Raw genomic sequence first — 48,787 nt, 5'->3', positions numbered from 1 at the left:
GGGCCGCGAGCAGGGTGGCCAGCAGGGAGTGGCCGCCCACGGAGAAGAAGTCCAGGTCGGAGGAGATCCGGGTCAGGACCTGCTCCGCCAGGGTGCGGTGGCCGTAGATCTCGGCCACCCGTACGGATCGGCCCGCGGCGTCCGAGAGCCGGGCCGCGAGCAGGGTGGCCAGCAGGGAGTGGCCGCCCACGGAGAAGAAGTCCAGGTCGGAGGAGATCCGGGTCAGGCCGAGGAGTTCGGACCACACGCGGGCGACGCGGGCTTCGTCGGGGTCGGTGAACTCCGAGGCGGTGCCCGTGCCCCAGTCGACGTCACGGGCGGCGAGGGCCTTGCGGTCGACCTTGCCGTTGGGCAGGCGCGGCAGCCGGTCCTCGACGATGATCTCGGCGGGCTGCATGTAGTGCGGCAGCTTCGCCCGCAGATGGGCGGCCATCGCCTCGGTCGTCACCTCGGCGCCGTCCAGGCCCACGTAGCAGACCAACCGGGCGTCGGCGCCGGTGCCCAGGGCCAGCGCCGCGATGTCGCGCAGGCCCACGACCTCGCGGAGCACCGATTCGATCTCGCCGAGTTCGATACCGAAGCCGCGCACCTTGACCTGGTTGTCCTTGCGGCCGAGGAAGCGCAGTTCGCCGGCCTCGGTCCAGCGGGCGAGGTCGCCGGTGCGGTACAGACGTCCGCCGGGTACGGGGCCGAGGTGGGCCGGAGCGGTCGTGAAGACGGCCGCGGTGCGCTCGGGGTCGTTGATGTAGCCGCCGGCCAGGCCGTCGCCGCCGAGGTGGAGTTCGCCGGTGGCGCCGTGCGGAACGGGCCTGCCGTCATCGACGCCGCCAGGTGGGGCGCGAAGATGGTCATGGTCGCCGTACAGAAGAAGTCCGACGCGATCGACCTCGGCGGCATGCTCCGCAGCGAGCTCACCCTGATCGCCTCCCAGGGCTACCCCACCGAGATCTTCGAGGTCACCCCCCAACTCGTCGAGCACCAGGAGCTGTTCGCCCGGCTGATCAGCCACCGCGCCCCGTTCGCCGAGGCGGAGCGTGCCGTCGCGCTCGCGATGACTCCGGGGGCGGCGGAGAAGGTGGTCGTGACCTTCGGCGACTGGACGCTCACAGCGTCTCGTACGGCTCCGGCTGCACCCCCTCGTACGCTCCGCGCAGCACCTGGAGCACCCCGTCCGTCGTCACCCTGCGGGGGTTGACGGAGATCTCGCCCGTGGTCTGGGCCGCCGCCTGCGCCAAGTCGGCCTCGGCCAGGCCGAGTTCGGCCAGGGAGCGAGGTGCGCCGAGGCTCCTGGGCAGCTCCCACAGGGCGCGCGGGGCGTCGTCCGTGCGCAGGGCGCGGGCGACCGCCGCGGTGGCTTCGGGGGCGGCGGGCGCGTTGTAGGCGAGGACGTGCGGCAGTACCAGCGTGTGCGTCTCGGCGTGCGGCAGGTCGAAGGAGCCGCCGAGGACATGGCAGAGCTTGTGGTGCAGGCCCATGGTGGCGGCGCCCAGGCTCGTCCCGCACAGCCAGGCCCCGTAGAGGGCGCGGCTGCGGGCCTCCAGCGACTCGGGGTCTTCGGCCACCGCGGGCAGCGCTTCCGCCATCACCCGGATGCCTTCCTCGGCCGTCAGCCGGGTCAGCGGCGAGGCGTCCGGCGCGTACAGCGCCTCGACGGCGTGCGCGACGGCGTTGACACCGCTGGTCACGGAGAGCGGAACCGGCAGGGAGAGGGTCAGTTCCGGGTCGTAGACGACACTGCGGGGCTGTACGACGGGGTCGCGGCCGGTGCGTTTCACTCCGCGTTCGGTCAGGCCCCACAGCGGGGTCATCTCCGAGCCGGAGTAGGTGGACGGCACGGCGATCAGCGGCAGGCCGGTGCGCAGGGCCACGGCCTTGCCGAGGCCGATCGAGGAGCCGCCGCCGACGGCGACGCACCCGTCGGCGCCCGCCGCCCGCGCCGCCTCGACGGCCCGGTCGGCCACCTCCACGGGCACATGCATCCGCGCCTCGGCATGCAGGGCCGCGCACAGCGGGCCGAGGGAGTCCGCGACGGCCCGCGCGGTGCCGGCGCCGCGCGGACCGGAGAGCACCAGCAGCCGCCGCAGGCCCAGCCGCCGGGCCTCGTCGGCGGTCGCCGAGATGGCTGCGCCGCGGCGCAGCACGATCCGCACGGGAACGGACTCGTGGGTGAATGCGAGAGGGTCCTTGTCGTTCACGATCGCTCCAGTACCGGGGTCGTGGCGTGTCACTTGATGAGCGCGTTGGCCACTACTACGCCTACCCCGAGAAGCGCGTCCGCCAGGCCGATCAGTACCGCGGCCGTCCAGGACCGGTGCGACCAGCGGGCCGTGACAAGGCCCAGGGTGAACAGCAGGGCGATGTTCAGGGTGAAGGCCGGGTACTCCACGCTTTTCGCGGGCCACCAGCCCCAGCCGGCCCCGGCCAGGATCACCACCGTGGGCAGGACGGCCGTGACCAGGGGCCACTCCTCGGCGAGGACGCGCAGCGCGTCCCAGCGGCGGTGCGGCGAGCGCTCCGCGATGTGGTGGGCGTAGCCATGGGCGAGGGCGGAGGCGAGCGCGGTCACCAGCAGCCACAGGGCGTCGTAGCGGCGGCTGGCCTGGGAGGTGTGGCCGTACTGGCTGAGGGCGGCGACCATCGAGCAGGCGAGGACGGAGCCGTAGACGCCGCCGAACAGGACCGCCTCGCGGGTGTCGTGCCGGTGCCCTGCCGTGCCGGCGGCCCGGCTGTCCTGCGCCATGCCCTCCACGATCACCCGGCTCCGGGCGCCCCGCCAGTCGCGACGAAGTGTCCTTCCACCTGGGCCGTTACCGCACACTCTGTCGACGGCCGAGATCCACTCCCGCTGGTTAGGGTCCTGGCATGAGCCACAGTTTCGTTGTCCACGTCCCCGACGCCGAGCTCGAACCCGAGCCCCTCGACCCGGAGCAGATCGTCTCCGGCACCCCTGAGGTGACCGGGAAGGTGGTCTGGGAATCGGCGGACGGCCGGCAGATCCGCGGGGTCTGGCAGATCACCCCGGGCGTCGTCACGGACACCGAGGCGGACGAGCTGTTCGTGGTGATCAGCGGGTCGGCCACGATCGAGGTCGAGGGTGGGCCGACGCTCAAGGTGGGGCCGGGCGATCTGGCGGTGCTGCGCGAGGGCGACCGTACGACCTGGACGGTGCACGAGACGCTGCGCAAGGCGTACGCGATCAATCTGTGAGCGGTGGGGCCGTGGTGCCCCGGATCTCCAGCGCGGGCGCGGCCAGATGGACGCGGCCCGGTGCCCCGGGCCGGTCGAAGCGGTCGAGGAGGCAGCGGGCGGCGCGCCGGCCGACGTCATGGCCGCCGCCGTCCACGGTGGTCAGCCACAGGTGCCGCAGCCGGGAGATGCTGGTGTTGTCGTAGCCGGCGACGGACAGCTCACGCGGCACGTCGAGGCCGAGTTCCCCGGCCGCCGACAGCGCGCCGACGCAGGCGATGTCGTTGACGGCGAACACGGCGGTAGGCCGGTCGGGGCGGCCCAGCAGCCGCACCATCGTGCGGTAGCCGCCCTCCTCGGTCATGTCGCTGGGCTCCACGCGCGCGTGGTCCGCGAGGCCGTGCACGCGCATCGTCGCCTCGAAGCTTCGCCTGCGCAGTTCGCCCACCGCGCCGTACCCCGCGATATGCGCGATCCGGCGGTGGCCGAGACCGATGAGGTGTTCGGTGACCAGCCGAGCCCCGTGCTCGTCGTCCCCCGCCACGACGTCGACGCGCGACGGCACCGCCTCGCGGGCGCCCGCCACGACCACCGGCATCCGCTCGGCGACCGCCCCGAGCGCGGCCGGGTCGGGCAGGGTGCCGACCACGACCAGGCCGTCGACGCGCAGGTCGAGGAAGGGGTCGGCCGGGTCCTGGCCGGTGCGGCGGTTGAGCCGGGCGTCGGCGAGCAGCATGTGCAGGCCGTTGTCGTGCAGCAGCGGGTTCAGCCCGTCGAGCAGATCCACGAACCAGGGGTTGCGCAGGTCGTTCAGGAGGACACCGACGGTCCGGGTGCGCCGCTCGCTGAGGCTGCGCGCGGCGGTGTTCGGCCGGTAGCCGAGCTCGCGCACGGCCCGCAGCACGGCCTCCCGCTTCTCGGGCCGCACCTGCTCGGAGCCGCGCAGCACCAGCGAGACCAGGGACTTGGAGACGCCGGCCCGGTCGGCCACGTCACGGATCGTCGGCGGTCTCATGGCATGGACCGTTCCATGGGCCCGGCGACCTTGTCAAAGGGTTGACATCGGCCGCAAATCCCGCCCAGTGTGGGTTGGACAGGTTCTGGACCGGTCCAAAGAGGGGCTGTCATGGTGGATGCGCTCGGTGTCGCCGTCGTCGGATTCGGCTGGATGGGGCGGGTGCACACCCAGGCCTACGCCCGCGTCCGCCACCACTATCCGCACCTGCCGCTGCGCCCGGAGCTGATCACCGTCGCCGAGGAGGTACCGGGGCGGGCCGAGGAAGCCGCCGCGCAGTTCGGCTTCGCCTCGACGACCCGCGACTGGCGCGAGGTGGCCGCCGACCCCCGGGTGCGGGCCGTCAGCATCACCGCCCCGAACTTCCTGCACCGCGAGATCGGCGTCGCGATGGCCGAGGCGGGCAAGCACCTGTGGATCGAGAAGCCGGTGGGCCTGACCGCCGAGGACGCCCGCGCGGTCGCCGACGCCGTCGCGAAGGCCGGGGTGCGCAGCGCGGTCGGCTTCAACTACCGCAACGCGCCCGCGGTGGAGAAGGCGCGCGACCTGATCACCGCCGGGGAGATCGGCACGGTCACGCACGCGCGCGTGCGGCTCTTCAGCGACTACGCCGCCCACCCCGAGGGCGCGTTGACATGGCGCTACGAGCGGGAGCGCGGCGGCAGCGGAGTCCTCGGCGACCTCGCCTCGCACGGTGTGGACCTGGCCCGGTATCTGCTCGGCGACATCACGTCCCTCACCGCCGACACGGCGGTCTTCGTGCCGGAGCGGGCGCGCCCGACCGGCGCCACCGCCGGCCACTCCCGCGCCTCGGGCGGCGAGTTGGGCCCGGTCGAGAACGAGGACTACGTCAACTGTCTACTCCGCTTCGCCTCCGGCGCCCGAGGCGTCCTGGAGGCCTGCCGGGTCTCGGTCGGCGAGCAGAACTCCTACGGCTTCGAGGTGCACGGCACCAAGGGCGCCGTCTTCTGGGACTTCCGCCGTATGAACGAGCTCGGCATCAGCCGCGGCACCACCTACCAGGACCAGCCCGTCAGCACGGTCTACGTCGGCCCGGGCGACGGCGAGTTCGGCGCCTTCCAGCCCGGCGCCGCGAACGCCATGGGCTACGACGACCTGAAGGTCGTAGAGGCCTACCGCTTTCTGCGCTCGATCGCCGAGGACAAGACGTACGGCGCCACGCTCACGGACGCCGTGCACAGCGCGACCGCGCTCGACGCGATGACACGCTCGGCGGAGACCGGCGCCTGGGTCGAACTGCCTCAAGCCGCAGGCATGTTGTAAGGCGTCACCACCTGAATCGCGGACGGCTGCCAGGCCCCCGCGGGCGGCAGCGCGCCGTGGGCCCGCATGACGTGGTGGCAGGCCTCGCGCAGGTCCTGGCGCAGATCGTGGTGGAGGACGACGGACAGCCGGTGCTCGCGCAGCAGCCGGGTGTTGTCGTGGTCGAGGTCGTGTGCGACGAACACCGCGCACTCACGGCCCAGGTCCTCGAAGGCCCTCAGCGTGGCGATGTTGCCGCCGCCGATGGAGTAGACGGCGCGGATGCCGGGGTCGCGTTCGAGGGCGGCCCGGACGAGGTCGTACTGGGTGGCGTCCAGGCCCTGGCCCTCGGCGATCTCCACCAGCGCGCGCTCGGGATGGCGGGCGCGCATGGCGCTGCGGAAGCCCATCTCGCGCTCCTCCTCATTGCGGAAGAAGCCGCTGGAGAGGCTGGTCAGCACATTCCCGGGGCGATCCCCGAGCCACTGGCCCATCAGGTACGCGGCGGTCGCGCCGGCGGCCCGGTTGTCGATGCCGACGTAGGCGAGGCGCGGGGTCGAGGGCAGGTCGGTCACCAGCGTCACCACCGGAATCCCGGCCTCCGTCAGCCGTCCCACGGCGGCCGTGACCTCGGGGACGTCCGGTGCCTTGAGGATCACGCCCTGCGAGCCGCGCCGGGCGATCCGGTCCAGCGTCCGGGTGAGCTCCGCCACCGGGCCCGTCTCCCGGAAGTGGAAGCGTGAGCGCACCACCGCCGGGTGCAGGGACGGCAGTTCGGCCTCCAGGGCGGCGCGCACGGCGGTGGAGAACCGTTCCGGGGTCTGCATCACGATGTCGACCATGAAGGTACGGCCCACCAGTCGGACCTGGGTGCGCTGCCGGTCCAGGTCGGCGATGGCCTGGCGGACCTCGCGCTCGGTGCTCTCCCGCACCCCTCCCCTGCCGTTGAGCACCCGGTCCACGGTGGCCTCGCTCAGACCCGCCTGACGTGCGATCTCGCGGATCGGGAAGGGGTGGCCCATACCGCTGCTCCTTGAGGGGTTTTTGATGGCTGCCTGCTGGTTGTTCGACGGCTTTGTCCTGACAAGAATGACAGCGCTGCCGCACTCCTGTCACCGAGAGGACACCGATGTCCTTCACCTCCTGGCTGTCCGCCGAGGACTGCGACCTGGACGCCTTCCGGGCGCTGGTCGAGCGGACCACCGACCCCGCCGACTACCCGCACGCCGTCGCCGTCGAGCGCAATGTGCTCGTCTACGACGGGACCGCGCCCGGTGACGAGCTGATCCGCGCCCTCACCGACGGTCCTGGTGTCGTGGTGTTCCGAGGCGCCTTCCCGGACCCGGCGGTGGTCGACCGGCTCACCGGAGTGTTCGAGGCCCTGATCGCCGAGCAGCGCGCCTCGGGTGCGAACGCCGGAGACCACTTCGCCAAGCCCGGGGCCAACGACCGGATCTGGAACGCCCTGGAGAAGGCGGCCCTCCACGACCCGGAGGCCTTCGCCGACTACTACGCCAACGACGCCCTGGCGCTGGTGTCCCGGGCCTGGCTCGGTCCCGGCTACCAGGTCACCTCACAGGTCAACGTCGTCAACCCGGGCGGCGCCGCCCAGACCGCGCACCGCGACTACCACCTGGGCTTCCTCTCGGACGAGACGGCGGCCGCCTATCCGGCGCATGTGCACCGCCTCTCCCCCGTGCTGACCCTCCAGGGCGCCATCGCGCACGGCGACATGCCGGTGGAGTCGGGACCGACGATGTATCTGCCGTACTCGCAGACGTACGAGCCGGGCTATCTGGCCTGGCGGCGGCCGGAGTTCCAGAAGTACTTCGACGCCCACCACGTCCAACTACCGCTGGCGAAGGGCGACGCGGCCTTCTTCAACCCGGCCCTGTTCCACGCCGCCGGCACCAACCGCTCCGCGGACGTCCGGCGCATGGCCAACCTGCTCCAGGTGTCCTCCGCGTTCGGGCGGGCGATGGAGACCGTGGACCGGAGGGCGATCGTGAACACCGTCTACCCGGTGCTGCTCAAGCGCCGCGCCGAGGGCATGGACGACACCTGGCTGCGGAACGTGATCGCCGCGAGCGCCGAGGGCTACCCCTTCCCCACCAACCTCGACAACGACCCACCCGTCGACGGACTCGCCCCGCCCTCACAGGCGGACCTCGTACGGCGCGCGCTGCGCGAGGAGTGGGCCCCCGAGGACCTGCGCCGCGAGCTGAGGGCCGGCGCCACGCGGCGCCAGAGCTGAAAGGACCCGGAAAGACATGGGACTTCTCGACGACAAGGTCGTCCTCGTCAACGGCGGCACCCAGGGCGTCGGTGCCGCCGTCGCGCGGGCGGCGGTGCGCGAAGGGGCGGTCGTGGCCGTCACCGGCCGACGCACCGAACCCGGCGAGGCACTGGTGGCTGAGCTGACCGGCGCCGGCGGCAAGGCGCTGTTCGTCCGGGCGGACCTGGCGGACGCCGAGCAGGCGAAGGCCTCCGTGGCCGGGGTCGTGGCGGCCTACGGCCGGATCGACGGCCTGGTGAACGCGGCGGGGCTGACCTCCCGGGGCACCCTGCTGGACACCACGCCCGAGCTGTTCGACCAGCACATCGCGATCAACCTCAAGGCACCCTTCTTCGCCATGCAGGCCGCGGTGGCGGACATGGTGGCCCGTGCGGCGCCCGGGACGATCGTCAACGTCATCACGTCCTCGGCCCACGGCGGACAGCCGTTCCTGGCGCCGTACGTCTCCGCCAAGGCAGGGCTGATCGGGCTGACCCGCAACGCCGCCCACGCCCATCGCTTCGACCGGATCCGGATCAACGGCCTGAACATCGGCTGGACGGAGACGGAGGGCGAGGACGCGACCCAGCGGACCTTCCACGGCGCCGGGGACGACTGGCGCGAACGGGCCGCCGCCCGGCTGCCGATGGGCAAGCTCGGCCAACCGGACGAGATCGCCGACTTCGTGGTGTTCCTGCTCTCGGATCGCTCGGGGGTGGTCACCGGATCGGTGATCGACTGGGACCAGAACGTGCTCGGCGGACTCGACCAGTAACCCTCATCCAGGAGCTGCACCACCATGCGTATCGGAATTCTCGGCCTCGGCCGCATCGGCGCCTTCCACGCCGAGACCCTCTCCGGACTCGACGCCGTCGACTCCCTCGTCCTCACCGACCCGTTCGCGGACGCGGCGAAGTCCGCCGCCGAGCGGTTCGGCGGCGAGGTCGTGGACTCGCCCGAGGCCCTGCTGTCGGCCGGTGTGGACGGCATCGTCGTCGCGGCGGCAACGGACGCCCACCCCGCGCTGATCCTGGCGGGGGTCGAGGCCGGTGTCCCCGTCTTCTGCGAGAAGCCCGTCGCCAGGACCATCAGCGAGGGCGTGCGGGTGCTCAAGGCCGTCGAGGGCGCGGGCGTGCCGATCCAGATCGGCTACAACCGCCGCTTCGACGCCGGTTTCGTCGCCGCCCGCGCCGCCGTTCAGACCGGAGAGCTGGGCAAGCTGCACACCGTACGGTCGACCACGCTGGACCCCGCGCCGCCGCCGGCCGCGTACATCGCCGCCTCCGGAGGCATCTTCCGGGACTGCTCGGTGCACGACTTCGACATCATCCGCTGGGTGACGGGGCGTGAGGTGACCGAGGTGTACGCCGTCGGCGGCAACCGGGGCGCCGACTTCATCAAGGAGGCGGGCGACGCCGACACCACCGGCGCGATCCTCACCCTGGACGACGGCACCATCGCGGTGGTCTCCAACTCCCGCCACAACGCCCGTGGTTACGACGTCCGCATGGAGCTCCACGGTTTCACGGACTCCATCGCCGTCGGCCTGGAGGACAAGCTGCCGCTGCGCTCGGTCGAAGCCGGGGTGACCTTCCCGACGGGCACCCCGCACGACTTCTTCATGGACCGCTTCACCGCCGCCTACCGCGCCGAACTCACCGCGTTCACCGAGGTCGTGGCGGGCGCCCGGACCTCCCCGTGCACGCTCGCGGACGCCCTGGAGGCCGGCTGGATCGCCGAGGCGTGCACACTGTCGCTGCACGAGCACCGCCCCGTCACGATCGAGGAGGTACGGCAGGCCTGAGCGAACCGGGCCGGGAACCGCCGCGCATCGGAGTGCTGGGCGACCGGTCCCGCGCCGCCGAACTCCTCGCCGACCCGGGGCCACTCCATCCGCTGGTCAGCGACCCTCTCGGGTCGCCGGCCGACGGCGTCCCAGCTGAACCTGGGCCGCAGAAGCCGCCAGCCCGCGTGGCACGTCCCTCCGGACGACGGGCGGCGGGAGTGCGCGTCGCACTGTGCCACAACCGCACTGCGTCCCGCTGCTCCCTCTGGGAATCCGGCCCGCCGTACGGTCGCTCGTAGCCGCCCGGCGTCGACGAATGGCTGGACGCCGACCTGGAGCTCCCGGGCGGGGCCACCGTCTCCGCGCGCTGCCACATGGCGTACGACGGCCTGGAGTTGAGTGGTGCCGGATGGCGTCCCGCCGGGTGGTGTAGCCGATCAACGGACCGGAACTCGCAGGTCACGCCGGGTACTTCGACCGGCTGAGGCACTCCCCGCGCCTGACCGGGCCACTTCGCGTGCCGCGCCAACGGAGAGATCATCGCGAGCCAGGTACCGGAAGGCGAAGCGCATGATCGCTTACACCACCTCGCGGGACGCGACCGAGTGCCGGATCGTCGGCACCCGCGGGACCGCGTACGCCCCGGACCAGCTGTCGCGCGGCCGGGTTCGAGCCCCGGCCGCGCAGGGCGGTCAGCCCTCCGACCCGCTGATGTTGACCATCCAGGGCACGCCGAAACGGTCGGTGCACATGCCGAAGACGTCGCCCCACATCTGCTTCTCCAGGGGCACGGTCACCTGGCCGCCGTCGGACAGCTTCTCCCAGTAGCCGCGCAGTTCGGCGTCGTCGTCGCCGCTGAGGCTGATGGAGAAGTTGTTCTCGGCCTGCTTCTCGGTCCCTTCCGGGTTGTCGGCGCCCATGAGGGTGAAGCCGCTCGGGGTCTCCAGCATGCCGTGCATGATCTTGTCGGCCATCGGGGTGTCCTTCTGGCCGAAGTCGCCGTAGGAGTTCAGGTCCAGCTTGCCGCCGAAGACCTCCTTGTAGAACTCCATGGCCTGCCGGGCGTCGCCGGCGAAGGTGAGGTAGGGGTTGAGTCGCGAAGCCATCAAAAGCCTCCCGGTGCGGGAACGGTCACTGCTGTGCACGCTAACGCGCGGCACTGACAACGGCCTGTCGAGCGCTCAGCCGTAGAGCGACAGCCGGTCGACCAGCTCCACCTCGGCCCGGCCGCCGTCCCGCAGCGCCCGCACGCCCGCCTCGCAGACGGCGGCCGCGGCGTAGCCGTCCCAGATGCTCGGTCCGGTGACCTCGCCGCGCCGGGTGGCGTCGACCCAGGCCTGGACCTCCCGGTCGTAGGCGTCGGCGAACCGCTCGGTCCAGTCCTGGGCGATGCTGCCGCCCCAGCGCCCGGCCATGGCGGTGACCAGGGCGTGGCCGTCGCCGACGCGGGCGGTGCCGCGCTCGCAGACCGCCTCGGCCTGGACCTGGTAGCCGAAGCCGCAGTTGACGAAGATCTCCACGTCCGCGAGGGCGCCGTCGGCGGTCTCCAGGACGACGAACTGCGGATCGAGCAGTCCGTCGGGCGCGCCGGCCGAGGGCGTCGGGCGCAGTACAGTGACCGCCGTGATCTCCTGGCCGAGCAGCCAGCGGGTCACGTCGACCTCGTGGGCCACGGAGTCGGTGATCAGCATCTCGGAGGTGAAGAAGGCCGGGCTCGCGACGTTGCGGTGCCGCTGGTGCAGCATCAGCGGGCGGCCCAGTTGCCCGGTGTCCAGCAGTGCTTTCAGCCGTGTGTACTCGGGGTCGTAGCGGCGCATGAAGCCGACCTGGACACGGCGCCGGCCGAGGGCCTGCTCGGCCTCGACGAGGCGCAGCGCGGAGGCCGCGTCGGGGGTGAGGGGCTTCTCGCACAGCACGGGCAGGTCGTGCGCGAAGGCGGCCATCAGCGCCGCCTCGTGCGCCGGGCCCGGGGAGGCGACGAGGACGGCGTCGACGTCCGCCGACGCCATCGCCGCGGCCGGGTCGGTGTGCACGGCGCAGCCGTCGACGCGGGCGGCGACGGCCTTGGCCCGCTCCGCGTCGACGTCCACCACGGCGGTGACCCGGGCCCCGCTGATGACCTCCTGGATACGGCGGACATGGTCGGCGCCCATGCGGCCGGTGCCGATGACGGCCACTCCGAGAGGTGCGGTATCAGGCACCACAGGACCTCAGGAACTTCCGGGTGCGCACCGCGATCGGCAGCGGCTTGTCCGGCTCGCAGGGGTACATGTCCTGCTCGACGATGGCGAACAGCTCGACCCCGAGCCGCTGCGCCGCCACCAGGACCGGCTCAAGGTCGGGGACCCCGGAGGGCGGTTCGCACATCACACCGCGCTGTACGGCGGGCCCGAACGGGACCTCGTTCCGCACGACGTCCGCGAGGATCTCCGGGTCGACCTGCTTGAGGTGCAGATAGCCGATGCGCTCGCCGTAGGTCTCGATCAGCTTGACGCTGTCGCCGCCGCAGTAGGCGTAGTGCCCGGTGTCCAGGCAGAGGTTGACGAGCTCGGAGTCGGTGGAGTCGAGGAAGCGCTCCACATGGTCCTCGGTGTCGATATGCGTGTCGGCGTGCGGGTGGACGACGATGTCGAGGCCGTAGGCCTCCTTGACCTCGTGGCCGAGCCGCTCCATGCCCTTGGTGAGGTGGGCCCACTGCTCGCCGGTCAGCTCCGGCGGTTCCAGGATCTCGGCGGTCTTGTCGTCGCGCCAGAAGGAGGGGATGACGACGAGGTGCCGGGCGCCCATCGCCTGGGTGAGCGCGGCGACCTGGCTGACGTGCTCCCAGGTGGACTCCCAGACGGAGGGGCCGCGGTGCAGGCCGGTGAAGACCGTGCCGGCGGACACCTTGAGGTTGCGGCGGGCGACCTCGTCGGTGAGCCGGGCGGGGTCGGTGGGGAGATAGCCGTAGGGGCCGAGCTCGATCCACTGGTATCCGGCCTCGGCGACCTCGTCCAGGAAGCGTGCCCAGGGCACCTGCTGGGGGTCGTCGGGGAACCACACGCCCCAGGAGTCGGGGGCCGAGCCGACCCGGATGCGGTCGAGTGACGCCATGTTCACGCCTTTCCTTCGGAGGTGCCGGCCACCGGTGCGGTGAGGTCCTCCTCTTCGGGGAGTTCCTCCACGTCCACACCGCGCACCTGTGACAGCTCGTGCTTGAGGGCGGCGAGTTCGGCGCCGCCCGCCATGTGGTTGGTGAGTTCTTCGAGGCTGACCTGGTCGCGGGAGGCGGACAGTTCCATGGTGCCCAGACGCAGGACGCTGAAGTGGTCGCCGACCATATAGGCGTGGTGGGGATTGTGGGTGATGAAGATGACGCCGAGGCCGCGGTCGCGGGCGGCGGCGATGTACTTCAGCACCACGCCGGACTGCTTGACGCCGAGGGCGGCGGTGGGCTCGTCCAGAATCAGCACCCGGGCGCCGAAGTAGACGGCGCGGGCGATGGCCACGCACTGGCGCTGGCCGCCGGAGAGGGTGCCGATGGGCTGTTCCAGGTCGCCGAGGAGGATGCCCATCTCGCGCAGTTGGTGATCGGCGGTCCGCTTCATCGCGGCGATGTCGAGGCGGCGGACGGGCCAGGGGCCCTTGGTCATCTCGGAGCCGAGGAAGAAGTTCCGCCACACCGGCATGAGCGGGACGGTCGCCAGGTCCTGGTAGACGGTGGCGATGCCGCGGTCGAGGGCTTCGCGGGGGGTGGTGAACCGGACCGGTTCGCCGTCGACGAGGAACTCGCCCTCGGTGTGCTGGTGCAGCCCGGAGATGATTTTGATGAGGGTGGACTTTCCGGCCCCGTTGTCGCCGAGCACGCAGGTGACCCTGCCGGGGTGGACTTCGAGGCTCACGCCGTGCAGGGCGCGGATGTTGCCGTAGGACTTGCCGGCGCCGCGCAGTTCGACGATCGGCCGGTCCTCCTCGGGGACCGTGTCCTTGAGAATGGCTCCGTGAGGGGTCGTCATTGCGGTCACCTCCGGGTCGCCGTCCGGCGGACCCACAGATTGATGAGCGTGGCGCCGAGGAGCATCACGCCCAGGAACGCCTTGAACCAGTCGGGGTTCCAGCCGGCGTAGACGATGCCCTGCTGGACCATGCCGAACATGAACGCGCCGAAGACCGGGCCGATCGCCGAGCCGTAACCGCCGGTCAGCAGACAGCCGCCGATGACCGCCGCGGCGATGTAGATCAGCTCCTGGCCGACGCCCTCCCCGGACTGCACGGTGTTGAAGGAGAACAGCTGGTGCATGCCGACGAACCAGGCGCCGAAGCCGACCAGCATGAACAGCGAGATCTTCGTGAAGGTCACCGGCACACCGACCGCCCGGGCGGACTCCTTGTTGCCGCCGACCGCGAAGATCCAGTTGCCGTACTTGGTGCGCAGCAGCACCCAGGTGGCGAGCGCGGCGAAGACCAGCCACCACACGATGGTGATCTTCACCTGGACGCCGCCGACGTCGAAGGACGAGGCGAACAGGGCCTTGGCCTGGTCGAAGCCGTCCATGGTGCTGATGTCGTCGGTGGCGACGTTCCCGGTGACCAGCTTGGTGATCGCCAGGTTCGCGCCCTGCAGGATCAGGAAGGTGCCGAGGGTGACCAGGAAGCTGGGCAGGCCGGTCTTGACCAGCATCCAGCCGTTGAAGAGCCCGACCGCGAGCGACACGACGAGCGCGACGATCACACCGACCCAGACGTTCATGGTCAGTTGGTAACTGATCATGCTGGCGGTGAGCGCCGAGGTGATCACCGCGACACCGGCGGAGAGGTCGAACTCGCCGCCGATCATCAGCAGGGCCACGGGCAGCGCCATGATCCCGATCGTAGATGACTGGTAGAGGATGTTGGCCATCGAGCCGCCGTCGCGTACCGGCGGCGCCGTGATGAGGAAGAAGACCAACACCGCCACGGCGCCCAGGAAGACGCCCACTTCGGGCCGGGCGAGCAGCCGGAGCGCCAGGGGGCGCTCGGCGGTCCGCCCGTCGGTGCCCTTGGGGCCGGTGGCCGGCGGTGAGGTCACCGCCGGCTCGGCATGCTGGGTCATGCTCATCACCGGGTGCCCTTCGCGGCGAAGGCCGCGACCGCGTCGACGTTGGACTTGTCGACGAAGGCCGGGCCGGTCAGCACCGGCTGCTCACCGCCGCCCATGTAGTTGCCGTTGTTCTTGTAGAGCCACAGCGAGTCGATGGCCAGGTAGCCCTGGAGGTAGGGCTGCTGGTCGACGGCGAACTCGATGGTGCCCTTGCTGATGGCTCCGGTCAGGTCCTTGTTGAGGTCGAAGGTGGCGACCTTGGCCCCGCTGCCCGACTCCGACACCGACTGCGCCGCGGTGAGCGCGAAGGGCGCGCCGAGCGTGACCACGTAGTCGATCGCCTTGTCCTCGGCGAGCTTGGCGGTGATCGTCGACTTCACGGACGGCATGTCGGTGCCGTTGACGTTCAGCGTCTCGACCGTGCCGGAGAAGGTCTTCTCGACGCCGTCGCAGCGCTGGGTGAGGCCGATGTTGCCCTGCTCCTGGATGACACAGACGGCCTTCTTGGCGCCGGACTCGTTCAGCCGCTTGCCGAGCGCCTCGCCGGCGACCGTCTCGTCCTGGCCGAAGAACTCCATCAGGCCGAGCTTCTGCCACTCGCTGACACCGGAGTTGAGGCCGACGACGGGTATGTTCTCGGCCTTCGCCTTGGCTATGACGTCCTTGAGGGCGTCCGGCTTGGCGAGGGTGACGGCGATGCCGTCGACCTTCTGGTCGATGGCGTTCTGCACCAGGTTGGCCTGGACGCCGGCGCTGGGGTCGGCGGAGTAGATGAGCTTGATGTTGTCCTTGGCCGCGGCGGCCTCGGCGCCCTTGCGGACGATGTCCCAGAAGGTGTCGCCCGGCGACTGGTGGGTGACCAGGGCGACCGTCATGCGCGGCGTGTTCGCCTTGCCCGCGGAGGCGCCTTCCGCGCTCTCCTCGGCCTTCTTGCCGCCGGAGCTGCTGGAGCAGCCTGCGAGGGTCAGTGCTGCCGCAGCGGCCAGGGCCACCAAGGCCGTTCTGCGGGAGCGGGAGTGCGAAGAGCGGTCCATCTTTCCTGCACCTCACTGTGCGACGGGGGAACGACGGGAAAAGAAACGCGGCTGGTGCGTTGGTCCCGGATCCAATCCCTTGATGAGCCCTCTGTCAATACTTTGTTAAGACATCATTTCACAAGCAGGTCCGAATGTAAGTACAAACTCTTGACACCGCCCGGCACAAAGGCCTACACCTGGGAGGCGGCGGAGACGATCTCTACCCGCCGCGCTCGGGCGTATCCCTGAAGCCGCCACCACGAAAGGCAGGTACGTCGATGGCGAAGCCCCGGAATCGCGCTGCCACGCTCGATGCCCTGCACTTCGCCCTGGACCGCAACAGTCCGGTGCCGCTCTACCACCAGCTCGCCCAGCAACTGGAGGCGGCGATCGAGCACGGCGCGCTCGCCCCGGGCAATCTCCTCGGCAACGAGATCGGCCTGTCCACCCGGCTCGGCCTGTCCCGGCCCACCGTCCGCCAGGCCATCCAGTCCCTCGTCGACAAGGGACTGCTGGTCAGACGGCGCGGCGTCGGCACCCAGGTGGTGCACAGCCAGGTCAAGCGCCCGCTGGAACTGAGCAGCCTCTACGACGACCTGGAGGCGGCCGGACAGGGCCCGGCCACGCAGGTCGTGCGCAACGAGACGGTCCCGGCCACCGCGGACGTGGCGGCCGCCCTCGGCCTCGCGGAGGGCGCCGACGTGACGCTTCTGGAGCGACTGCGCTCCACCCACGGCCAGCCCGTGGCGCTGCTGTGCAACTACCTGCCCGCCAGGCTCCTCGAACTCGACACGGCCCGTCTGGAGGCGACCGGCCTGTACCGGATGATGCGCTCGGCCGGCCTCACCCTGCACAGCGCCCGCCAGAGCGTCGGCGCCCGCTGCGCCACCGCCGAGGAGGCGGCCCGGCTGGACGAGAAGAAGGGCGCCGCCCTCCTCACGATGCAGCGCACGACGTACGACGACGCGGGCCGCGCGGTCGAGTACGGCACCCACATCTACCGCGCCTCGCGCTACGCGTTCGACTTCCAGCTGCTGGTCCGCAGCTGAGCCCTTGACTGTCGGGGGCAGGGGGAGCAGAGTCGAAGGTATACGTCGTAAACATACGGTGTTTCCCGGTCACGAGAAGGCGAGCCGGGCCCATGAGCGCACCGTCAACCGTCCTCGTGACCGGCGGGGCCGGATTCATCGGGAGCCACGCCTGCGTGGAGCTGCTCGACCACGGCTACGAAGTGATCGTGGTCGACAATTACAGCAACAGCTCCTCGCAGGTCTTCGCGCGCGTCGAACGCATCGCGGGCCGCTTCGTCGGTGCCGTCTACGACCTGGACATCCGGGACCGGCACGCCCTGTCGGCCGTCTTCGACCGGCACACCGTGGACGCCGTACTGCACTTCGCCGGCCTCAAATCGGTGCCCGCCTCGCTGCGGGCGCCGGTCGCGTACTACGACGTCAACGTCGGCGGTACGACGGCCCTGCTGGGCGCCATGCACGAGCACGGGGTGCGCCAGCTGGTGTACTCCTCGTCCTGCTCGGTCTACGGTGAGGCGGGTTCCGGGCCGCTCAGCGAGGCGACGCCCGCGCGGCCGGCCCATCCCTACGCGGCCTCCAAGTGGACCTGCGAGCAGATCCTCGCCGATGTGTGCCGCCGCTGCCCCGAGTACACCGTGCTGTGTCTGCGCTGCTTCAACCCGGCCGGCGCCCATCCGAGCGGACTGCTCGGCGAGGACCCGCAGGGCACGCCCGACAATCTGATGCCGTATCTGGCCCAGGTGGCCGTCGGACGGCACCCTCGGCTCAAGGTCTTCGGCGGCGACTACCCGACCCGGGACGGGACGGCGGTCCGCGACTATCTGCATGTGATGGACACGGTCGACGCGCACCGCGTCGCGCTGGACCATCTCGCCGACGCACCGGGCATGCATGTGTTCAACCTCGGGCTCGGCCGGGGCAGTTCGGTGCTCGACATGGTCGCCGAGTACTCCAGGGCGTGCGGCCGGCCGGTGCCCTACGAGGTGACGGCGCGCCGTCCCGGTGACGTGGCCGAGCTGGTCGCCGACGCGAGTGCGGTGGACCGGGCCTGGGGCTGGCGGCCCACTCGGGATCTCGCCGACATGTGCCGGGACAGCTGGCGCTTCCAGCAACTCAACCCGCTCGGGTACGCGGGGTCCGCACGGGGGCAGAAGCCGTAGGGTTGCCGATCCCGGCGAGCGCGAACGCGGTCTCCGCGAGGGCGAGGTGGCTGAACGCCTGGGGGGCGTTGCCCAGTTGGCGTCCGGCCGCCGGATCCCACTGTTCCGAGAGCAGCCCCACGTCGTTGCGGACGGCGAGGACGCGTTCGAAGCTCTCCCGGGCCTCGGTGGCCCGGCCGGTCGCGGCGAGGGCGTCGGCGTACCACAGGGAGCAGGACACGAACGTGCCCTCGTGGCCCGGCAGTCCGTCCACCTCGTGCATGCCCGGGCCGCCATGCGCGTACCGCCGCAGGAACCCGCCCTCGGCGAGCCCGCCCATCGCGTGGACGGTGCCGCGCACCCGCGCGTCCCCGGCGGGCAGGAAGCCGACCTTGGGCAGCAGCAGGGCCGAGGCGTCCAGGGCCGGTGAGCCGTAGGCCTGGACGAAGGAGCGCTGTGCCGGGTCCCAGCCCTTGCGGCAGACCTGGCGGCGGACCTCGTCGCGCATGGCCCGCCAGCGGTCCGAGGAGCCGTTGCGGCCGAGGAGTTCGCCCATGCGCAGGGCGCGGTCGGCGGCCACCCAGGTCATGACCTTGGAGTGCACGAACTGCCGGCGCGGTCCGCGCACCTGCCACAGTCCCCGGTCCGGTTCGCGCCAGTGCCGTTGCAGGAAGCCCATCATCGACTCGACGAGGTTCCACACATGGGCGGGCATGGGGATGCCGGCGAGCAGGGACAGACAGAGCGTGTCCAGGACCTCGCCGTAGACGTCGAGCTGGAACTGGCCGACCGCCGAGTTGCCGAACCGCACCGGCCGCGAGTCCTCGTAGCCGGGTAGCCAGGGTGCCTCGGTCTCCGGCAGCAGGCGCTGTCCGCCCACGCCGTACACGGTCTGCAGATCGGCCGGGTCGCCCGCGATGGCCCGCACCAGCCAGTCCAGCCAGGCCGTCGCCTCCTCCCGGTAGCCGCAGCGCAGCAGACAGGACAGGGCGAGGGTGGAGTCGCGCAGCCAGCAGTAGCGTTGGTCCCAGTTGCGTTCGCCACCGAGGCAGCCCGGCAGCGAGGTGGTGGGGGCGGCGACGATGCCGCCGGTGGGGGCGTAGGTGAGGGCTTTGAGGGTGATCAGGGAGCGTACGACAGCGTCCCGCCAGGGCCCGTCGTAGCGGCAGCGGCCGGTCCAGCGCCGCCAGTAGTCGACGGTCTCCTTGAGGACCGTCTCCGCCGGGACCGCGAGCGGCGCGGGCGGGCCCGGCAGATGCGAGGGCGACCAGGCGAGAGTCAGCGCCTGCCGGTGTCCGGCGGTGACGGTGAACTCGGCGACGGTGGACGGCTCCCCGCCGAGCACCCGCACGGGTCCGTCGGCGCTCACCCACACCGCGTCGGGTCCCGCGACCGCCACCGTGCAGTCGGCGTCGGTCCGGGCCCAGGGCACGACCCGGCCCTGATGGAAGCGCAGCCGCAGCTCGCTGCGCAGGGTCACCGAGCCCGACAGTCCCTCGACCATCCGGACCAGACACGGCAGTTGGCTGCGCGGCGGCATGAAGTCGGTGACGCGTACGGTCCCGGTCGCGGTCTCCCAGTACGAGTCCAGGACGAGGGTGTCGTGCCGGTAGACCCTGCTCGTGCAGGGGCCCCGGGCGGCGACGGGCGCGAGGCGCCAGAAGCCGTTGTCCGCCGTGCCGAGCAGGGCGGCAAGGCAGGCGGGCGAGTCGAAGCGGGGCAGACACAGCCAGTCGACGGAACCGTCCCGGCCGACCATGGCGGCGGTCTCCAGATCGCTGAGGAGGGCGTAGTCCTCGATGGGCGCGTTCATGATCATCGATCACTTCAGTCGTATATTTACGACGTATACGTTCATCATCACCCCAGGGAACTCACCAGGTCAAGCTCCCCCGGCTCGCCACACTGGTCATCCGCCCCGACCCGTCTCGACCGCATGCCACCGCTCTCGCAGCTCCGACCGGTCCAGGATCAGGGCGTACTGCCCGCGAATCATCTGCGACCGGACGATCGGCGCCGTGGTGAACCGGGCGCCCGACGCCTCCAGGTCCCGCAGACCGAACACCAGGTTGCGCAGGTCGCCGTTTGACATCCGGTCGTCCACGCTCACCGTGCGTGTGATCGCGTCGAGCGTCCTGGCGCTGGCGAGCGGGTCGGTGAGGCGGACCTCGCTGCGTATCTCGTCGACCAGGCTGTACAGGAACTGCTGCTGACGCTTGATCCGGTCCAGCTCTCCGCCGGGCAGCCCCTTGCGCTGGCCGACGTACGCGAGCGCCTCTTCGCCGCGCATGACTTGGGTTCCAGCGGTGAAGTGCCGCTGTCGTACCGGATCGTAGGAGTCCGCGGGCACGGTCACGGACACGCCGCCGACGGCATCGGTGAGAGCCCTGAAGCCTTGCCAGTCGATGACGCCGAAGTGGTCGACGCGGGTCCCGACGAGCTGCTCCACCGTCTGGATCATGAGGGGTGGGCCGCCCCAGGAGAACGCGGCGTTGATCTTCGCCGAGCCATGGCCGGGGATGGGCACCCAGCTGTCCCTCGGGATGGACATCAGGTGCACGGCACGCTCGTCGCCACTGAGATGCACCAGCATCAGCGTGTCGCTGCGCTGCGCTCCGTACGTCCACAGTCGCGCCGTCGCGTCACTGCCCGTGGTCGGCTGTTTCGAGCGGCTGTCGACACCGGCGAGCAGGAAGGTCGTACCGCCGTCGTGGTCCGCGGGCCTGGGCGGACGCTGGCCGGTGGGAAAGGCGTCGGGAATGCGGGTGACCTGGTCGCCGTAGTGGTTGGTGCCCCACCACACGGCTCCGGCAGCGAGACCGGCCAGGGCGAGAACGGTAGCCAGGCCGAGGACCAGCAGGGTGCGCAGGAGGTGATGCCGGCGCTCGCTTCTCCGCCTGGTTTCCCACTGCGGCCAAGGGTCTCGCACGGTCATATCGAACTCCCGGCCCACGCCTGGGGAATGACGGCCGGCGCCACCTGCCCTGACGTATATGTACGGCGTATACTTACACCATGCGACGGCAGGTGCGCAGCGTCAACACCGATAGTCCACCGAGCCCGACCGCGGCAGCCGCGCGGGCATGGACGGCGCTGATCGTGCTGGTGACCTTGGTGCTCCTGGCCACCAGCTGCACCTCGCAGGAGCCGCAGTCCACCACCTCCTCGCCCGCCTTCGGCATCGCGTACGGCAACCGCCTCGTCGGGATGTCCGACGAGGATCTCGCCGCCGCCCTCGACGACGCCGTCGCCGTGGGCGCACGGTGGGTGCGGGCGGACCTGGCCTGGGCGGACATCCAGCCGGACGGGCCGGACCGCCACAGGTGGTACGTGTTCGACCGTGTCGTCAGGGCGGCCTCCGAACGCAGCTTGTCCGTCCTGCCCGTGCTCGCCTACACGCCGAGATGGGCGCGGCCGGCGGGCTGCGCCGGCGACAACTGCGCACCCGCCGATCCCGAGGCGTTCGCCGCCTTCGCCGCCAAGGCCGCGACACGATACGCGCCGGAGGGCATCCACACCTGGGAGATCTGGAACGAACCCAACATCCAGAACTTCTGGCGGCCCGCACCCGATGCCACCGCCTACACGACGCTCCTTCGGACGACGAGCCGGGCGCTGCGGCAGGTGGACCCGTCGGCCTACGTCATTCTCGGCGGGCTCGCCGTGGCGAACACGAGGAACGGGGACATCTCACCCGCGGACTTCCTCGCGGCCGTGGCGGCGCGCGGCGGCAACCGGCTCGTCGACGCCGTCGGCTATCACCCCTACACATATCCGCAGCTCGCGAGCGCCCCGTCGGCGTCGGCCACGGCCTGGCAGGGAATCGACGGTTCGCAGGACAGCCTGCGCGGCATCCTGTCCGCGCACGGCACGCCCGATCTGCCCGTGTGGATCACCGAGTTCGGTGCCCCGACCAACGGCCCGGGCAGGGCTTCGGACGGACGGGCCGGGGCGACCGGAGCGACGACGACTCATGTGACCGAGAAACAGCAGGCCGCGATCGCCGCGGACGCGGTGCCCATGGCCGCCAGGACCCCGCGCGTGAGAGCGCTGATCTGGTATACCGACCGCGATCAGGGCACCGACACATCGTCGCGGGAGAACTTCTTCGGCCTGCGCCGCGCCGACGGCAGCGCCAAGCCCGCCTTCGACGCGCTGCGTGGCGCCATTGCCGCGCACGGCGACCGACCCTGAAGTGCCGCCGATCCGTTGCCGGTGGGGCAGGGATCCTCCGCTGGCACGGGTGGGACGGATGGGCAAGCATTGATCGTGAGTGACTCGGGGAACCAAACTCAGGGTGTTCGATGGCGGACCATCTGCAGGGGAACCGCTGCGGTCCTGCCGCCTCCGCGCGGGTAGGGGCGCCCCTTCTCTGTGCACCTGTGGGGTGCCTCGCCACGGGATCCTCCGCCACGCTCGGCTCGCGGTGGGGCCTGGGGCTGATGTGCCCCCGCGGGGATTCCCCGCGCGGGCCGAGGCGGACCGGCGGGCACGAGGAACCCGACGGCCAAAGGCTGGTGCGGGACAGACCGGTGCACACAGCCCGCACCGCGCTGGTGCTCGGTGTTGCCGAGGTCATCGGCAAGCTGTCCATGCTGATCCTCACCGTGGGCGCCGCTCGGATGCTGGGCGTGGCCGACTTCGGCGCCTTCTCCTACGCGCTGGCCGTCGGCACCCTCGTGGCGGTGGTGCCCACGTGGGGTTACGACGTGACGGTGATCCAGCGAGCCAGCGCCGAGCGGACGCGCCTGCGGGAACTGCTCGCCGAGCTCCTGGTCATGCGTACGCTCCTCGTCGTCCTGATCTTCGCGATCGTCGGCGGGCTGTCCGGGCTCACCTCGGTCTCCGGCGGCAATGAAACGGCGGTCGGACTGCTCATCGTCGCCGCCGTGCTGATGGACACGTACACGGAGGCGTACCGCTCCGCCACCGCCGCGCTGCAGCGGCAGAACATCATGGCTGTCGTCCACCTGGTGCAGCGTCTGCTGACCGCCGGTGCGGCCCTGCTGGCGCTGTTCGCCGACACGGGGCTCACCGGGCTGGCGGTCGCCTTCTTCGCCGGAACGCTCTTCGGTCCGGTGACGGCCGCGGTGTTCATGCGGCACACCGGCTTCGGGCCGGACTGGAGAAGCGTCTCCCGGGCGGGGCTGATGGACCTGAACCGGGGAACCTGGATGATCGGTGTCGCCGCTGTGGTGCTGATCGTGCTGTTCCGGATCGACACGCTGATGATCGGCTGGTTCGCGGGGACCCGCGAGGTCGGTATCTACGCCGCCGTCTACCGACTGCTCGAAACCACGCTGTTCGTCAGCTTCGTGGCCGCCCGGACCATCTTCCCCCTGATGGCGAGCGCCCCGGCGCCCGAGCGGGTCCAGCGGTACAGCGAGCAGGGCATCAGCATGATGGCGGCGGTCTTCCTGCCGTACATGATGCTCCTGTGGTGCCGGGGGCACAGCGTGCTGGACATCCTGTACGGCCGACAGTTCGCCGACGAGGGGACCGGCATGCTGGCCTGGCTGGCTCCCGCCCCCTTTCTCTTCGGCCTGTCCTATCTGGCCTCGTACGCCATCGTCGCGGCCGGTCCGACCCTGCGCGCCCTCACCGGTTCCCTGATGGCGCTGGCGGTCAACCTGGGCCTGAACTTCGCCCTCATCCCGAGCTACGGGGGCCTCGCGGCCGCGTTCACCACTTCTCTGTCCTACGCGGTCTACGCGGCTGCCCTGATCCTGTTGGGGCGGGCCCGAGCGGGAATGCCCAGGCTCCCGCGGGCCATGCTGCCCGCCACCGTGGCATCCGCCGTCGCCGCCGGACCGCTGCTGGCGCCATGGCCGTTCCTGCCGGCCCTGATCGCTGCCGCGGTTCTTTACGTACCGGCCTGGCTGCTGGTCACACGCCGCATCGATCCCCATCAGGTGCAGGTCCTGCGCAGGATGCTCCGACGCGGGAGGATCACATGAGCTGTCCGTTGCGGGTCACCGTCGTGGCGCCCTACGGGGTGGTCGGAGGCGCCGAACTCTGGCTGCTCTCCCTCCTGGATGTCACCGACCGCCTCGATGTGAATGCCGTACTGCTGGCCGACGGGCCGCTGCGGGACGAGTTCGCCCGACGGGACATCCCGGTTGCCGTGCGTGCCACGGGCCGCTCCGCCGCCTCGATCGCGGGCGCCGCCGCATGGCTGCTGCCCCGACTGCGTACCGCGAGACCCCACGTGGTCCTCGCCAACGGCGTCAAGGCCGCGGCGGCGGCCGCCCCGGCCGCCTGGCTCGCCGGAGTGCCCTGCGTCTGGGCCAAGCACGACCACTCCTACGACGGCCTCCTGACCAGGGCCCTGGCGACGGTCACCGACATGTGCATCGGCACCGAGCCCGGCCTGATCGCCGCCTCCCAGCACCCTCGGCCCTCGCTGGTGCCGGTGCCCGCACCGAGCGGAACGGCCCTTCGCCGTACGGCGGCCCGGGAGGAGCTGATCCGGCGCGGGGCACGGCTCGGGGACGATGAGCGGCTGCTGCTCACCATCAGCCGGCTGGTCTCCTACAAGGGCGTGGACGACGCGGTCACGGCCCTCGCGCGGCCAGGCGGTGAACACTGGCGGCTCGCCGTGGTCGGCCCCGAAGATCCGAGCGATCCGGGCGAGCGGCGGCGGCTGACACGGCTGGCCGAGGAGCTCGGAGTGGCGGACCGGGTGGATTTCGCCGGCTGGATCGAGGAGGCCTGGCGCGTCATCCCGGCGGCCGACTCCGTCGCCGTGCTCACCAAGCCCGACGGAACGGGTCCGGGGCAGGAGGCGTTCGGCGGGACCGCCATCGAGGCCATGCTCAACGGCGTACCGGTGATCACCACCGGGCCGGGTTCGGTCGCCGACCGGGTGGCCGGTCCGGCGCCGGTGCCCCCCGGCGGGATCGCCGTGCCTCCCGCCGACCCCGACAAGGTGGCCGACGCCCTGGGCCGGCTTGCCGACCCGGACACCCGGTCGGCCATGGGCCGGGCCGGACTCCGCAGAACGGCTGCCAACCCCGGTCCGGAGGAATGTGCCCGCCTCCTCGCCCGGACCCTGTCCAGGGCCGCGCGACTGCCCGGCGCGGGCCTGGAGGGGACGACACCCGCGTCGGTCGTGGTCACGGTGGTGAACCGGGGCGAGGCGATCGACGGGCTCATCGAGTCGCTGCTTCGCCAGCTCACCGTGGACGGTGACGAATTGGTGGTGGTGGATCGCGGCTCGACCGACGACACCGCCCGGCGCGTGGTCGACCGGGCATCCCAGGACCCCCGGATCCGGCCGCTCGTCCACCCCTGCGCGAGTGCCGCCGCGGGGCGGAATGCCGGGGTCGGGGCGTCGGTCAACGCGCTGGTCGCCTGTATCGACGCGGGCTGCGCGCCCGCGCCGGACTGGCTGGCCCGGATGCGTGCCGCGGCCGACGAGTCGGAGGCGGCCGACCTACTGGTCGGGGTCTGCCGGGTCACAGGTCACGGGGTGCTCTCGAACGCCGCGGCCCTGATGCACGCGCTCCCCGAAGAGTCCCGGCGCGGTCCGGGGCCATGGACGCGGACGCACCGGCTGCTCTTCGGTCCGGGGCTCAGCACCACCGGATCGTCCGGAGGTTCGCTCGCCTTCACCCTCCTCGACGGCTCCCGCGCAGGGCCCGCGCCGGACGCGGAGGTGCTCTCCTGGCGGACGGGGACGGAGACGGACCGCCGCACGGTCGTGGTGGGCTCCGCCGAGGTCGGCCAGGAAGTGCCGACGCCGTGGACGGAGGCGGTTCGCCAGGCTTTCCGGCAGGGTGTGGAGCTGGGTCGCCCAGCGAACCGCAGGCAGCTGGCCGGCGGAGCCGTCCGGGCGGTCGGGTATGCGGGCGCACTGGCCCTGGCGCGCACCCACCGGAGTGTCGCGGCCGCCGGGGTCGGCGCCTACCTCTCCCTCCCCGTCGCCAGGGCCGTCCGCCGTGGCAGCTGGGCCACTTTGCCCACGGTTCCGGTGGTCGTCGGCGCTCTCACGGCGGCCCGCGCCGCGGGGGCCCTGCGCGGGCTGGTCGGCCGCGCCGGGAGAAACGCGCAGCCGGACCCCTCCGAGGGAGGCGGGGCCTCATGACGGGGGCAATGGCGCTGGAGCGGCACAGGGCTCTCGGGATCGCGGGCGCGGTCCTGTTCGCCGCCGTCGGCATCTGGGCCTGCGGACGGAGCCTGCCGCTGGGACTCGGCGTTCTGCTCGGCGTGCCGGTGCTGATCCTGCTGACGGCCGCCGCCGTCCGCCGACCGGTGCTGGCCGTGGCAGCTTTCGCCGTACTCCTTCCGGCCGGGGGCATCGCGCTGCCCATGGCGATGAACCTCGTGCAGGTCCTTGCCGCCTTCACCGCCATGGTCGTACTCGCGGCCCGGATCAGCGGCCGGGGGCGACCCATCGGCTGGTCTCCGCTGCTCGCGGCCTCGGTGCTCCTGGTGGTGTCCGCGATTCTGTCCTCGCTCACCAGCTTCGCCCTGAGCAGATCGCTGACGATGTGCGTGAACTATCTGGTCGGGCTGGCCCTGGCGGCAGCCGTCGTCGCGGCCACGGCGCGGCGCTCCGACCTTCTGATGGCGGCGATGGGTCTAGTCGTCGGAGGGGCGGGGCTGTGCGGCGCAGCCCTCACCTCGATTCCGAACCTGAAGGCCCGCTACCACGCGACCCTGGTCGACAACCGGCCCGTGGGAACCTTTGCGCAGCCCAACGAACTCGGCCTGTGCGCTGCGATGATGCTGTGTTTCAGCCTGGCCATGGCCATCGTCATGTGGCGTCGGCGGCGCACCGCGCTGAGCGTGGTGTGCGCGGTCGCCTCGGCCATGGCTCTGGTGGCCCTCGTGCTCAGCCTCTCCCGCGGTGCCTGGATCGGTGGCATCGCCGGCCTGGCCGTCCTGATCGCACTGCTGCGGGGGGCGCGTCGGCCACTGCTGATCTGCCTGACGGCGGTGAGCGTGACGACGGTGGTGTTCGTGCTCGCCGCACCCGCGACCTCGGGCTCTTCCGTTTTCGCCGACCGCCTCTCCTCGATCTTCACGGGCGAGCGCAGTCCCTACGACGAGCGCCCGGCGGCCTGGGCCGGGGCCGTGCAGCAGATGAGTCAGAGCCCGTTGCTGGGCAGCGGCCCCGCCGCCTATCAGGCAGCGGCCGCACAGGGAGTGGCTCAGCTCACCGATGTGCGCCAAGTCGATCATGCCCACGTCCTGTACCTCACCGTGGGCGCGGAGCAGGGGGCGCTGGGGGTTGCGGCGCTCGTCACCACGATCGGTGTCGGCGCGCGGGAGGCCCTGCGCAACCGCGCCGCGGTCAATCACTCCACGAGCGGCAGCGGCGACTCCGCGTCCGCTCCGCCTGAACCGGCGTACAGCGGTGTCTCGGCCGCGGCGGCCGCGGCTCTCGCGGCCGTCAGCGCCCAGGGGGTCGTCGACTACTCCCTGCGCAATCCCGTACTGGGAACGATGACCTGGCTGCTCATCGGCCTGCTCGCAGCATGTGCCAGAACCCGGTCGACCATGCCCGACGATGTTGAACCCGAAGGTGGCCGAACATGAAGCGAATGACACCGTCAGCCCCCGCCCCTCGCTACCGGCGCCCGCTCCTGGCCGGGCTGATCGCGGGGCTGGTCGTGCTCGGCATCGGCGTGACCGTGATCGAGCTGCAGCCCAGCCGCTACGCGGTGACCAGTACGGTCTCCTTCGCACCTCGCTCGCAGCCCAATGTCAGCGCGGAAATCGTGCAGTTGGCCGCCACCAAGTACGCGGTGACGGCGGGGGCGAGGACGACGTTGGACTTCGCGGCCGATCGCAGCGCCATGACAAGCACTCAGCTCCGGGACCAGCTCTCGGTGACGGTGCAACAGGGCACCGCCAACGTTGACATCGAAGTGGAGGACTCGGATCCGGATCAGGGTGCAGCAGCCGCCAACGCGATCGCTTCCTCCGTCGCCCGGGCGACCGACAACGATGAGCTGATCCTTGGCGAGGTGACCGCTCCCGCGGATCCGGACGCCTCGCAAAACACTCCTTCACGCGCGCTGCTGCTGGCCGTCGCGATCATCGCGGCCGTACTGATCGGCGGCTGGGTGGCCTTCGGGGTCCGGCAACTCGATCGACGAGCCGCCAAGGAGACCTGATGGGCGGCGCACTGGTGCTGATGTATCACGCGATCGGCTCGCGCAGTACCCAGCGTGATCCCAACAATCTGTTCGTTCCGCCGGGGCGGCTGCACAGGCAGCTCGGCATGCTGCTGGAGCGCGGCTGGAGGCCCTTGACTCTCGACGCGTACCTGCGTGGTGATGTCCCGAGGCGCAGTGTGCTGCTCACCTTCGACGACGGCTACCAGTCGTTCCTGGAGGAGGGGCTGCCCGTGCTGCGGGAGCTGGAGGTGCCCGCCACCGTCTTCGTGCTCAGCGGGTTGCTCGGTGGCAGATCCCGCTGGATGGCCGACATGCCTGACGAACTCCTCGTGGACGCCGACGGGGTACGGGAGATGGTCGGCGCGGGGCTGGACGTCGAGAGCCATGGATGGGACCACAGCCATCTGGCGGGCACGGATACCGAGACGCTGATCCGCAATCTCACGGACGCCGCCCGGGCGCTGGCCGAACTCACTGGGCGCCGGCCTCGCGCGTTCGCCTACCCGTACGGGGAACATGACGGCACCGCGCGCGCGGCCGTCGCCGAGGCGGGCTTCGACGTCGCGTTCAGTATCTACGAGAAGGCGGGGCGGTTCGCCGTGCCCCGTGTCGATGTCAACGCCGTGGACACGGACACCACCTTCCGGATGAAGACACGCCCCGGCTACTCGACGCTACGGCGGATGTCCGGGCGGGTCCCCGGGCTGCGTCCGGCCCTGCACTCCCTCGTCGGCCGGGCCAGCCGGACGTGACCGGGCCCCAGGCAACGATGGATGAGAGTGATTCCCCATGACGGATCAGTTGCGCGTCACCGTGGTGACACCCACCGGTGTCGTCGGTGCGGCCGAGACCTGGCTGCTCTCCCTGCTGGATGCCACGGACCGGCTGGCGGTCGAGGCGGTGCTGCCGACGGACGGTCCCCTGCGGGACGAGTTCACGCACCGAGGGATACCGAGCTTCGTGCGTGCCACCGGCGATTCCGTCGCGGCTCTCGGCACCACGACCCTGTGGCTGATACGGCATCTGCGCGCGAACCCCCCTGATGTGCTCCTCGCCAACGGAGTCGGGGCGGCGTTGATCGCCGCTCCGGCAGCTTGGCTCGCCGGGGTTCGGTGCGTGTGGGTCAAGCACGACCACACATTCGACGGACCTGTCATGGCGTTGTTGGCCGCGCTGACCGACGGCTGTGTAGCGACCGCCCCCGCCCTGGTGCACGCCTCGAAGCATCCCGAGGCGACGCTGGTGCCCTGTCCCGCCTCGGACCGTGCCGGGCCGGCCCCCGAGATCGCGCGTGCGGAGCTGGTCCGGCACGGCGTACGACTCGGAAAGGACGAACTGCTGCTGCTCACTGCCGCGCACACGGTGAGCAACAGTGGTGTGGACGACGCCATCACGGCTCTCGCCGAGCCCGGGCTGTCGCGCTGGAGGCTGGCCGTGATCGGTCCCCCCGATCCTGCCGGACCGGACGAGCGCAGGCGGCTTGTGGCGTTGGCGAACAACCTGGGCCTGGCCGACCGGGTGGACTTCACCAGCCGGAGGTCGGACATGGGGTGCCTCCTCTCCGCCGCCGACGCGGTCGCCGTACTGCCGAGGACGCCGCATGGCGACGGGCCGAAGCCGGTCGGTACGGGGCCGGTCGCGAGCGCGGCGATGGCCTTCGGAGTTCCCGTGATCACCACGGTCCCGGATCCGGCCGCCGACCGGACCCGGGGGCCGGGAGAACCGGTCGTCGTCACAGTGCCGCCCGCGGAACCGGCCGAATTCGCCGCGGCGTTGCATCGGCTCTCGGCGCACGGCGGCCCCGCGGCGGCGGGCGGGGCCGTGCCGTCTGCGACCGCCGCTCCTCCCGGTCTCCCTTCGTGCGCGGACCTGTTGGCGCAGGCTCTGGCCGAGGCCGCGCGGCTGTCCGGCGCCGGGCTGACCGGGACGGCTCCGGTCTCGGTGATGACCTGTTTCTGGAACGAGGGGGAGGCTGTCGATCGGCTCCTGGAACTGCTGCTGCCGCAACTGACCGTGGACGGCGACGAGATCGTGGTGGTGGACGACGGTTCCACCGACGACACCGCGGATCGAGCCACCGCCTGGGCCGCCCGCGACTCCAGGGTGCGCGTCCTCAGATGCCCCCATCAAGGTCTCCCCGCGACGCGCAACGCCGGCGTCCGTGCGGTCCGCAACTCCCTCATCGCCTGCACCGACGCCGGCTGCGTCCCTGCTCCGGACTGGCTGGCCCGGTTGCGCGCGGCATGGGCCGAACCGCTCCCCGCCGACCTGCTGACGGGCGCGTACCGAGTGAGCAGCGACGGGGTGTCGGCCGAGGCCATGGCCCTGGTGGGGTACCCGGTGCCGGAAGAGGTCCGCCATCCGGGACCCTGGACGCGCGTGTACACCCGCCTTCTCGGCCGGGCGTTCGACGCGTCGACGCCCAGCGGTCGTTCGATGGCTTTCACCCTCGCGGCGTGGCAGGACGCCGACGGGTTCTCCGAACGCCTCAAGACAGCCGAGGACTTGGCGTTCGCCCGGGATGTCCTTGCGGCAGGCCGTCGTGCTGCACTGGTCACGTCCGCCGAAGTGGACTGGGCGCAGCGGCCCACGATGCGCAGGACCGCGGTGATGTACTACCGCTACGGCCAGGGCAACGGGCAGTTGGCCGACGGCCGACTGCTGGGCCGCGACATCCTGAGAGCGGTCGCCTACCTCGTCGCTCCGGTCGCGGTACGGCGAGGCCCTGGTGCCCGGGCCCTCGTGGCTGCCGCGGCCCTCACCTACCTGTCGCTGCCGGTGGCGCGGGCCGTGCGTGGGCGGCACTGGTCCGCCCTGCCCGTCATCCCCCTGGTCACGGCCGTACGTGATCTCGCCAAGACGGCGGGGGCGGTCCACGGACTGACCCTACGGATGAAGGATCGCCGGCACTGAGCGGGCCGCAGGTCCGACGCGGCTCTCAGCCGCCTACTCTCCGCCCGGTCCTCGGTACACGGTGAGCGGCCGGGGCTCCCGGCGAGCGGCCTTTGCTCATGTCCCAGGTGCCGCAGGCAGCTTCGTACACCGTGTACATGTGCTCGACGACTTGGTCCACGCCGTGGTGTCGCTGCACATGAGTGCGGGCCTGCCGGCCCAGCGCCGCACAGGTCGTGCGGTCCGACAGCAGGGAGGCCACCGCGTCGGAGAGGGCCCGCGGATCGTCCGGCGGCACCACTGAGCGCGAGGCGTGGCCCGGCGGAAGCGCTTCGCGTGCGCCCGCCACGTCGGTCACCACCACCGGACGACTCACCGCCATGGCCTCCAGCGGTGCGAGTGCCATCCCTTCCCAGCGCGAAGGAAGCACCACGAGATCCGCCGCGAGATACCAGTCCCGGGGGTCCTCCACCGCTCCCGCGAAGACCACCGCCGCGGATGCCCGCTCCTTCAGCATCTCCCGGTCCGGCCCGTCACCGATCAGGGCGAGTCGCACGTCGGGGATACGGTCGACGACTCCTCCCCAGCTCCCGAGCAGCACGTCCTGACCTTTCTGCCGGCACAGTCGCCCGACGCACACCGCGAGCGGTGCCGAGGGGGCCACGCCCAGGCGGCGTCTGGCCGCCGCACGTGTCGAGCCGCCCGGGTCATCGAAGTGATCGAGGTCCACCCCGTTGGGAATCACCACATACGGAGCCCGGACTCCGGCGGCCTCGCCCTGCGCGCGTTCCCCCTCGCTGACGCAGACCAGCCGGTGCGCCCACCGAGCGCCGGTCCTTTCCCACCGAACGGTGGCCATGCGCAAGAGTCCTGTCACGGCATCGAAGGCCCACGCGTGGGGCTGAAACACCGTGGGCAAACGCCCACGAAGAGCGATCCGCCCGGCCAGACCCGCCTTGGAACTGTGCAGATGGACGACGTCCGGGCGGGCCGAGTCCACGACGCCCCGCAGCGCGTCCACCTCGCGGAGCAGCCAAGGACCCGGGGCTCGGCCGGCCTCCCACGCCAGGACCTCGGCACCGGCCCCCGCGGCTCGCGCGGCCAGTCGGCTCCCCGGCAGGCACGCGACGACGACTCGGTCGCCCCTGGCACACTGCCCGCCGACCAGACCGGCGACCACGGTGGCGACACCCCCGTCGCTCGACTGCGCGATGTGCAGGATGCTCCGGCTGCTCGGCATCGTCGACATCACAACGGCCTCCCCGGAAACAGGCGCCTGATTTACGTCGTATACATACACTCTCCGCGCCACAGCTCCACCGCGTCAAGCCCAGCACTTGACCTCGACAAGCATCTGGGGCGAATATGTATATTTACAACGTAAATGTACATAGGGGGGACCGTAGTTCCGAGGGGCGCTACCCGATGAGCACGCTCAGGACAGCCCGAAGGGACACGCCGCGGCGAGTGAAGCGAGCGATCCCCGACACACCACACCGGACCGGCGGCTGTCATGTGCCGACGATCCCGTTCATGGCCACGGACATGACCGCCGCACTCGCGGCCTCCGTCACCGTCCTGCTCCTCTTCGACCGGTGGTTCGTCCTCGCCGCGCTGCCTGCCGCATGGTTCCTCGGCCTCGCACTGCATGGGGCTTACCAACAGCACTGCTTGCGTGAAGGGACACACGAGTTCCGCCGGGCGCTGCGTGCCGCGGGGCTGATCGCCGTGGCGGCGAGCGCGGCCTGGTGGTTCGTGCCCGAGGCCGGCCCGCTGCATGACACGCTCTTCGCGCTGCCCCTCACCGTGGCGGCCACGCTCCTGCTGCGCCAGACCCGGCGACTGCGGATGCGCGCGGCCTGGCACCACGGACGGAATCTCGAGCGGGCGGTGGTGGTCGGATCCGCTTCCTCGGCCGCCGATCTGATCTCCCTGCTGCACCGGAACAGCGACTGCGGACTCAAGATCGTCGGCGCCTGCCTGACCGATCCCGCCCACGCCGACCGTGTCGTGCCCGACGGGGTGCCTTCGTACGGCGGCGTGGACGACACGGCCGCGGCGGTACGGCAGAGCGGCTGCGACGCGGTGATCGCCCTGCCGAGCCCCGGGCTGGAGGCCGATGAGCTCCGGAGGCTCTCCTGGCAGCTCCAAGCGGCCGGAGCAGAGCTCTTGCTCGCGCCGGTACTGGCCGATGTGGCGGCCGCCCGGGTGGCAGTGACGCCGTTGGCAGGGCTCCCGCTGATGGAGCTTCACGCGCCGACCCTCTCCCGGCTCCCCCGCGTCCCCAAGGAACTCGCGGACCGGGCGTTCGCCGCTGCCGGCCTCGTCCTCCTCGCCCCGCTGATGCTGGCCGTCGCCGTCCTGATACGGCTCGACAGCCCCGGCCCCGCCCTGTTCAGGCACTGCCGGATCGGGCTGCGCGGCCAGGAGTTCACCGTGCTGAAATTCCGGACCATGTACCAGGACGCCGAGCGGCGCAGGGCCGAATTCTCCGCACTCAACCAGTACGGCGACGGCGCCCTGTTCAAGATCGTCGATGATCCCCGGATCACCCGGGTAGGAGCGTTCCTCCGTCATTGGTCGCTGGATGAACTCCCCCAGCTGCTGAACGTGGTGGCGGGCCGGATGTCCCTCGTCGGCCCACGGCCGCTGACCCCGGACGAGACGTTCGCACTGCCCGAGGACATCAGACGGCTCCGCCTGCTGGTGAAGCCCGGACTGAGCGGACTGTGGCAAGTGAGCGGACGCTCCGAGCTTCCGCTGGAGGAGCGGGTGCGCCTCGACCTGAGCTATGTGGAGAACTGGTCGACCGCGCTGGACCTGCGCATCCTGGCACGCACCCCGGGCGCGGTCATCCGCGGGACCGGGGCGTACTGACGAAGGGCCGAGCCGCCATGAACCACGATGTGCCCGCGCTGCTCGTGAAAGTGGGCCCCTCCCCGCAGAACCACGGCTGCCTCGGCGCGCTGCGGAGCCTGGGCAGGGCGGGCGTGCCCGTGTACGCCATGGTCGAGGACCGGTTCACCCCGTGCGCCGTGTCCCGCCATCTCGCCGGCCGGTTCGTCGTACCGACGACAGGACAGGAGGATCCCCGAGCCCTCACCTCGACACTGCTGCGGCTCGGCCGCGCGATCGGCCGCAGGGCAGTCGCCGTACCCACGGACGACGAGTCCGCCGTACTGCTGGCCGAGCAGGCCGATCGTCTGGCGGAGTGGTTCCTGCTGCCCCCCGTCCCGGCCGCGCTGCCCCGCGCGCTGACGAGCAAGGACGGCCTGCGCCGCATCTGCACCGAATACGGCGTGCCCACACCTCGTGCCTTCGCGCCTGCCGATCGTGCGGAACTCCTCGCGTGCGGCCACGACTTGGGCTACCCGCTGGTGCTGAAGAACCTGGAGGCGTACACCAGGCTACGTGCGCCTGTCGTCACACACACCACCATGGTGTCCGACGAGGTGGAGCTGCTCGACGTCATCGGGACGGCGGAAACGCCCTCGGTTCTGATGCAGGAGTACATCCCCGCCTCCTACGGCGAGGACTGGATCACCCACCTCTACTGCGGAGCGCAAGGCACGCCAAAGGCGGTTTTCACGGGATACAAGGTCCGGTCCTGGCCGGTGCGCAGCGGCGCGACCACCCGGGCCTGGTCCTGGCCCAACCCCCGGCTCGCCGGACTGGCCGGCGACTTGTGCCGGCTGACGGGGTACAGCGGCCTGGCCGATCTCGACTGGCGTTTCGATCGACGGGACGGCCTCTACAAGCTGGTCGACTTCAATCCCCGTCTGGGGGCGCAGTTCCGGCTCTTCGAGTCCGAGGAGGGCATCGACGCGGTCCGGGCGATGTACCTGGATCTGACCGGGCAACAGGTCCCCGGCGGGCCGCAGGTACATGGCCGGCAGTTCGTGGTGGGCCAACTGGATCTGCTGTCGGCCACCATTGGCGCCTGGCAGGAGCGCCGCTTCCCGTCCACGATGCTGCCCCGCCACGGAGTCGAACGCGCGTGGCTGAGCTGGGACGATCCCTTGCCTGCGGTGGTCGAGTCAGTCCTCTTCAGCGGCACGGTCGCACGGCGTCTCACCAAGCCACTGCGCGAAGCGCGGTGCTGATACGGCGGGCGGCGAATCCTGCCCCGCAGACGAACCGCAGGAGCGGTCCGAACGTGGGAGCCGCGGCCAGCCCGGTGAAGAAGAGACCCGGAACCGAGGACTCGAAATCGGGCGAGAGCCGAGGGGCACCGGCGTTCTTGACGACCTCGCGGCGCAGTTCGGCGCTCAGCAGCTCCAGACGGTCGACGTCCACACGGTAACCGGTGCCGGCGATGACATGGTCGGCCTCCAGCGTCTGCCGGTCTCCGTCCGGGCCTTCCAGCTCAAGCAGTACGCCCCCGGCGAGGTCGGGCTTCGCCGAGCCGATGCGGACGCCGCACCGCACCGGCACACGCCCCTCGACCCGATCCCGGAGCCACCACGCGCCGTATGGTCCGAGAACGGTCCGCAGCAGCCGGGCGCGAACCCGGTCGGGCAGACGCCGATAGACGGCGGGCCCCCTGCTGCACGCCACGAGCGGCCATCCATCACCCAGCAGGGAATTGGGGTACATCAGCCGCACCCGTGCCGAACGTTCCACAGGGCGCTCGGTTTGCGGTGGGGGACCGAAGACCAGCGAGCCGGCACGGGCGAGGACCGTGGGCTGCGCGCCCGACTCGTGCAGCAGAGCGGCGCTCTCCAGCGCCGATTGTCCCGCCCCCACCACGGCCACCCGCTGTCCGGCGAACCCCGACAGGTCCACGTGCTCCGCCGTATGGGAGACAAGCCCGTCGTCCACCATATGGGCCAGCACGGGCGGCACGTTGGCGAATCGCACAATTCCCACGCCAAGGACCACGGCTCGGCTTTCGAACCCCTCACCAGAATCCAAGGTGATCCAAAAACCTCTGCCACGCCCCTTTTCCACTCGGCGGACTGTCACCTGTTCGAGTTCGGGTGCCCAGTGCTGCTGAAACCAGAGTCCATACCGCACGAACTCGGAAATGTGTACCGGATCCCGCTCGTCACCGGAAGCCCTACCTTCCGAGACACGGTAATCCGCAAGTCTCCAGCCCGGCATCGGGGCGGAAATGAATGACGAGAATGGAGAGGACTTCAGGTACATTCCCTTTGGCATATGGGAGAGCCAGCCTTCCATCGGCTCGCCAAAAATCCTGAACGGAATTCCCTGAGCCTTCAAATGGGCGGCCACAGCGAGGCCGTACGGCCCTGCACCGATGACCGTGATGGGCGCTCCATTTTTCGAGTTCACGATCAGCCCCCTAACGATTAAATATAATACCAATCTATAGTCGTAAATGACGGCGTGCAAGCGCTGACGGCGCTCGGAATACTCTGTACACTTCCTCCGTACGTGCACGCCGTCTGCCCCGACAGAGACCCGAGGTCGCGACCATGGCGAGTGACAAGAAGCCTGCGCCCGGCAGACGTGCCGGAGACCGGGGCCGCTACGGCCGGCTGAGCCGGGAGCGGGTGCTGGCCAGCGCCCTTGAGCTGGTGGACCGGGAAGGCCTGTCGGCGCTGAGCATGCGCCGCCTCGGCGGTGAACTCGGCGTGGAGGCGATGGCGCTGTACCGGTACGCCTCCAGCAAGGACGCCCTGCTGGACGGCCTGGTCGAGGCGCTCTATCTGGAACTGGAGGAGGGCCTGGCCGCCGGCCCCGAGGCGACCGGGTGGCGGGAGGGGCTGCACCAGGTCGCCCGGGCCATGTACGACGTCTGCCTCGCCCATCCGCAGGCGGTGCCGCTGCTGTCCACGCGCATGCTGGCGGTACCGCTTGCCCGCCGCCCCCTGGCCGTGCTGAAGGACCACGAGCGGGTGCTGGCGCTGCTGCGCGAGGCCGGGTTCGACGAGGAGCGCTCCACGGCCGTGTTCCGTGCCTTCACCGCCTGGCTGCTCGGCTATGTGTCGGTGGAACTGCGGGAGATGGTGGACAACCCGGACGAGCCGGATCCCGCGTTCCGGCTGGGGCTGCACCGGATGCCGCCCCAGGAGCTGCCCCGGCTGCGCGAGGCGGCCCCGGCGCTGGCCGAGCGGGGCGGTCCGGAGGGGCTCGCCGCCGGGCTCGACGCCCTGCTGGACCGGTTCACCTCCTGAGCGACTTGCTGAAGAGCGTGACCGGACGTTCCAGGCCTTCGCCGTCCACGACGAGATCGACGGCCTCGTTGAAGAACGCCAGATGTCCCTCGATGGCGCCGACCGCGGGCAGTGGCTCCGGGTAGCTCCAGACGATGTTCCGCGGGACGTCGGCCTCGCCCGCGTAGGTCCAGTAGCGGGCTGTGCCCTTGTACGGACAGGACGTTCGGTGCTCGGTCGGCTCGAACAGGTCCAGGCGGACGTCCTCGACGGGAACGTAGTAGCGCGTCGGCAGTCCGGTCTCGAAGACCAGCACGGGGCGGCGAGTGTCCGCGACCACCGTGCCGTCGATCTCCACCTGGACATGCCGGCTGCTGCGCACCGCGTCCACGCGTTTGTGCGGGTCGCGCGGGTGGACGAAGATCTCCTCTTCCTCCTCGTACCAGTGGTCCAGGCCGTCGTCCCGGCGCAGGAACCACTCGAAGGCGATGTGTCCGGCCAGATCGGCGGCGGGGAACGTCCACGCGGCGTTCGGCACGCGCGCTCCGTCGACTTCGAGGTCGTAGAAGATCGTCGAGCCGGTGTGGGTGCCCGTCGGGGGTTTCTCCGCCGGGCGCAGGAGGTCGGTGCGGACCTCCTCGCGCGGGAAGGCGTAGCGCGGGACGGGGATCCCCTCGGGCTCCCAGACGAGGACGGGGTGTCGGCTGTCGACGACGGTGACCTCGCCCTTCACCCCGCGCACCCAGCGCTCGCAGGGCTCCCACAGCAGGCCTTCGGGGGTGGTACGGACGGACCGCTCGGTGGGGAACACAGGCATGATCCACTCTCCTTCGGCTCCATCTCGGAGCCTACTGCGGCCCCGTTCTCAGTGAGCGGCATCCAGCCTGGCCCGCTGCTCCCCCGTCAGCTCCAGATCCACCGCGGCCAGGTTCTCCTCCAGCTGCGCCACCGAGGACGCCCCGGCCAGCGGGATCACCGGGAGCTCCGCGCCGATCTGCCAGGCCAGCACCACCTGGTTGACGGTCGCGTCGGCCTCCCGGGCGACCTCCCGCAGCGCCTTGAGGCGGGCCGGGGTGCCCGGGTGGTCGTAGTCCGGCGGAAGTGGCTTGTCCTGCCGGGTGTAGGCGCCGGCGAGCAGCGGCGAGTAGGCGACCAGGGTGAGGTCGGGCTCGGCACGCAGATAGCCGAGGAGTTCGGCGCCGGCGTGCCCGAGGCTGCCGTCGGGGAAGAGGTCGCTCGGTATGTCGAAGCGCGGGCGCAGATGGCTGTGCTGGTACTGGAGCACCTGGTAGCCGGGCAGTCCGGCGGCGGCCGCCAGCGCGCGGGCCCGTTCCACCCGCCACACGGCGTGGTTGCTGACGCCGAGGAGGCCGACCGTACCCTCGGCCACCAGCGCGGCGAACCCCTCGACGGTCTCGGCGAGCGGCACCCGCTGGTCCTCGATGTGCGCGTAGAGCAGGTCGATCTTCTCCACCCCGAGCCGTTCCCGGCTGCGCTCGGCGGCTTCCCGGATCACCTTCGCCGACAGGCCCTCCGGGTTGTCGACGTAGCCGGTGCCGGGGGCCAGGGGGCGAGCGCCGAGCTTGGTGGCGATGACGATCTCGTCGCCGACGCCCCGGCTGCGCCGCCACCGGCCGAGCAGTTCCTCGCTCTGACCGCCCTGGCCGCCGTCCTCCCAGAAGGCGTAGTTGTCGGAGGTGTCGATGAAGTTCCCGCCGGCCTCGACATAGCGGTCGAGTACAGCGAAGGAGGTCTCCTCGTCGGTGCGTGAGCCGAACAGCATCGCGCCGAGCGCGAGAACGCTGACCTCGCGGCGGTGCTGCGGGTCGGTGCCGATCGTGCGGTACTTCATGCCGGAATTCCTCCCGTTGGGTGCGTGAGAGGGAGTCTTCAGCTTGAAGCGCACTTCAAGTCAAGTGCGGGACCGCCTACTTGGCGAACGGCCCCTCCAGCGCCGCCCACTGGAGCAGCATGATGGTCTTGGCGTCGGCGATCTCCCCGGTCCGGATCATCTCCAGGGCGCGGCGGAAGGGCAGTTCGAGGATCTCGATGTCCTCGCCCTCCTCGTCCAGTCCACCGCCCTCGTGGGTCCGGGTGGACGGCCCGTACTCCGCCGCGTAGAAGCTCACCCGCTCGGTGACCGAACCCGGGCTCATATAGACGTCGAACACATGCTGTACGGCCCCGATGGTGTGGCCGGTCTCCTCCACCACTTCGCGGCGCACGGCGATCTCGGGGTGCTCGTCGTCCTCGTCGAGGAGCCCGCCCGGGGTCTCCACGAGCATCCCGTCGGGGTGGCCGTTGACATACACCGGGAAGCGGAACTGGCGGGTGAGCAGCACGGTTTCGCGTTCGACGTCGTACAGCAGCATCGTGGCGCCGTTGCCCCGGTCGTGGGTCTCGCGCTCCTGAGTGCTCCAGGTGCCGTCGGCATGCCGGAAGTCGAAGGTCGTGGTCCGCTCGATGTACCAGTGGCTGGAGAGCAGCTTCACGTCCCGCACCTTCACGCGCGGGTTGCCGGTCAGGTCCAGGCCGGTCCGGTCGAGTCCGGTACGGCCGCGGCGGTCGGGAGTGTCGATTCCGGGCACAAGAGATGGAGTCATGCTCCGCTTCTACCATCACGCGTCGATGTGCAGCGTCTGCCCTCACGCGTCGGTGTGCAGCGCGGCCAGCACATCGGCGTCCGTCAGCTGCTGGAAGTCGTCGTACCAGAGCCCGACGGCCATGAAGTCGACCGGCCGGTGCAGACAGACCACCTCGTCGGCCTCCCGGCTCATCAGCTCCACGCCCTCGGGCGAGCCGACCGGCACCGCCAGCAGCACCCGCTCCGGCGAACGGCCCCGGATCCAGCGCAGCGCGGCCCGGGCCGTCGCTCCCGTCGCCAGTCCGTCGTCGACCACGATCACGGTACGCCCGCGCAGGTCGAGGGCGGGACGGCCGTGCCGGTAGAGCTCCTCGCGGCGATGGAGCTCCGCGCGCTCGCGGGCCACGATCGGTGCCAGGGTGGTCGGGGTCAGGCCGAGCCGGCCCAGGGCCCAGTCGTCGAAGACCGGAGGATCGTCGCCGCAGATCGCGCCGACACCGAACTCCTCCTGGAAGGGCGCGCCGATCTTGCGAGCGACGAGCACGTCGAGCGGGGCATCCAGCGCGCGGGCGACCTCCTGGGCCACGGTCACCCCGCCCCGCGGGAGGGCGAGGACGACGGGATCCTCGAAGGCCCGCTTCTCGTGTCGGCTCCGCAGCTCCTGGGCCAGCTCCCGTCCGGCATGCCCACGATCACGGAACAGCGTCATGGTCGTCACCCCATTCCCGTGCCGCGGGGTCCGCGTACCCAGGGGCGCGGGATCGATACACGCCGGGGGCTCGGCTGGAAGAATGACCCTTCCTGCCGTGCCCATGACAGCCCTCGGGAGGGCGCCGCCTCAGGCCGTCGCGTCCTGTCACGTTTCCGCCAATTAGGTCCCCCCACGCACGAATTCGGAGTAACTTGCGGTTGCGCCCACCGGCCAGGGGGAGGCCATGGATGACGCCTGAAGGACCAGCGACGCCCAAGCACACCGGCCCGCCTCAGGGCGCACTCCTGGTGCCCGCCGCCCAGCTCTCCCCACCGCCCACGCTGAGCCTCAAGCTGCTCGGACCGCCCAGCGTGTCCTTCGAGGGCGAGCCTGTCCGGCTCTCGCCGGGCGCCACCACCCTCTGCGCCTACCTCGCGCTCGCGCCGCCGGAAGGCCGGCCACGTTCCGTCGCCGCCGCCCACCTCTTCGAGGACTGCTCCGAGCGCCTGGCCCGTCGGCGTCTCAACACCGCACTGTGGCGCCTCAGGTGCGAAGTCCGGGCCGGCACGGGCCTGGAGATCGTGGGTTGCGACAGTTGGCGCACGGTGGCCCTGAGTCCCGATGTCGGCGTCGCCACGGACGCGACCAGGTTCCAGGGCCTGGTCGAGTCGGTCCTCCGGATCCCACCGGCCGACCTGGACGAGGCGGACCTCGCCCGACTGCACAGCGCCCTGTCGCTGCGCAGGGGCCGGCTGGTCGAGACCTGCGACGACTCCTGGGTCATGACGGCCCGATGCCGGATCGACACCCTCCACCTCGCCGCACTCGACCACTTGATCCAGTACTACGGCGTACGCCGTGACGTCCCGGCGATCACCGCGTACGGCGAGCGCGCCCTCGAACTGGAGCCGCTCCGCGAGGACTTGTACCGGCATCTGATCCGGGCGTACGGCACCGCCGGCCGACTGGATCTGGCGGAGCGGCAGTTCGAACACTGTCGCGCCGTCCTGCTCGAAGAACTGGGCGTCGGTCCCATGCCCGAGACGGTCGCCACCTACGCACGGCTGCACACCGCAAGCAGCAGTAGGTCGCGGGCCGTAGCCACGCTGATCACCGAATTCGAACGAGCCCGGCGGGGCATCGGGCTCCTGGCCACCGCCATGGACCGCGCACTCGACCAACTCCGCGGCATGTCCTGAGCCCGACCTCCTGTTCCGGCCACGCGCGAGAGCGCGAAGTGGCGTTCGTATGAACCGTCTTCGGCCAGTCGAACCGTCTCCCTCACTCGTTCGAAGGAGACTTCGGACAGCAGGCCATTGCGGCGCCCTGATCACGCAGCGTGTCCGTGAATCATGAGGAATCCGCCGATCGTCCGTGGACCACCGGACCGAACGGCACGGTGACGGGGCCGTGATTCAGCCGTGGTTCTCCCGTGAGTGCGCAAGTCCACGCTGAGTCCACGAGAGAGAGGCCACGACGTGGTGCCGAGGAACCGGGGGCGCTCGTGATCACCGAGGTCAGTCAGGCCCTGCGCGACGTCATCCACCAGGCCACTCCCGAGCATGGTCCCTGGATGGTCCTGCACTCCCTCTCCCAGGCCGACAAGTCGCCGCTGCCCGACGGGAAGGGCGTCCTCGCGCTCATCGCCCTGGAGGAGCACGAACACCTGCGCAATCTCCCTCTCACCGACGGTGCGGCCGGACTGGTGCGCGCACCGCTGGCCCTGAAACTGCACTACGTGGCCACCTTCATGGGCGACCACGACGAGGCACAGCGCCGGCTGGCCCGTATCGTCCAGGCCTTCCACACCACGCCGATCCTGCGCCGGCACATGCTCAAACCCCCGCTGGCCGACGAGGTCGAGACCCTCACGATCCGGCTGGTCGGCCCCACCCACGACCAGCGCAACCAGATCTGGGGCGCGCTCGGCCGGCCCGGCCGGCTCGCCCTGTTCTACGAGGTGGACGTCGCGCCCGTCCCCGTGCTCCAGCAGGACGGAGCGGGCCGGGTGGTCGAGCACCGCGTCGAGTATGTGAGGGCGCCGTGAGCATCGCGACGAGCACCACCCGCCTGCGGCACCACGTACGCCTGGTCCACGCCTCCACGGGCGCACCGATCGGCCCGCTCACCGCCCGGCTCACCGCGGCACGGCACGGATGGGCCGTCCGGACGCTCCCCGGCGGCGTCGTCGTCACCGCGCGCACGGACGTCGCCGTCCCGTCCACTCCCCCGCACCTCGCCGTCACCGTCACGGACGGCGCCCTGGCCCGACTGCTCGTGTTCCCTCCGGAGCCGGACTGGCCGCCGTACACCCTGCTGGTCGAGCTGGACGCGACCGAGATCGAACAGCCGCTGCACCCTGTCCCGATGACCCTGACCGTGACGCTCGTGACGCCGACCACGGGCGCTCCCCGCACGGGGCGGACGGTCACCGCCCAGGCCACCAAGGGCCCGAGCCCGAAGCCCGAGATCGCCTTGCCCGAAGTGGCGCCCGGCGTCTACTCCTCGGCCCTCACCGAGTGGACGGCCGCATTCACCCCGGCGGAACTCCTGGTCGACGGAAGCCTGCTGCGCACCGTCTCCGTGAACGGGTTGTCCGTGGCGACCCGGATCCGACTGGTCGACACGACATGAACCATCAGCTGAGGAGGACCCGTGACGTATCAATCGCCCGGCGTGTACATCGAGGAGGTCCCGTCCGGGCCGCAGCCGATCACCGCCGCGCCGACCAGCGTGGTGGCGATCCTCGGTACGACGCGTAAGGGGCCGCCGCTCAAGCCGACCCGCGTCACCGGCTGGGGCGACTACGTCCGGACCTTTGGTGCGCCCACCTCGCGCGGCTTCACCGGGGAGTCCGTCTTCGGCTACTTCGAGAACGGCGGGCCGGCGGCCTGGGTGATCCGGGTGGATCCCTCGACCGCGGCGTCCTGGCAGGTCTTCGACGCGTCCGCGAGGAGCAGCTTCGCCGTCACCGCGGGTTCGCCGGGGGCCTGGGCGTCGTCGTTGGGCATCGGCGTCCGCGCCGACACCGGCGGAGCCTCCGGAGCCTTCTACCGGGCGGAGACGACGGGCAGCACGGTCTCAGTCAATACAACCTCCACGGCCACCCTGCAGGTGCCCACCACGACCGGGCTGCGGCCCGGCGACGCCATCGTGCTCGTGCCGACGGGAAGCGCCAAAGCGCCGGTGACCGCAACCGTCGAGTCGGTGACGTCGAACACCGTCATGCTCAAGGCGAGCGGCGCGGTGGAGATGCCGCCCGGCTCGGTCGTCGCCGGTGCGCTGGCAAGCAACAGCACCACGTTGTTCCTGCCGTCGGGCAAGGGATTCCACAAGGGAGACGTGGTCGTGGTGACGGCGCCGGACGGCGGCCACAGCAGTGCCCTGGTGACGGATGTCGTCGCCGCCCGGACCTCGGTCACGCTCACCCTCGCCACCGCGCCGGGCGCCGTTGCCGGGGCCGCGTTCGTGCTCCGCCGGACGGACTTCCCGGCTCGCGCGATGTTCACCAACACACCGTCGGGCACACCGCCCACAACCAACGTGCCCATGTCGGCCCTGAGCTTCGAGCGCCCCCTCACCGCACCCATCGCCGCCGATCTGTCGGCCGCCGCGCCGCAGAGTGCCGCCGCCCGGATCACGATGACCGACGGGCGTACCGGGGAGTGGAAGGGCGGCAACAACCGCTTCGAGATCGTCGGCGACACACCACCACCGAGCGGGCCCGTCACGGTGAACGCGCCCGTGTCCGCGGTGCTCCTGGCGGACACGGGGCTGAGCATCACCAAGCTCACTGAGGCCCATGTCTCGGCCACCTACGGGTTCCTGCCCAAGGGCGCCCAGGTCACGTACAAGGGCGGCACCGGTGTGACCCCGGTCGTCGCCACTCGCACGGACTCCGGCTTCGGTCTGGCCCCGGCGCCCAACGACGCGCACACCTACACCGAGGCCTCCTTCACCCTCCAGGGCAACGCGGACACCGGCATCGCGGTCCGCTGCGCCGTCGCGCCGCGGGTCGGGGACCGGCTCGCGATCGACACCGCGACGGCCGACAAGGCCTTCGCCCCGATCACCGGCGTCGCCCGCCACGGCGGCGACGTCTACGTGCTGAGCTTCGCCACCGGAACGACGATCGTGAAACTCGACCAGACCCGGTTCGGGCTGTTCGCGGTGGAGAGCGCCTCGGTCGCGGCCGAGCGGTTCGCGCTCTCCGTCACGGTGGACGGCAGCGTCGCCGAGACCTTCCCCGGGCTGTCGCTCAGCACCGAGCACCCCTCGTACTTCGCCAAGGACGGCGTGGTGAACGGCGCTTCGGCGCTCATCACCGTCGCTCCACGGGACACCGCAGCCCCCGCGGTGTCCCAGGCCTCCGCACCGCTCTATGTCACCGCGGCCACCATCGGCGCGGACAGGCCCGCGACCAACGACGACTTCCGCGAGGGTCTGGCACGGCTGGAGGAGGTGGACGAGCCCGCGATGGTGATCTGCCCGGACCTGGTCACGGTGGAAGACCCACAGCTGCAGGCCGACCTCGTGGGTCAGGTCGTCACCCACTGCGAGAACTTCCGGCGGTTCGCCGTGATCGACACCCCGGACCTGACCGGCGGTCCCGGCACGGACGTCGACGCGGATCTCGTCAAGTGGCGTGACACCACCCTGTCGTCCACCTACGCGGCGGCCTACGCACCGCACCTGAGGATCGTCACCATCGATCCCGAATCGCCGGACAGGTTCACCACCGTGCCGCCGTCGGGCTTCGTGGCCGGTGTCATCGCGCGGACCGACCGGCTGCGCGGTGTCCACAAGGCCCCGGGCAACGAGATCGTGACCGGTGCCATCGGGCTGACCCAGACCTACACCCAGCGCCGGCAGGACCTGCTCAACCCGGCCGGTGTCAACCTCATCCGCGCCTTCCCCGGGCGCGGCACCCGGTTGTGGGGCGCCCGCAACGCCACGGACGACACCGCCTGGCGCTACATCAATGTCCGCCGGCTGTTCAACATGATCGAGACCTCGGTCGACCGGGCTCTGCAGTGGGTCGTCTTCGAGCCGAACACCGCCCAGACCTGGATCCGGATCAAGGTCTCGGTGGAGAACTTCCTCGACCAGCAGTGGCGGGCCGGCGCTCTCGCCGGGACCAAGCCCGAGCAGGCCTACCGGGTACGGGTCGGACTCGGCGAAACCATGACCGAGGCCGACATCGACCTGGGGCTCGTGATCACCGAGGTCGCGATCGCCCCCGCCAAACCCGCCGAGTTCGTCGTAGTCCGCTTCAGCCACAAGCGGCTGTCCGAGTAGGAGTTGACGCATGTATCCCATGACCACCCTGCACTTCGCGGTGAGCTGGGGGGACACACAGCAGACCTCCAGTTTCTCCGAGGTCAGCGGTCTGACGATGGAAGCCGAGGTGATCGAGTACCGCGGAGGCGCCGACCCGCAGTTCTCCACGCGCAAGCAGCCGGGTCTGCGCAAGTTCTCGAACGTCACGATGAAGCGGGGCATCGCCCCGACGGAGGCCGGCAACGGTCTTTTCGAGTGGTACAACTCGATCACGATCGGCTCCGTGGACCGCCGTGACGTCACGGTCAGTCTTCTCAACGAGGAGCGGGACCCGGTGATGACCTGGAAGATCAGGGAGGCCTGGCCGGTCAAGCTCGAAGGCCCGGGCCTGAAGTCCACCGGCACCGACGTCGCCATCGAGTCGGTCGAGTTCGCCTGCGAAGGCATCCTGATCGAGACCCGGTGACCTCATGCTGCCGCTGGCCTCACCCCTCGTCAGGCCGTTCACCACGGCCCACTTCGTCCTGGCCATCGACGGCCTGGCGTCGGTGAACTTCGCCAAGTGCACCGGCCTGGCCGGGGAGGTCGGCGTGGAGGAGTACCAGGAGGGCGGTGAGAACCGGTTCGCCCACCGATTTCCCAGCCGGGCCTCGTTCCCGAACCTGGTGCTCAGTCAGGGTGCCGGTCCGGCACGGGAGTTGTGGGACTGGTTCGCCGAGTTCCACGTCAGCGGGCTGGTCGCGCCGCGGGACGGCAGCGTCATCCTGATGAGCTCGGTCGAGGGCGCGATCGCACCGGTCCGGGTGTGGGCTTTCACGAGGGGCTGGCCCGCCAAGCTGACCGGCCCCGACCTGGACGCGCAGTCGTCCGCTGCGGCCATCGACGTCATCGAGATCGCCCACCACGGACTCTCCCTCAAGAAGGTGCTCTGACATGGCCGTCGTGATCGGACAGATCGTCACCGAGACCGTGCTCGCCCCCGCAACGGCCGAGAGCCCGCCGCCCGGCGAGCCCCGGGGCGAACAGGACATGGACGTGATCGTGCGCCGGGCCGCCGAGCGCGTGCTGGAGATCCTCCGCCGGGAGTGGGACCTGTGAACCTGACCGCGACCCAGCTCGCCAAGCTGACCATCGACGCCTACGCGGACATCAAGTTCCAACAGCCCACCGGAATCCGCTGGCAGGCCCTGCTCAACCCCACCGAGCTGTCCTTCTCCCGCAAGAACCTGTACCAGGCCACGCAGTCCGCGGGGACCTCCGCCCCGCAGCAGTCCTTCAGCGGCGGCGAGCCCGACCAGGTCCAGATCGATTTGCTGCTGGACGGCACCGGAGTGGTCGGCGAGCCCGGGAGCATCGGCCCCCTGCTCGACGCCCTGCTGGAACTGACCCGGTTCCAGGGCGACACCCACCAGCCGTACTACGTGCACGCCCACTGGGGGCGATTCTCGTTCCGCGGGATCCTCACCCAGGCCGATGTCACGTACAAGCTGTTCGACCGGGCGGGCGAACCACTGCGGGCCACGGTCAAACTGTCGCTGAAGGAGGCGCTCTCGGTCGAGGAGACGGCCGCGAAGGACCGGCCGTCCTCCCCCGACCTCCGGCAGACCTGGCTGGTCGAGGACGGCGAGACCCTCGACGCCATCGCCGCCCGGGTGTACGGGGACCCGGCCTACTGGCGTCCCCTGGCCTCGGCGAACCGTCTGGCCAATCCGCGCGGCCTGCGCACGGGCCAGCTGCTCGTCCTCCCGCCGCTGGCGGCCGGACGATGAGCCCGGCGGAGCGGGACCGGCCCGCCTTCGAGGTACGCGTGGCCGGTACGGCGCTGCAGCCTCTGGTGACCGCGGACATCGTCGAACTGGACATCTCCGAGGAGGTGAACCGGCACGGCCGGCTGAGCCTGATCGTCCAGAACTGGGACGCGGACCGGCGCGGCGTGCGGCACAGCGACGACGGCCCGTTCGAACCCGGGGCGGCGATCGCGGTCTCGCTCGGCTACCACTCCCGGCTGAGCACCGTGTTCGACGGCGTCATCGCCTCCCTGACCACGCACTTCCCGCGCGGCGGCCGTCCGGTGCTGCGCGTCGAGGGGCGCAGCAGGTCGATCCTGCTGGAACACCCGCCCCGTTCCCGCCAGTTGACCGATGTCTCCGACGCGGATGTAGCCTCGGCCGTCGCCGCCGACTACGCACTCACCACGGACGCCGCGGACGGCGTCAGCCGGCCCTTCGTGGTCAGCGACCGGATCAGCGACTGGGAGCTGCTCAAAGGCCGCGCGGCCGAGCTGGGCTGGGTCACCTACGTCCGCGGCGGCACGCTGGTCCTGCGCCCGCCCGCGCAGAAGCGGCAGCCGATCGCGCTGGACTACACCCGCGACCTCGTCGAGCTGCATCTGACCCAGGACCTGACGCGCGCCATCGGCTCGGCCGTCGGCGTGGCCTGGGACGTGGCCTCGCTGGAGGCCGCCGAGTCCGAGCAGAGCGCCACCGCGGCGGGCATCGACATCGGTGAGCGCACCGCGCACGACACCGCCGCGGCCGACTCCGGCTGGCCGGCCCGGGACGAGCGATGCGCCTCCCCAGCCGTCGCCGGCTCGGACGAGGCCGACGCCCGCGCCGTCGCCGTACAGCGCAGGGCGGCGCTGGCGCACTGTTTCGGTTCCGGTGTCGTGCACGGCGACCCGGCGCTGCGGTGCGACGGCTGGGTATCGGTCGCCGGTGTCGGCACCCGGATGTCCGGACCGCACTACGTCACCGCGGCCCGGCATCGCTTCACCGCCGGCGGCTATCTGACGGAGTTCCAGGTGGGGTCGCCGCCCGCCCTGGTCCCGCCGTCGAGGACCGGCGGCCGTGGCCTCGTACTGGGTGTCGTCGAGGCGCTCGACGACCCGGAGTCGCTGAACCGGGTGCGGGTCCGGCTGCCCTGGCGGGCGGACGGCGGAGACGGGGTCTGGGCCCGGACGGCCAACCTCGACGCCGGTGACGGGTACGGCGCCGTCGTGGTCCCGAACGTGGGACAGGAGGTCCTCGTCGGGTTCGTCGACGGCGACCCGGCCACACCCGTCGTCCTCGGGTCCCTCTACAACGGCACCCAGCGACCGCCGGTCGTGGTGGACGCCGACACCAACGCCGTCCGGGCCCTGACGACCCCCGAGGGCCATGCCCTGCGCCTGGAGGACGGCGAAGCGGCGGCGGCAAAGCTGCTGTCCGGCAAGGGCCACAGCCTCGTACTCGACGACACGGATTCCGCGGTCGTCCTCACCCACGCGGAGTCGGGTAACGCCGTCCGGTTGTCCGGGGACGGCATCGAACTGGTCGCGGCGCAGGG

Annotated in this window: 45 protein-coding genes (1 of these 45 running past the window's edge); 26 read left to right on the top strand and 19 right to left on the bottom strand. The window is 71.0% G+C overall.

Features of this window, described 5'->3' with window-relative positions:
* The 3 genes from RMT89_RS03225 to RMT89_RS03215 form a co-directional block, all read right to left on the bottom strand.
* Positions 1 to 1,009 (bottom strand): phosphopantetheine-binding protein (locus tag RMT89_RS03225; RefSeq protein ID WP_315882357.1); only part of this gene is annotated, 1,009 nt, incomplete at its 3' end.
* A 94-nt stretch (positions 1,010 to 1,103) separates the two neighbouring features.
* A complete protein-coding gene (locus tag RMT89_RS03220; protein ID WP_315882356.1) occupies positions 1,104 to 2,195 on the bottom strand; it encodes a maleylacetate reductase in 1,092 nt (363 codons plus the stop codon).
* 29 nt (positions 2,196 to 2,224) lie between these two features.
* Positions 2,225 to 2,740 carry a hypothetical protein gene (locus RMT89_RS03215; protein ID WP_315882355.1) on the bottom strand — a complete coding sequence of 172 codons (516 nt, stop codon included), beginning with the start codon at positions 2,738 to 2,740 and terminating at the stop codon, positions 2,225 to 2,227.
* Between the two features lie 122 nt (positions 2,741 to 2,862).
* Between RMT89_RS03215 and RMT89_RS03210 the strand changes: the two genes are divergently transcribed.
* Positions 2,863 to 3,207 (top strand): cupin domain-containing protein, encoded by a 345-nt coding sequence (locus tag RMT89_RS03210; RefSeq protein ID WP_315882354.1) that lies wholly within the window; start codon positions 2,863 to 2,865, stop codon positions 3,205 to 3,207.
* Here the strand turns inward: RMT89_RS03210 and RMT89_RS03205 are convergent.
* Positions 3,197 to 4,201 carry a LacI family DNA-binding transcriptional regulator gene (locus RMT89_RS03205; RefSeq protein ID WP_315882353.1) on the bottom strand — a complete coding sequence of 335 codons (1,005 nt, stop codon included), beginning with the start codon at positions 4,199 to 4,201 and terminating at the stop codon, positions 3,197 to 3,199. The two genes, RMT89_RS03210 and RMT89_RS03205, sit on opposite strands and share 11 nt — an antisense overlap.
* A gap of 111 nt (positions 4,202 to 4,312) precedes the next feature.
* Here RMT89_RS03205 and RMT89_RS03200 point away from each other — a divergent pair, with 111 nt between their 5' ends.
* Complete coding sequence (locus RMT89_RS03200; RefSeq protein ID WP_315882352.1) at positions 4,313 to 5,485, top strand: Gfo/Idh/MocA family oxidoreductase; 1,173 nt, start codon at positions 4,313 to 4,315, stop codon at positions 5,483 to 5,485.
* On the opposite strand, the gene RMT89_RS03195 is transcribed toward RMT89_RS03200, so the two are convergent.
* Positions 5,464 to 6,486, bottom strand: a complete 1,023-nt coding sequence (locus tag RMT89_RS03195; protein WP_315882351.1) for a LacI family DNA-binding transcriptional regulator — start codon at positions 6,484 to 6,486, stop codon at positions 5,464 to 5,466. The genes RMT89_RS03200 and RMT89_RS03195 overlap by 22 nt on opposite strands.
* 107 nt (positions 6,487 to 6,593) lie before the next feature.
* Here RMT89_RS03195 and RMT89_RS03190 point away from each other — a divergent pair, with 107 nt between their 5' ends.
* From RMT89_RS03190 to RMT89_RS03180, 3 genes are read left to right on the top strand one after another with little or no spacing between them, the layout of a single operon-like run.
* Positions 6,594 to 7,718 (top strand): phytanoyl-CoA dioxygenase family protein, encoded by a 1,125-nt coding sequence (locus tag RMT89_RS03190; protein ID WP_315882350.1) that lies wholly within the window; start codon positions 6,594 to 6,596, stop codon positions 7,716 to 7,718.
* Positions 7,719 to 7,734: 16 nt separating this feature from the next.
* On the top strand, positions 7,735 to 8,514 hold the full coding sequence (locus tag RMT89_RS03185) for an SDR family oxidoreductase (RefSeq protein WP_315882349.1): 780 nt from the start codon (positions 7,735 to 7,737) through the stop codon (positions 8,512 to 8,514).
* Between the two features lie 24 nt (positions 8,515 to 8,538).
* Positions 8,539 to 9,543, top strand: a complete 1,005-nt coding sequence (locus tag RMT89_RS03180) for a Gfo/Idh/MocA family oxidoreductase (RefSeq protein WP_315882348.1) — start codon at positions 8,539 to 8,541, stop codon at positions 9,541 to 9,543.
* Between the two features lie 674 nt (positions 9,544 to 10,217).
* Here the strand turns inward: RMT89_RS03180 and RMT89_RS03170 are convergent.
* From RMT89_RS03170 to RMT89_RS03145, 6 genes are all read right to left on the bottom strand, one after another.
* Positions 10,218 to 10,631, bottom strand: a complete 414-nt coding sequence (locus RMT89_RS03170; RefSeq protein WP_315882347.1) for a VOC family protein — start codon at positions 10,629 to 10,631, stop codon at positions 10,218 to 10,220.
* Positions 10,632 to 10,706: 75 nt separating this feature from the next.
* Positions 10,707 to 11,729 carry a Gfo/Idh/MocA family protein gene (locus tag RMT89_RS03165; protein WP_399497501.1) on the bottom strand — a complete coding sequence of 341 codons (1,023 nt, stop codon included), beginning with the start codon at positions 11,727 to 11,729 and terminating at the stop codon, positions 10,707 to 10,709.
* A complete protein-coding gene (locus tag RMT89_RS03160; RefSeq protein ID WP_315882345.1) occupies positions 11,719 to 12,618 on the bottom strand; it encodes a sugar phosphate isomerase/epimerase in 900 nt (299 codons plus the stop codon). Before RMT89_RS03160 ends, RMT89_RS03165 begins: the two co-directional genes overlap by 11 nt.
* Before the next feature lie 2 nt (positions 12,619 to 12,620).
* Positions 12,621 to 13,520, bottom strand: a complete 900-nt coding sequence (locus RMT89_RS03155) for an ATP-binding cassette domain-containing protein (protein WP_315882344.1) — start codon at positions 13,518 to 13,520, stop codon at positions 12,621 to 12,623.
* A 5-nt stretch (positions 13,521 to 13,525) separates the two neighbouring features.
* The gene (locus tag RMT89_RS03150; protein ID WP_315882343.1) at positions 13,526 to 14,602 is read right to left on the bottom strand and encodes an ABC transporter permease; all 1,077 of its coding nucleotides are present in this window, start codon (positions 14,600 to 14,602) and stop codon (positions 13,526 to 13,528) included.
* Positions 14,602 to 15,618 carry a sugar ABC transporter substrate-binding protein gene (locus RMT89_RS03145; RefSeq protein WP_315882342.1) on the bottom strand — a complete coding sequence of 339 codons (1,017 nt, stop codon included), beginning with the start codon at positions 15,616 to 15,618 and terminating at the stop codon, positions 14,602 to 14,604. Before RMT89_RS03145 ends, RMT89_RS03150 begins: the two co-directional genes overlap by 1 nt.
* Before the next feature lie 260 nt (positions 15,619 to 15,878).
* Here RMT89_RS03145 and RMT89_RS03140 point away from each other — a divergent pair, with 260 nt between their 5' ends.
* Together RMT89_RS03140 and galE are read left to right on the top strand one after the other, a co-directional pair.
* A complete protein-coding gene (locus RMT89_RS03140; RefSeq protein WP_315882341.1) occupies positions 15,879 to 16,649 on the top strand; it encodes a GntR family transcriptional regulator in 771 nt (256 codons plus the stop codon).
* Positions 16,650 to 16,741: 92 nt separating this feature from the next.
* Entirely contained in the window at positions 16,742 to 17,791 is a 1,050-nt protein-coding gene (galE, locus tag RMT89_RS03135; protein WP_315882340.1) for a UDP-glucose 4-epimerase GalE, read from the top strand.
* On the opposite strand, the gene RMT89_RS03130 is transcribed toward galE, so the two are convergent.
* Both RMT89_RS03130 and RMT89_RS03125 read right to left on the bottom strand, forming a co-directional pair.
* On the bottom strand, positions 17,745 to 19,583 hold the full coding sequence (locus tag RMT89_RS03130; RefSeq protein WP_315882339.1) for a glycoside hydrolase family 15 protein: 1,839 nt from the start codon (positions 19,581 to 19,583) through the stop codon (positions 17,745 to 17,747). The two genes, galE and RMT89_RS03130, sit on opposite strands and share 47 nt — an antisense overlap.
* A gap of 96 nt (positions 19,584 to 19,679) precedes the next feature.
* A complete protein-coding gene (locus RMT89_RS03125) occupies positions 19,680 to 20,705 on the bottom strand; it encodes an LCP family protein (RefSeq protein ID WP_315882338.1) in 1,026 nt (341 codons plus the stop codon).
* Between the two features lie 80 nt (positions 20,706 to 20,785).
* Between RMT89_RS03125 and RMT89_RS03120 the strand changes: the two genes are divergently transcribed.
* The 7 genes from RMT89_RS03120 to RMT89_RS03090 all read left to right on the top strand — a co-directional run bounded on the left by RMT89_RS03120 (position 20,786) and on the right by RMT89_RS03090 (position 30,810).
* Entirely contained in the window at positions 20,786 to 21,964 is a 1,179-nt protein-coding gene (locus tag RMT89_RS03120) for a cellulase family glycosylhydrolase (protein ID WP_315882337.1), read from the top strand.
* Between the two features lie 338 nt (positions 21,965 to 22,302).
* The gene (locus tag RMT89_RS03115) at positions 22,303 to 23,727 is read left to right on the top strand and encodes an oligosaccharide flippase family protein (RefSeq protein ID WP_315882336.1); all 1,425 of its coding nucleotides are present in this window, start codon (positions 22,303 to 22,305) and stop codon (positions 23,725 to 23,727) included.
* Entirely contained in the window at positions 23,724 to 25,856 is a 2,133-nt protein-coding gene (locus RMT89_RS03110) for a glycosyltransferase (protein WP_315882335.1), read from the top strand. Before RMT89_RS03115 ends, RMT89_RS03110 begins: the two co-directional genes overlap by 4 nt.
* Complete coding sequence (locus tag RMT89_RS03105; protein WP_315882334.1) at positions 25,853 to 27,313, top strand: O-antigen ligase family protein; 1,461 nt, start codon at positions 25,853 to 25,855, stop codon at positions 27,311 to 27,313. The genes RMT89_RS03110 and RMT89_RS03105 overlap by 4 nt, the downstream gene beginning before the upstream one ends.
* Positions 27,310 to 27,894 (top strand): hypothetical protein, encoded by a 585-nt coding sequence (locus RMT89_RS03100; protein ID WP_315882333.1) that lies wholly within the window; start codon positions 27,310 to 27,312, stop codon positions 27,892 to 27,894. Before RMT89_RS03105 ends, RMT89_RS03100 begins: the two co-directional genes overlap by 4 nt.
* A complete protein-coding gene (locus RMT89_RS03095) occupies positions 27,894 to 28,649 on the top strand; it encodes a polysaccharide deacetylase family protein (protein ID WP_315882332.1) in 756 nt (251 codons plus the stop codon). The genes RMT89_RS03100 and RMT89_RS03095 overlap by 1 nt, the downstream gene beginning before the upstream one ends.
* A 37-nt stretch (positions 28,650 to 28,686) precedes the next feature.
* Positions 28,687 to 30,810 carry a glycosyltransferase gene (locus RMT89_RS03090; protein WP_315882331.1) on the top strand — a complete coding sequence of 708 codons (2,124 nt, stop codon included), beginning with the start codon at positions 28,687 to 28,689 and terminating at the stop codon, positions 30,808 to 30,810.
* 25 nt (positions 30,811 to 30,835) lie between these two features.
* On the opposite strand, the gene RMT89_RS03085 is transcribed toward RMT89_RS03090, so the two are convergent.
* Positions 30,836 to 32,038 carry a glycosyltransferase family 4 protein gene (locus tag RMT89_RS03085; RefSeq protein ID WP_315882330.1) on the bottom strand — a complete coding sequence of 401 codons (1,203 nt, stop codon included), beginning with the start codon at positions 32,036 to 32,038 and terminating at the stop codon, positions 30,836 to 30,838.
* Positions 32,039 to 32,322: 284 nt separating this feature from the next.
* Here RMT89_RS03085 and RMT89_RS03080 point away from each other — a divergent pair, with 284 nt between their 5' ends.
* Together RMT89_RS03080 and RMT89_RS03075 are read left to right on the top strand one after the other, a co-directional pair.
* Entirely contained in the window at positions 32,323 to 33,666 is a 1,344-nt protein-coding gene (locus tag RMT89_RS03080) for a sugar transferase (protein ID WP_315882329.1), read from the top strand.
* A gap of 17 nt (positions 33,667 to 33,683) precedes the next feature.
* Positions 33,684 to 34,892 carry an ATP-grasp domain-containing protein gene (locus RMT89_RS03075; RefSeq protein ID WP_315882328.1) on the top strand — a complete coding sequence of 403 codons (1,209 nt, stop codon included), beginning with the start codon at positions 33,684 to 33,686 and terminating at the stop codon, positions 34,890 to 34,892.
* On the opposite strand, the gene RMT89_RS03070 is transcribed toward RMT89_RS03075, so the two are convergent.
* Positions 34,861 to 36,084 carry an NAD(P)-binding domain-containing protein gene (locus RMT89_RS03070; RefSeq protein ID WP_315882365.1) on the bottom strand — a complete coding sequence of 408 codons (1,224 nt, stop codon included), beginning with the start codon at positions 36,082 to 36,084 and terminating at the stop codon, positions 34,861 to 34,863. The two genes, RMT89_RS03075 and RMT89_RS03070, sit on opposite strands and share 32 nt — an antisense overlap.
* Before the next feature lie 143 nt (positions 36,085 to 36,227).
* On the opposite strand from RMT89_RS03070, the gene RMT89_RS03065 reads away from it, so the two are divergent.
* Positions 36,228 to 36,929 (top strand): TetR/AcrR family transcriptional regulator C-terminal domain-containing protein, encoded by a 702-nt coding sequence (locus RMT89_RS03065; RefSeq protein WP_315882327.1) that lies wholly within the window; start codon positions 36,228 to 36,230, stop codon positions 36,927 to 36,929.
* Here RMT89_RS03065 and RMT89_RS03060 read toward each other — a convergent pair.
* From RMT89_RS03060 to RMT89_RS03045, 4 genes are all read right to left on the bottom strand, one after another.
* On the bottom strand, positions 36,919 to 37,725 hold the full coding sequence (locus RMT89_RS03060; RefSeq protein WP_315882326.1) for a DUF427 domain-containing protein: 807 nt from the start codon (positions 37,723 to 37,725) through the stop codon (positions 36,919 to 36,921). The two genes, RMT89_RS03065 and RMT89_RS03060, sit on opposite strands and share 11 nt — an antisense overlap.
* Before the next feature lie 48 nt (positions 37,726 to 37,773).
* On the bottom strand, positions 37,774 to 38,760 hold the full coding sequence (locus tag RMT89_RS03055) for an aldo/keto reductase (RefSeq protein ID WP_315882325.1): 987 nt from the start codon (positions 38,758 to 38,760) through the stop codon (positions 37,774 to 37,776).
* Positions 38,761 to 38,836: 76 nt separating this feature from the next.
* Positions 38,837 to 39,511 carry an NUDIX domain-containing protein gene (locus RMT89_RS03050; protein WP_315882324.1) on the bottom strand — a complete coding sequence of 225 codons (675 nt, stop codon included), beginning with the start codon at positions 39,509 to 39,511 and terminating at the stop codon, positions 38,837 to 38,839.
* Between the two features lie 42 nt (positions 39,512 to 39,553).
* Positions 39,554 to 40,201: a phosphoribosyltransferase gene (locus tag RMT89_RS03045; protein ID WP_315882323.1), complete on the bottom strand. Its 648-nt coding sequence runs from the start codon at positions 40,199 to 40,201 to the stop codon at positions 39,554 to 39,556.
* Positions 40,202 to 40,431: 230 nt separating this feature from the next.
* On the opposite strand from RMT89_RS03045, the gene RMT89_RS03040 reads away from it, so the two are divergent.
* The 9 genes from RMT89_RS03040 to RMT89_RS03000 form a co-directional block, all read left to right on the top strand.
* Positions 40,432 to 41,382 carry a bacterial transcriptional activator domain-containing protein gene (locus RMT89_RS03040; protein ID WP_315882322.1) on the top strand — a complete coding sequence of 317 codons (951 nt, stop codon included), beginning with the start codon at positions 40,432 to 40,434 and terminating at the stop codon, positions 41,380 to 41,382.
* Between the two features lie 305 nt (positions 41,383 to 41,687).
* Positions 41,688 to 42,230: a Pvc16 family protein gene (locus RMT89_RS03035; RefSeq protein ID WP_315882321.1), complete on the top strand. Its 543-nt coding sequence runs from the start codon at positions 41,688 to 41,690 to the stop codon at positions 42,228 to 42,230.
* Complete coding sequence (locus tag RMT89_RS03030; RefSeq protein ID WP_315882320.1) at positions 42,227 to 42,817, top strand: hypothetical protein; 591 nt, start codon at positions 42,227 to 42,229, stop codon at positions 42,815 to 42,817. Before RMT89_RS03035 ends, RMT89_RS03030 begins: the two co-directional genes overlap by 4 nt.
* Positions 42,818 to 42,838: 21 nt before the next feature.
* The gene (locus tag RMT89_RS03025; RefSeq protein WP_315882319.1) at positions 42,839 to 45,481 is read left to right on the top strand and encodes a phage tail sheath subtilisin-like domain-containing protein; all 2,643 of its coding nucleotides are present in this window, start codon (positions 42,839 to 42,841) and stop codon (positions 45,479 to 45,481) included.
* Positions 45,482 to 45,491: 10 nt separating this feature from the next.
* The gene (locus tag RMT89_RS03020) at positions 45,492 to 45,929 is read left to right on the top strand and encodes a phage tail protein (protein ID WP_315882318.1); all 438 of its coding nucleotides are present in this window, start codon (positions 45,492 to 45,494) and stop codon (positions 45,927 to 45,929) included.
* Between the two features lie 4 nt (positions 45,930 to 45,933).
* Positions 45,934 to 46,395, top strand: coding sequence for a phage tail protein (locus tag RMT89_RS03015; protein WP_315882317.1), 462 nt, complete (start codon positions 45,934 to 45,936; stop codon positions 46,393 to 46,395).
* Position 46,396: 1 nt separating this feature from the next.
* Positions 46,397 to 46,561 carry a hypothetical protein gene (locus tag RMT89_RS03010; RefSeq protein WP_315882316.1) on the top strand — a complete coding sequence of 55 codons (165 nt, stop codon included), beginning with the start codon at positions 46,397 to 46,399 and terminating at the stop codon, positions 46,559 to 46,561.
* Positions 46,558 to 47,232: a LysM peptidoglycan-binding domain-containing protein gene (locus RMT89_RS03005; RefSeq protein ID WP_315882315.1), complete on the top strand. Its 675-nt coding sequence runs from the start codon at positions 46,558 to 46,560 to the stop codon at positions 47,230 to 47,232. Before RMT89_RS03010 ends, RMT89_RS03005 begins: the two co-directional genes overlap by 4 nt.
* Positions 47,229 to 48,787: the 5' portion of a phage baseplate assembly protein V gene (locus tag RMT89_RS03000; RefSeq protein WP_315882314.1), read on the top strand. It continues 160 nt past the right edge of the window; 1,559 of the gene's 1,719 nt are visible here — the first part of the coding sequence; it begins with the start codon at positions 47,229 to 47,231; its stop codon lies beyond the right edge, outside the window. Before RMT89_RS03005 ends, RMT89_RS03000 begins: the two co-directional genes overlap by 4 nt.

The sequence above is a fragment of the Streptomyces sp. P17 genome (genome assembly GCF_032436805.1).
Classification (GTDB): Bacteria; Actinomycetota; Actinomycetes; order Streptomycetales; family Streptomycetaceae; genus Streptomyces.
The sequence above is the reverse complement of the archived record's forward strand: the minus strand, read 5'-3'. Positions and strand labels throughout refer to the sequence as shown.

Excerpts from the sequence above, each read along its gene's own strand:
- RMT89_RS03155 (WP_315882344.1), bottom strand. The coding sequence starts at position 13,520 with ATGACGACCCCTCACGGAGCCATTCTCAAGGACACGGTCCCCGAGGAG.
- RMT89_RS03205 (WP_315882353.1), bottom strand. The coding sequence starts at position 4,201 with ATGAGACCGCCGACGATCCGTGACGTGGCCGACCGGGCCGGCGTCTCC.
- galE (WP_315882340.1), top strand. The coding sequence starts at position 16,742 with ATGAGCGCACCGTCAACCGTCCTCGTGACCGGCGGGGCCGGATTCATC.
- RMT89_RS03010 (WP_315882316.1), top strand. The coding sequence starts at position 46,397 with ATGGCCGTCGTGATCGGACAGATCGTCACCGAGACCGTGCTCGCCCCC.
- RMT89_RS03180 (WP_315882348.1), top strand. The coding sequence starts at position 8,539 with ATGCGTATCGGAATTCTCGGCCTCGGCCGCATCGGCGCCTTCCACGCC.
- RMT89_RS03125 (WP_315882338.1), bottom strand. The coding sequence starts at position 20,705 with ATGACCGTGCGAGACCCTTGGCCGCAGTGGGAAACCAGGCGGAGAAGC.
- RMT89_RS03095 (WP_315882332.1), top strand. The coding sequence starts at position 27,894 with ATGGGCGGCGCACTGGTGCTGATGTATCACGCGATCGGCTCGCGCAGT.
- RMT89_RS03085 (WP_315882330.1), bottom strand. The coding sequence starts at position 32,038 with ATGTCGACGATGCCGAGCAGCCGGAGCATCCTGCACATCGCGCAGTCG.
- RMT89_RS03130 (WP_315882339.1), bottom strand. The coding sequence starts at position 19,583 with ATGAACGCGCCCATCGAGGACTACGCCCTCCTCAGCGATCTGGAGACC.
- RMT89_RS03140 (WP_315882341.1), top strand. The coding sequence starts at position 15,879 with ATGGCGAAGCCCCGGAATCGCGCTGCCACGCTCGATGCCCTGCACTTC.
- RMT89_RS03040 (WP_315882322.1), top strand. The coding sequence starts at position 40,432 with ATGACGCCTGAAGGACCAGCGACGCCCAAGCACACCGGCCCGCCTCAG.
- RMT89_RS03045 (WP_315882323.1), bottom strand. The coding sequence starts at position 40,201 with ATGACGCTGTTCCGTGATCGTGGGCATGCCGGACGGGAGCTGGCCCAG.
- RMT89_RS03050 (WP_315882324.1), bottom strand. The coding sequence starts at position 39,511 with ATGACTCCATCTCTTGTGCCCGGAATCGACACTCCCGACCGCCGCGGC.
- RMT89_RS03100 (WP_315882333.1), top strand. The coding sequence starts at position 27,310 with ATGAAGCGAATGACACCGTCAGCCCCCGCCCCTCGCTACCGGCGCCCG.
- RMT89_RS03020 (WP_315882318.1), top strand. The coding sequence starts at position 45,492 with ATGTATCCCATGACCACCCTGCACTTCGCGGTGAGCTGGGGGGACACA.
- RMT89_RS03015 (WP_315882317.1), top strand. The coding sequence starts at position 45,934 with ATGCTGCCGCTGGCCTCACCCCTCGTCAGGCCGTTCACCACGGCCCAC.
- RMT89_RS03150 (WP_315882343.1), bottom strand. The coding sequence starts at position 14,602 with ATGAGCATGACCCAGCATGCCGAGCCGGCGGTGACCTCACCGCCGGCC.
- RMT89_RS03185 (WP_315882349.1), top strand. The coding sequence starts at position 7,735 with ATGGGACTTCTCGACGACAAGGTCGTCCTCGTCAACGGCGGCACCCAG.
- RMT89_RS03090 (WP_315882331.1), top strand. The coding sequence starts at position 28,687 with ATGACGGATCAGTTGCGCGTCACCGTGGTGACACCCACCGGTGTCGTC.
- RMT89_RS03210 (WP_315882354.1), top strand. The coding sequence starts at position 2,863 with ATGAGCCACAGTTTCGTTGTCCACGTCCCCGACGCCGAGCTCGAACCC.
- RMT89_RS03145 (WP_315882342.1), bottom strand. The coding sequence starts at position 15,618 with ATGGACCGCTCTTCGCACTCCCGCTCCCGCAGAACGGCCTTGGTGGCC.
- RMT89_RS03110 (WP_315882335.1), top strand. The coding sequence starts at position 23,724 with ATGAGCTGTCCGTTGCGGGTCACCGTCGTGGCGCCCTACGGGGTGGTC.
- RMT89_RS03075 (WP_315882328.1), top strand. The coding sequence starts at position 33,684 with ATGAACCACGATGTGCCCGCGCTGCTCGTGAAAGTGGGCCCCTCCCCG.
- RMT89_RS03170 (WP_315882347.1), bottom strand. The coding sequence starts at position 10,631 with ATGGCTTCGCGACTCAACCCCTACCTCACCTTCGCCGGCGACGCCCGG.
- RMT89_RS03055 (WP_315882325.1), bottom strand. The coding sequence starts at position 38,760 with ATGAAGTACCGCACGATCGGCACCGACCCGCAGCACCGCCGCGAGGTC.
- RMT89_RS03160 (WP_315882345.1), bottom strand. The coding sequence starts at position 12,618 with ATGGCGTCACTCGACCGCATCCGGGTCGGCTCGGCCCCCGACTCCTGG.
- RMT89_RS03065 (WP_315882327.1), top strand. The coding sequence starts at position 36,228 with ATGGCGAGTGACAAGAAGCCTGCGCCCGGCAGACGTGCCGGAGACCGG.
- RMT89_RS03105 (WP_315882334.1), top strand. The coding sequence starts at position 25,853 with ATGACGGGGGCAATGGCGCTGGAGCGGCACAGGGCTCTCGGGATCGCG.
- RMT89_RS03120 (WP_315882337.1), top strand. The coding sequence starts at position 20,786 with ATGCGACGGCAGGTGCGCAGCGTCAACACCGATAGTCCACCGAGCCCG.
- RMT89_RS03190 (WP_315882350.1), top strand. The coding sequence starts at position 6,594 with ATGTCCTTCACCTCCTGGCTGTCCGCCGAGGACTGCGACCTGGACGCC.
- RMT89_RS03060 (WP_315882326.1), bottom strand. The coding sequence starts at position 37,725 with ATGCCTGTGTTCCCCACCGAGCGGTCCGTCCGTACCACCCCCGAAGGC.
- RMT89_RS03195 (WP_315882351.1), bottom strand. The coding sequence starts at position 6,486 with ATGGGCCACCCCTTCCCGATCCGCGAGATCGCACGTCAGGCGGGTCTG.
- RMT89_RS03200 (WP_315882352.1), top strand. The coding sequence starts at position 4,313 with ATGGTGGATGCGCTCGGTGTCGCCGTCGTCGGATTCGGCTGGATGGGG.
- RMT89_RS03215 (WP_315882355.1), bottom strand. The coding sequence starts at position 2,740 with ATGGCGCAGGACAGCCGGGCCGCCGGCACGGCAGGGCACCGGCACGAC.
- RMT89_RS03080 (WP_315882329.1), top strand. The coding sequence starts at position 32,323 with ATGGCCACGGACATGACCGCCGCACTCGCGGCCTCCGTCACCGTCCTG.